Raw genomic sequence first — 56,102 nt, forward strand, 5'->3', positions numbered from 1 at the left:
GGTCGCCGCCGACATGGTGCGCCCGTTCATCGAGGCGCGGCACGGGCGGGCGCCCGTGCGGTATCCGCACCGGGATCTGGAGCGGCCGCTGAAGGGGACGTACGGAGTCGTCGTCTTCCACGAGCAGATCATCGACATCGTCGACATCATGACCGGGTGCGGGCGCGGTGAGGCGGACCGGGTGCGGCGCGGGCTGTCCGACCCGGAGTCGCAGGGGCGGATCCGGTTCTGGTTCGCGCAGCACGCGGCGGCGAACGGATACAGCGCGGAAACGATTCAGCGGACCTGGGAGATCGTCGAGGCCTTCGGGTCGTACGGCTTCTGCAAGGCGCACGCGGTCGCCTTCGCCGTACCGACGTACCAGTCGGCGTGGCTGAAGGCGCACCACCCGGCGGCCTTCTACGCCGGGCTGCTCACGCACGACCCCGGGATGTATCCGAAGCGGCTGCTGCTGGCGGACGCGCGGCGGCGCGGGGTGCCGATCCTGCCGTTGGACGTGAACGAGTCGGGGGTCGCCCATCGAATCGAACTGGTGTCTGAATCCTCTGCCGTGTGGGGACTTCGGCTGGCCCTCTCCGACGTGCACGGCATCAGCGAGGCCGAGGCGGCACGGATCGCCGAGGGGCAGCCGTACGCCTCACTGCTGGACTTCTGGGAGCGGGCGCATCCGAGTCGTCCGGTGGCTCAACGGCTGGCGCAAGTAGGGGCGTTGGACGCCTTCGGCGCCAACCGGCGGGATCTGCAACTGCACCTGACCGAGCTGCACCGGGGCGCACGCGGCGGCCGTGGGGCCCAACTCCCCTTGTCCGGCGGGAGGAAGACGGCCTCGGCCGGGCTGCCGGATCTCTCCTCCACGGAGAAGCTCAGCGCCGAGCTGGGGGTGCTGTCGATGGACGTCTCGCGCAATCTGATGGACGACCACCAGGAGTTCCTGACGGAGTTGGGCGTGGTCAGCGCGCGACGGCTGCGGGAGGCGCGGCACGGTGAGGCCGTGCTGGTCGCGGGTGCCAAGGCGGCCACCCAGACACCGCCGATCCGGTCCGGCAAGCGGGTCATCTTCAGCACTCTGGACGACGGCACCGGCCTGGTCGACCTCGCCTTCTTCGACGACTCCCACGACGCCTGCGCACATACCGTCTTCCACTCCTGGCTGCTGCTGGTGCGCGGGGTGGTGCAGCGGCGCGGCCCGCGCAGCCTCAGCGTGGTGGGCGCGGCCGCCTGGAACCTCGCCGAACTGGTCGAACTGCGGGACGGCGAAGGCCTCGACGCGGTGGCGGCACGGCTGGCGGAGCCGATGCCGGTCAGGGCCGGGGACGCGGCCGCGGATCCGACCGGCGGCAGGCGAATCCAAATGCCGACGGGATACGAACTGCATCCATGGGCCGATCTGCGACCGGCGGGTCAAGAGCCTTCACAGGTACGGAAGTTGTGGCACCAGAGCCCGGGGAGTGCGGGATGACCATCCTCTGTGTACGTTTCCAGCTGCCGCCGACGAGGGAGGCGGCCCTGCCCGAACTGCTAGGCCTCCTCGAGGAGTTCACGCCGGTCGTCGAAGCGCTGCCGCCGGACCGGGCACTGGCGGATCTGCGGGGCGCCGAACGGTACTTCAAGCGGGACGCCGTCGAGCTGGCCTCGGTGATCAGGGTCCGCGCCCTCGCCCTGCACGGCGTCGACTGCGCGATCGGCGCCGGGCCCGGGCCGATGCTGGCCCGCATGGCGCTGAAGGACGCCCGGCCCGGGGTGACCTGTGCGGTTTCCGGGGACGCGGTGGCGGACTTCCTCGCCGGCCGGCCCGTCGCCGCGCTCCCCGGCGTCGGCGGCGCGACCGCCCGCGTCCTGTGCGAGTACGGCCTCGACACCCTGGGCCGGGTTGCCGCCGCACCCCTGTCCACGCTCCAGCGCCTGGTCGGCGCCAAGGCCGGCCGCGAACTGCACGAGAAGGCGAACGGCGTGGACCGCGGCCGGGTGGTCCCGAACGGCGTCTCCAACTCCCTCGCCACCGAACGCCCCTTCACCCGCGACGAGTTGGACCCCGACCGGCACCGCCGCGCGCTCCTCTCCGCTGCCGAGGAACTGGGTTCCCGGCTGCGCGCCCTCGACAAGGTCTGCCGCACCCTGACCCTCACCGTGCGCTACGCCGACCGCACCGCGACCACCCGCAGCCGCACCCTGGGTGAACCCACCGCCCACTCGGTGGCCCTGACCAGGGCGGCGTACGACATGTACGAGGCCCTCGGTCTCCAGCGTGCCCGGGTCCGCTCCGTCTCCCTGCGCGCCGAGGGCCTCGACCCCGCCGAACAGGCCTCCCACCAGCTCACCTTCGACCCCACCGACGACAAGCTCCGCCGCATCGAGGAGGCCGCGGACCGCGCCCGCGCGAGGTTCGGGCCGCTGGCGGTGCTGCCGGGAACCCTGGCCGCGTAGGTCAGTTGGCCCACGGCGGAGTGATGCGGGTGCCGTCGGCCAGTTCCGCCTCCAGGCCGATGGAGGTGGTGACCCAGGTGAGGGCGGTGTGATCGGTGGGGTTCTCGACGGCGAAGGTCGCGCCGGGGTTGACGATCACCGTGTCGCCCGCGGTGATCCGATGGGTGGTGTCGTCGAGAGTGATCAGGAGTTCGCCGATGAGCAGATGGAAGATCTCCTCGCGGTTGACGGTGTGAGCCGGCGCCTTCGTCCCCGCGGGGATCTCGCCGCGCCAGGCGCAGAGCTCCTTGGCGCCGCTGAGGGGAGTGGCGTACGAGACGAAACGGGCGCCGTGGATCTCATGGGTGACGGCATCGGACGAGCGGACTACGGGCATGCGGGACCTCCGGGTCCATAGATGGTCAAGCAACTTGACTATATGCCTCCATGGTCAAGCTGCTTGACCAATTCGTCAAGGGTGTTTCAATGCCTGAGTGCAGAACTCCGAAGCCCTCGCCCTGGCCGCCGCCCTGCTCGCCGCCGCCGGTGACCTGACCCAGCGCATCAACGACGGGGTCGTGGCCCGGGGGTTCGAGGCGCGGCCCGCCTGGGGCTTCGCCTTCACGCGGCTCGCGCCGGACGGGGCCACGGTCACGGAGCTGGCAGGTCACCTCGGCGTGACCAAGCAGGCCGCGAGCCAGTTGGTCGACGAGATCGTGCGCAAGGGGTACGCCGAGCGGCGGCCGCATCCCGTGGACGCGCGGGCCCGGCTCGTCGTGCTGACCGAGCGGGGGTGGGCCTGCACGCGTGCGGCAGAGGAGGCCGCAGCGGAGGCCGTGCGGTCGTGGACCGATGTACTCGGCGAGAGCGATGTGCGCGCATTGTGCGACCGGTTGGGGCGCATTGCTCCCCATGGTCCCATCAGGCCCACCTGGTGACGGTTCATCAGTGGATGCATATGGCGCGGTTAACACTGCAAGTTTTTACTGACGCGTAACTTCACAAGTGCACTACTCGTCCGTAACTTTCGAATTGAACAGCATCCTCGTGATCCGGATCACAGGGCGTAAGGCCATCGCAACTCCCTTGAGCCGCAAGGAGATCACACGATGCTGCCCTGGAAACGAGCCCTCAGACCCCTGGCCGCCCTGCTCCTGACCGCCGCGGTCGCCCTTGTCCCCGCCGCCGGGGTCGCCCAAGCCGCCCAGGTTCCCAGCAGCGGATGGAACGACTACTCCTGCAAGCCCTCCGCCGCGCACCCCCGCCCCGTCGTCCTCGTCCACGGCACCTTCGCCAACTCCGTGGACAACTGGCTGGCCCTCGCCCCCTACCTGGAGAACCGCGACTACTGCGTCTTCTCCTTCGACTACGGCCAACTCTCCGGAGTACCCCTCTTCTACGGCCTCGGCCCCATCGACAAGTCGGCGGAGCAGTTGAAGACCTTCGTCGACAAGGTGCTCGCCGCCACCGGCGCCCCCGAGACCGACCTCGTCGGTCACTCACAGGGCGGCCTGATGCCCCGCTACTACCTCAAGTTCCTCGGCGGAGCCGCCAAGGTGAACGCCCTCGTCGGCATCGCCCCCGACAACCACGGAACCACCCTGTCCGGCATCACCAACCTGCTGCCGTACTTCCCGGGCATCCAGGACCTGCTCACCACCCACACCCCGGCCCTCGCCGACCAGGTCGTCGGCTCCCCCTTCCTCACCAAACTCAACGAAGGCGGCGACACCGTACCCGGCGTCAAGTACACCGTCCTCGCCACCAAGTACGACGAGGTCGTCACGCCGTACCGGAGCCAGTTCCTCAGCGGATCCGGCGTCCACAACGTCCTGCTGCAGGACCTGTGTGCGCTCGATCTCTCCGAGCACGTGGCCATCGGGCTGTTCGACCGGATCGCCTTCCACGAGGTGGCCAACGCCCTCGACCCCGCCCACGCCACCCCCACCACCTGCGCGTCGGCGTTCAGTTGACCGACGCCGGGGCCTGTCCGGCCTGAGCCGCCGGTCAGGCCCCGGAGATCGTTCGGTCAACGGCCCTGCCGTGCACCGCCGTTCGCCGCGCGCCGCCGCACCGAACCGAACAGGATCGCCGCGCCGGCCGCGAGCGCGGCAGCACCGCCCATCGCGAGATACGACGTGCTGCTGTCCCCACCCGTCTCGGCGAGGTTCTGCGAAGTGCCCGCCGACTTCACGTCGTTGGCCGGAACGCTCGCCGTTTCGGCCACCGGCTCGGCCGACGTACTGGCGTCGTCGTCGCCATGCCCGTCGTGCTCCACCGTCGACTTGCCGGTGCCGTCCTCGATCTGCTCCTCGGAGGGAGCGGAGGCGCTCGGGACCGGGGTCGGACTGCTCGCCGTGCCACCCAAGTCGCCGCCGAAGGTCACGTCCGAGCAGGAGTAGAACGCCTCCGGGCTGTCCGAGCGCTGCCAGATCGCATACAGAAGCTGCTTCCCGGAGCGCTCCGGGAGCGTGCCGGAGAACGTGTAGAAGCCGCCCGAGGCGACCGGGTCGGTGGCCGTCGCGACCGGGTTCGACAGGTCGAGGTCGTCCCAGCCCAGCGGCTGCGCGGGGTCGTAGCCCGGCTTGGTGAGGTACACCGTGAAGGTGCCCTTGTGCGGAGCGGTCACGCGGTACTTGAAGGTGTACGACCCACTGCTCACGCTCGTCGCCGGCCAGTCGGCGCGGGCCAGGTCGAGCCCCTTGAACTCGTCGTTGTTCGCGCTGCACAGCCGGCCGTCCGGGATCAGTTCCTGGTGCCGTCCGTTCGCGTCGCCGATGCGGACGCCGTTCCAGTCGTAGAGCGCCTGCGTGCCGCCCGCCGCGACCGCCGCCCTGCACGCGTCCGACTTCGGGCTCTCGGGGCCCTCCGCGTAGCACTGCGAGACCCGGCTGACCGGGTCGCCCATCGAGCCGTGCGCGGACGCGGACCCGGCGGCCAGTGCGGTCAGGGCGAGCGGGGTCAGGCCGACGGCGACGACGGCTGCGGCCTTGCGGCGTGCGGGCATGGGGGATCTCCTCGGAACCGGTACTGGTGGGTGCCGGATCAAAGAAACCGTGAAATCCCCAGCTTGTGACGGTCGGTGGCGATCTTTATGGCCCTCTTAAGGGAGTGCTGAGGCGGAGATCAGACAGTTACCGTGCGCGCATGACGAACGACGAGATCCGACCCGCCGAGGCGGCCGACGTGCCGACTGTGAAGGCCCTGACCGACGCGGCGTACGAGCACTACATCGAGCGCATCGGACGCGTACCCCAGCCCATGGAGCGGGACCACGCGGCGAACGTGGCCGCGGGGCAGGTGTTCGTCACCGGCGACCCGGTGGTCGGACTCGTGGTGGTCGAGGCGCACCCCGACCACCTCTACCTCGACAACATCGCCGTCCGCCCCGACGCCCAGGGACAGGGCGTGGGAGGACGGCTGCTGCGGTTCGTCGAGGCACACGCGCGTGCGCTGGGCCTGCCCGAGGTCAGGCTCTACACGAACGCGATGATGTGGGAGAACCAGGAGATCTATCCGAAGTTCGGTTATGAGGTCGTGGAACGGCGAGTGGACGGGCCCTACGACCGCGTCCACTACCGCAAGCGACTGGTCTGATACGGGGCGCGCCTGCCGCCGTCAGCCGTCGGGCCACCAGGTCCGCGCGATGTCCTTGCGGACCTCGGGTCGTCCCGCGGGGCGCTCGTCGGCCTCCTCGGGGAGTCGCCGGGCGTCCGTCCTCTTCAGGGGCTTCTGCACGGTGGTACGGCGCATGACTGCCTCCTTCAGTGCCTACCGAGTTCCGCGTTCTCACGGAGGTAGACCCTTTTGGGGAGAGTTCCTCATCGGTTACCGGTCTGTCAGTGGCGGCTGTCACGATTCGAGTGTCAGTGGCGGGTGTCACTCTTGGGCGCATGACGGAGAACAGTGACAGCAGGGGTGGCGCGGCTGACGTGGACTGGGACGCCGAAGCGGGGTCCTTCGACGAGGAGCCGGATCACGGGTTGCGGGACCCCGGGGTAAGGGGCGCTTGGGCCGAGCGGCTGCGGGGGTGGCTGCCGGGAAGGGCGTCCGACGTCCTCGATCTCGGGTGCGGGACCGGCAGCCTGTCACTCCTCGCGGCCGAGCAGGGGCATCGGGTGACCGGGGTGGATCTTTCGCCGGCGATGGTGGAACTGGCGCGCGCCAAGCTTGCCGGACGCGACGCGGCGTTCCTGGTCGGTGACGCCGCGCATCCTCCGGTGGGGGAGCAGCGGTTCGATGTGGTCCTCGGCCGGCATGTGCTGTGGGCGTTGCCGGATCCCGGGCGGGTGCTGCGGCGGTGGTGGGGGTTGTTGCGGCCGGGCGGGCGGTTGGTGCTGGTGGAGGGGGTCTGGGGGGCGGTCGGGATATCGGCCGAGGTGGTGACGGGGTTGGCGGAGCCGCTCGGTGGGGGCGTGCGTGTGGAGCGGTTGTCGGGGGACTCCCTGTTGTGGGGGAAGGACGTGGATGACGAGCGGTATGCGGTGGTGGTGACGGGCGACTAAAGGGGTGGGAAGGGGGGTGGAGTGTCGACTGCGGCGTCGTTGTGGCTGGTCGCGCCCCGCGGCGGAGCCGCATATTGATACAGCCCCGCGCCCCTGGTGGGGTGGGCCATGGCCTCCAAGTCGTCCAGAGCTGCCAGTGCCGCCGACGCCGCCTCCGGGTCCCTCTCCGCCAGACCGCTCTCCTCGAACTCGTCCTCGTCCAGGCGCAGCACGTCCGTGCCGTCTGCCGAGACCCACAGGTCCAGGTCCAGGTCCTCCACGACCAACTCGGCGCCGTTCAGTGCCGCCGGGCGGGTGATGTCGCAGTACCAGCCCTTCAGGGTGCCGTCCGAGGAGCGGACCTCCTTGACGGCGTACCAGCGGTCACGCCAGTAGTGCTCGGTGAAGACGTCGCCCGGCTCGAAGCGGACGAAGCCGAAGTCGCGGACGCCCTCGCCCGCCCAGGGGGCTCGCACGGTGATGCGGGTGCCGTCGTCGGTGAGGAGCTCGGCCTCGTAACGGATCTTCGTGCGCCCCGCCTTGAGCAGGACGACGTCCACACGCTGAACGGACTCAGGTGAGTTCGCGGACATGACGTACCTCCGTGGCGCAGATCTCGTATCCGAACCACTTGTTGATCGCGAGCATGGGTTCGTTGCCGGCGTCGTTGCCGGTGAGGGCCTGCGTGCAGCCGGCGGCGCGGGCGCGGTGCAGGGAGGCGTTCTTGGTGAGCTTGGCGAGGCCCCGGCCGCGGAAGGCGCGGGCGGTTCCCGTCATGGCGGTGGCATAACGGCCGGAGCCGTCGGTGTGGGCGGCGCTGAAGGCGGCGGGGCGGCCGTCGACCAGGGCGATCGTGGTCAGGGCATGGTCGAGGAGCGGATGCTTCCAGTTCTCCTCGATCCACACGTCGTAGTCCGTGAACTCGGTGTCCACATCGCTCGGTTCGTCTCCCACCGTCTCCGCGTCCAGCTCGAAGAAGGGGCGCGGGTCGTCGGCGAAGTCGGCGCCGGTGCGCAGTTCGACGCCCGGGGGAGGGGTCCCCAGCGGGGGCAGCGTGCCGCTCGCCAGGTCCAGGCGCAGGAAGTGCGCGGAGCGGCTGGCCCGGTAGCCGTGCCGCTCGGCGAACATGCGGTTCTGCGGCTCGTCCAGCACCCAGGAGTACAGCCTGGTCGCGCCGTGCGCCGCCAGATGCTCCTCGGCGACGCGGACGAGGAGGGCGCCGGCGCCGCGCCGGGTGCGGTCCGGGCGTACGTAGATGTTGAGGTAACCACGGCCCGGCTCCGGGCTGTCGTGGGCGAGGCCGACCTGGGCCGTGCCGATCACCTCGCCGTCCTCCTCCGCGACGAGGGAGCGGTAGTGGCCGTCCGGGTGGGTGTGGACCGTACGGTGAATGACGCCGGCCGGGGTCCACAGCACGTGGGGAAGGGTCAGATGGCGGGCGTGCGTGAAGTTCTCGACGTCGGCCGGGTCCTGGGCGCGCAGATCGCGCACGATCACGGTCATGAAGGCGCACGCTACGTGGGGGCGTCGCACGAGTGCCTCTCATTTTCCGGTGGGTGCGGGACAATCGGCTCGTGACCTTGAAGATCCACATCGATGACAGTGCCCCGCCGTACGAGCAGGTGCGGGTGCAGATCTCCGGGCAGGCGCGGGCGGGGGTGCTGCCGGTGGGGTACCGGCTGCCGACCGTGCGCGGGCTCGCCGAGTCGCTCGGGCTCGCCGCGAACACCGTCGCCAAGGCGTATCGGGCGCTGGAGAGCGACGGGGTGATCGAGACACGGGGGCGCAACGGCACGTTCGTGGCCGCCGCCGGCTCGGCCGCCGAACGGGAGCTGGCATCGGCCGCCCAGGCGTACGTCGAGCGGGCCAGGCGACTGGGGCTGACGGAGAGCGACGCCTTGGCGGCCGTACGGGACGCGCTGCGGGCGGCCTACGGGGAGGACTGAGACAGCGAGGCGAACAGCTGCGCGTTCCGCACGGCGGCCCCGTTCGGGTCGTTGTTGAAGTACGCGTACACGTCCTCGTTCCCGGCCCAGGTCTTCCCGATCCGCTCGGCCCAGGTCTCCAGGGACCGTCTGCCGTAGTGCGGCCACGCCCGTGCCCGGCCCTCGTGGAAGCGGACGTACCCCCAGTCGGCGGTGCGCCAGAGCGGGGTCACCGGGCGGGCGCGGACGTCGGCCCAGCACAGGGCCGCGCCGCGGGACTCCAGGACCTTTCTGGTCTCCGGCGTCCACCAGGACTCGTGACGGGGTTCCACGGCGACCCGGGTCGACGACGGGAAACAGGCCAGGCAGGCGTCCAGCAGCTGCGGGTCGGCCCGCAGGGTCGGGGGGAGCTGGAGCAGCACCGGGCCCAGACGCCGGCCCAGCCCCTGCGCGTGGCTCATCAGGCGGTGCACCGGCTCCTCGGGGTCCTTCAGCCGCTTGATGTGGGTCAGGTACCGGCTCGCCTTCACCGCCACCACGAAGTCCCCCGGCACCCGCTCCCGCCACGCCTCGAAGGTCTCCCGGGTCGGCAGCCGGTAGAACGCGTTGTTGATCTCGACCGTCAGGAAGTGCTCCGTGTACTGCTCCAGCCAGAGCCGCACGGGGACGCCGTCGGGGTAGAGGACGCCCCGCCAGTCCTTGTACTGCCACCCCGACGTGCCGACGAACAGGGTCATAGACCTATGAAAGCACTACAGGTACAGCCCCGCGTCCGCCCCGGGCCGCGGCTCCGGCACCGCCGTCGGTGACGTCCCCCGCCGCAGTGCGTACAGCTCCGCCAGGGTCGCTCCCTCACGGCCCACGCCCTCCTCGGTGCCGAGCCAGCCCACCGCCTCCCGGCGGGTCAGCGGGCCCACCTCGATGCGGGCCAGACAGCGGCCGGGGCGGACCACGGCGGGGTGCAGGCGCTCCAGATCCTCGTTGGTCGTCACGCCCACCAGAACGTTGCGGCCCTGGCCCAGCAGGCCGTCGGTGAGATTCAGCAGGCGCGACAGAGCCTGGCCCGCCGTGTGCTTCGCCTCGCCGCGGATCAGCTCGTCGCAGTCCTCCAGGAGCAGGAGCCGCCAACGGCCCTTGCCCGTCGAGTCGTCCTCGCCGATCGCGATGTCCATCAGATAGCCGACGTCGCTGAACAGCCGCTCCGGATCCAGGACACAGTCCACCTGGCACCAGTCCCGCCAGGAGCGGGCCAGCGTACGCAGGGCGGAGGTCTTGCCGGTGCCGGGCGGGCCGTGGAGCAGGAGCAGACGGCCCGCGATGTCCTCCGGCGTCGTCTTCATCAGGGTGTCCATCGCGTCCGCGACCGGTGCCGTGTAGTTCTCCCGGACCTCGTCCCAGGTGCCCGCGGAGATCTGGCGGGTCGTGCGGTGCGGGCCGCGCCTGGGGGAGACGTACCAGAACCCCATCGTCACGTTCTCCGGCTGGGGCTCGGGCTCGTCCGCCGCGCCGTCGGTGGCCTGGTCGAGAACCTTCTTGGCCAGCTCGGCGTCGGTGGCCGTGACGGTGACGTCGGCGCCGCGGTTCCAGCGGGAGATCAGCAGGGTCCAGCCGTCCCCCTCGGCGAGCGTCGCGCTGCGGTCGTCGTCGCGGGCGACGCGCAGCACCCGGGCGCCCGCCGGCAGGAGCGTGGCCCCGGTGCGGACCCGGTCGATGTTGGCCGCGTGGGAGTACGGCTGCTCGCCCGTCGCGAAGCGGCCGAGGAACAGCGCGTCGACGACGTCGGACGGTGAGTCGCTGTCGTCGACGTTGAGCCGGATCGGCAGAGCGTCGTGTGGGTTCGCAGACATGCCGCCCATGATCCGGCACGGGACCCCCACCCGCACCCGGTTTCCGTGGTGTGCCGGTTGTGTCGCGGCTGTCCCGTGCTTCCGGTCTGTCCTCAACGTCCTGTTACGGAGCTGTGCATCTCCGACATCTGCCCGCACAGGTGTGTTCGCGGATACCGTTGCCCTCAATGGGACGTCATGAGTGGAATTCGGGGGCACGGCGGTGGCGGCTCACCGCGCTGCTCGGTGTGGGCGCGGCGGCTCTGGCGCTGGTGGTGACCCTCCTCAACACGCTTCCGGGCAGCGGCGCGGGCACCGACGGCACCTCGCGCAACGGCGACAAGGTCCACGGCACTCCGACGAGCACACCCGACGCGGAGACCCCGGAGGTGGGCTGGGGGTTCACCCACACCCAGTTCAGCGCCGACGAGGGCAGCTCCGCCGCCACCGAGCGCGTCGAGGGACTGCTGGCCGACGTGGGCGGAGTCCCGCAGAACCAGCACATCATGGGCTGGGGCGCCGACAACCCCGAGCCCGTCAAGGGGCGTTACGACTTCGAGGACCTGGACCGGCGCATCGACTTCATCCGCGCCTCCGGCTCCACACCGATCGTGACCCTGTGCTGCGCTCCCGACTGGATGAAGGGCGGCGAGGCGGGCGTCGGCAACACCGACTGGAGCAAGGCGGCACTGGAGACCGCGCCGGATCCCGCGCACTTCAAGGACTACGCCGCGCTCGCCGCGACCGTCGCCAAGCGCTACCCGGACGTACGCCACTTCATCGTCTGGAACGAGTTCAAGGGCTTCTGGAACGACGCGAAGGCCCGCTGGGACTACGAGGGGTACACCCAGCTCTACAACCTGGTCTACAAGGCGCTGAAGAAGGTCAACCCCAAGATCATGGTGGGCGGGCCGTATCTCGTGATGGACAGCGTCGATCCACGCTCCGAGGACGCCTCCACCGGCTTCAAGGGGGCCTGGGGCGCCATGGACCAGCGGATCCTCGACGCCTTCGACTACTGGAACAGGAACAAGACCGGCGCCGACTTCGTGGTCGTGGACGGCTCCAGCTACACCAACGACGACGAGCTGCTGCCGAACGAGTTCGCGGCCACCGACAAGTTCACCGCGGTGAGCCGGTGGGTGCGGCAGCAGACCGGGAACCTGCCGCTGTGGTGGGCCGAGTACTACGTCGAGCCCGCCGACAGCCGGGACGAACGCGAGGGCTGGTCCGAGAACCGCCGGGTCGCGGTGCAGGCCGCCGGAATGATCGCGCTGGCCAAGGGCGGCACCACGTCCGCCCTCTACTGGAACCCGGAGAACGAGAAGGGCACGGACTGCGCGGGCTGTCTCTGGACGCCGACCAGCGGCAGCGGCGGCGGTAAAAAGCTGCCGATGTTCGACCTCGTCAGCCGGTTCAGCAAGGCCTTCCCGCCGGGGAGCGCGTACGAGAACGTCTCCGTCGCCGCCGACGACGTGCCCAACGTCCGCGTCCTCGCCACCGGCAGGACCGTTCTGGTGGTGAACACCTTGAATCGGCAGATCAGCGCCGAGATCGACGGGAAGAAGTTCGACATGCAGGCGTACGAGGTCAAGTGGCTCACCCGCTGAGCCACTTGACCTCCGAATGACGTCCGAATGACGTCCGAAGGGCGTCACTTCATCGTCAGGAACCGCTGCACCAGCGCCGCCAGGAACACCGCGAGCAGCGGCAGCGCGAACCAGAAACTGCTCTGCAGCCACCGCAGCTGCCGCACGCCCGGCCGCACCGCGACCCGCACGACCTCACGGGCCGAGAGCAGCAGGATCAGCGCCAGTGCCGCGAGCGCCCCCACGACCGACCAGGGCGTCCACGTCACCTGCGGCCCGATCGGCCCGGGATCGGCCTTCGGGACCTTCCCCGCGGGCTGGTCCCGCAGGGCGTACATGGTCACGTCGTCGTTGGTGAGGACCCGCTTGAGTTCCTTGCGGCTGTCGAGGTTGTCGAGCAGCCTCGGCTCCCACGTCCTCGAATAGCCCACGTCCAGACGCAGATACGTGACCTGGCTGACGTTGACCATCAGATACGAGTTCGGTCCCGCGTCCTTCAGCGACTTCACCAGTCCGGACACCAGCACCGGGTCGGTCGGCGCGAGCGTCGGCACGTAGGACACCTTCTCCATGTCCTTCGCGCCCCACGGCATCGCCGGCGTCACGTTGTTCACCTTGTCGTTGGACAGCCACAGCACCCGGACCGTCGGATCGTCGTGCGCGTAGACGTAGTCCATGGCGGCGACCTCGCCGGGCTGGATCCGCTCGAACGGCTCGTTGCCCCACCGGGCGACCAGGAAGCCACCGACGAGCAGCAGACCCGCCATGAGCGCGGCCACCGGGGCGAGGCTGACCCGGTCCTTCTCGCGCTCCTTCGCGGTGACGCCGGTGCGCGGGAAGAGCGCCAGGGCCGCGAGCAGACCGGCGCCCGGCAGGGCGAACATGAAGACCCGCAGGGCCATCTCGCCGCCGTACGACTGCATGCCGAAGCCGAGGAACGGCACGAAGGTGAGGACGAGCAGCGCGGCTTCCCGGTACTTGTGTTCGCGCCGCCGCCACCAGCCGTAACAGGCGAGGGCCATGACCCCGCCCGCCAGCAGCACACGCACGTACAGGACCAGTTTGTGGGTCGAACTGCCGCCCTCGATACGGCCGGAGACCGACGAGGAGACGTTGCCGCCGACCCCGCCGACCCCGCCGAACAGGTCGTCGAAGTGTCCCGACCAGTACGGTTCGGCCATCCACCCGATCCAGGCGGCCACCATGACGGCGAACAGGACGGGCAGACCGCGCAGTTCGCTGCGGCCGATCAGGACGAGCGCCGCGAGCACGCCGAGCATCACGAACGGGGTGAGCTGGTGCGCGGGCACGCTCGCCGCGAACAGACCGATCAACACCGCCAGCAGGACGGCCCGTTGGCGGCGGTTGGTGGGTTCGACCTCGGCCTCGCCGGGCCGCCGCTTCGTCCAGATCACGCGCGGGGCGCGGAACCAGACGAGCAGGACCGCCACGAACACCAGGTACAGCAGATAGGTGAAGCCCTGCGGGGAGAAGTAGTCCTGGCCGACCCAGCCGCTGAGCACGAAGATCCAGATGCCGGTCCACTTGGCCCGCCAACTCGCCCGCATGTGCCGTACGAGCAGGAACATCGGCACCAGGTAGAGGAGTTGGATCGCCGTCGGCCACCAGCGGATGACCTCGGTGAAGTCCGTGACCCCGCAGGCCTGCGCCACGAACGCGGCCACCGCGAAGAAGCCCGGCCAGCTCCAGCGGGCGTCCAGGTCGGGCACCGCGGAGCCGGTCCGGTCGATGTAGTCGATGAACCCGAGGTGCTGCCAGGCCGTCGCGAACCGCGGCTCGGCCTCGATCACCGCGGGCAGCGCGTGCAGCGAGAACACGGTCGCCACCAGCGTGACCAGCAGCAGCGCCTTGTGCTCACGGCCCAGCCAGAGCAGCGAGGCGAAGACCACGACCAGAAGCGCCGCGCCGGCCAGTGTGGGCAGCGGCAGGATCGAGATCAGCCCGAGCCCGCCCATCCGGTCCAGGTCGGCCTCGCCCAGGCCGGCGGCCGGCACCCAGTACAGGAGCAGCGCGACGGCCAGCAGGCAGCCGAGGAACACACCGAGCCAGGTGGGTTGCAGCCGCTCCCGCCAGGACAGCGGCCGCGGCGGCGGCGGCTCCGCGGACTGTGGGCCCTCCTCCGGTACGGCGGGCTCCTCCGGTACGTCGACCTCCTTGCCCGCGTCGAAGGCCACCTCGAACGGCGCGTCCACCTCCGCCTCGGACGGCCCGACGGAGGACTCGGAGCCCGGCTCCCGCGCCTCCACCGGCAGCCCCAGGTCGGACGGCTTCTGCAGCGCCCACGTCGGCCGGTCACGCGTCACGCCCGGCACGGGCGTCCCCGTGGGCGGGGTGCCGGGGCCCGGGCGTACGTCGGGACGGCGTTCCTGGTGGTCGAAGTCGACGTGGATGCCCAGCGCGAGGGTGTCCTGGTCAAGCGCCCAGCCGGGGCGGCGGGTGCGGCCGGCGGCCGGTACCTCACGCGCCCCCAGGTCGGCGAGGTCACCGTCGGGAGCCGCGCTCGCGGGGACCTCGTCGGCCGGTGCGTGCCGGAGCGTCCGGTACAGCTTGGGGGCGGCGATCGCGACGATCACCGCGAGCGAGGAGATCTCGGCGACGCCCGCTCCGGTCAGCCCCATACGCGGCAGGAGCAGCAGCGTCAGACCGAGCACCAGCACGCACAACAGGCCCTGCAGCCAGGCGAGTCCGGAGGTGCGGCTCTGCGCGCGCAGCACCGCGAAGTACGTCTCCATGACGACCCGGAGCACCGCGCCGACGGCGAACCAGCGCAGCAGCGGGGTGGCCGCGTCCGCGTAGCCCGAGCCGAACACACCGAGGATCCAGGGCGCCCCGAAGAACAGGACGCCGGCCACCGGCAGCATGATCCGCGCCATCCGCTTCAGTGCGGCACGGGTGTTGGCGGCCAGGCGTGACGGGTCGTGCGAGCCCTCGACGGTCAGCGAGGCGCCCATGTTGATGGCGAGCAGGTTGCAGGTGCCGCCGATCGTCGTGGTGATGTAGAAGTACGCGTTGTCCTGGGAGCTGACCTGCGAGGCCACGATCACCGGGACCAGATAGACCACGGCGAGCGAGAACAGCGAGCCGGTGTAGTCGCCCGCGAGGAAACGCCCGATCTCCCTGAAGGAGGGCGGCTTCGCGTGGTCCTCGGTGGCCTTCACATGGCGCGGCGCCAGACGCCGGAACACCATCCAGCCCAGCGGCAGCACCGAGACGGCGATCGCCGCGACCCACGACACGAAGACACCGGCCGTCGGGATCGCCACCGCGAACGCCACCAGGAGTCCCAGCTTCACCGCCGAGAACACGGTGTTGCCGACCGGCACCCACAGCGCGCTGCGCAGCCCGGTCAGCACCCCGTCCTGGAGGGTGAGCACGTTCCAGGCGATGACGGCGGCGATGAAGCCGAGGCCGTTCACCGTCCCGTGCAGGAAGCGGTACGACGGCCCCCACATGTCCAGGGTGAGCAGGAAGACGGCCGCGGCGACCGCCACGACCACCGAACTGCCCGTGTACGTACGGGCGATGAGGCGCCCGGTGGCGCGTCCCGCGACCGGTATGAAGCGGGCCAGCGCCCCGGTCAGGGTCACCGCGGTCAGTCCCGCGAGGAGTTTCATCGCGGCGATCGCGGCGGAGCCCTGACCGACCGCCGACTCGGAGTAGTAGCGGGCGGCCGCCAGCCAGAAGCCGAGGCCCAGCACGGCGGAGATACCGGTGTTGAGCATCAGGGCGTAGGCGTTGCGGAACAGCTGGTTGCCGCCTCCCGCGCGGCCCCTGCCGAGGCCGGGCAGCCGAAGACGGCGCCCCGACTGCTCGGGCGCCTTCGCCGCGGTCGACTCGGGCTCGGTCGTGGTCGTCGTGTCAGACACGGGAACGGGAGACCTTCCGGCGGACCTGTCGTGCTCTTCGGACCAACGCGTACCCCTTGGTGAGGGCACGGTCCCTGGCGAAGTCCCGGGCGACCGCCCGGCCCTGGACGAGCCGCTCGAACTCCTCGGCCGTGGTGCTGCGGCGCACGGTGAGGCGGGTGAGGGCATACGGCCCCTGGCTCCGGCGCGCCAGGCCGTTGTTCACGGCGAGCGCCTGGCCGTACCCCGTCTCGCGTACCGCCTCGCGCACCCGGCGGCTGGAGTAGCCGTACGGGTAGGCGAGCGAGGCCGGCGCGGTGCCGAGTTCGTCGGTGACGATCTCCCTGGAGTGGATCAGCTCGTGGCGCAGCGCGCCGTCGTCGAGCTGGTCGAGCTCCGGGTGCGTGTGGGTGTGGCCGCCGATCTCGACGTCCGCCGCGGCGAGTTCGCGGACCTGGTCCCAGTCCAGCATGGTGTCCAGGCCGCCGCCCGTGTCGTACGCACCCCGGATCCAGCCGGTGGAGACGAACACCGTGGCCGGGAAGCCGTGCTTGGCGAGCACGGGCAGGGCGTGGCGGTGGACGCCTTCGTAGCCGTCGTCGAAGGTGATCAGGACGGGCCGCTCGGGCAGCGGCCGGCCCTCGCGCCAACGGGCCGCGAGGTCCGCCGTCCTGACCGGGGTGAGACCCAACTCGCCGATGACCTCCATCTGTTGGGCGAAGCCCTCCGGGGAGACCGACAGCACGCGGGTGGCGTCGTTCGGGTCGGTGGCGACCGCGTGGTACATGAGGATCGGTACGGGCGGCTCAGCCATCTCTCTCCCCCTCGATGTCCGCGACCGTGAACGTGGCACCGCCCCGCCGCGCCCGGACGGTGCCGACCACATACCCGCCGGCCGCGGTGAGCACCCCGGCGACGATCGCGCCCGCTCGTCCCGCACCCCCCGGCCGGGACAGCGCGGCGTCCCGCAGCCCGCGCACCACCCCGGCCGGCAGCACCCGGGTGGCGTACCGGCGCTCGGACTCAAGTCCCTTGGCCGCGCCGACACTTCGGGCCACGAGCGCCTTCGACAGGCCCTCCGCGTACGCGCGCGTGCGGAAGTACCCGAAGTGCTCGCGCGCCTCGGGCACCCGGTGGTGGATCACCGCCCGGTCGTCGATCAGCAGGACCGCGTCCGGTCTGGCCCGGCTCAGCCGGATGCACAGCTCCGTCTCCTCGCAGCCGAGCGGGCGTTTGTCGCCGTCCCGTCCGATGCCGGTGGCGAAGCCGCCCGCGGCGTCGAAGGCGCTGCGGCGGAAGGAGGCGTTGCCGCCCAGGACGTTGCGCACCCGGACCAGGCCGGACGGGATGCCCTTGTAGGTGCAGCCGACCACCCAGTCGAACTCCTCGGGGAACCAGGCCGGCCGGCGCCCCGACGCCCAGATCGGCATCGTACGGCCGCCGACGGCCATGACCCGCGGGTCCGCGTATCCGCAGGCGAAGTGGCGCAGCCAGTCCCGCTCGGCGACGGCGTCGTCGTCCAGGAAGGCGATCACCTCGCCGCGCGAGGCGGCGATCCCCGTGTTGCGGCCCGCGGACAGACCGCGGGGGCCCTCGTTGGCGAACACGCGGACCTCCTGAACTTCCTTGTACTCCTTGGTCAGTCGGTCCAGAAGCACCGGATTGTGGTCGACGACCAGCAGCGTCTCCAGGGCCGGATACGACTGCGTACGCACCGAGGCGACCGCCGCGAGGATGTCCTCCCAGCGGTCCTCGGTGTACACGCAGATCACGACGGAGATGTCGGGATCGCTCAAGACACCTCTCCCCGGCGCGAGTCGAGCATCGGCGAGTGATGGGTACGGCGGCGCAGCGCACGCCGGTTCGACCGCTCCCCGAGGATCACCTTGAGCACCCGGAACCCGTCCCGGACGGCCCGCAGATTGCTCGCGCCGTGGATGCGGAGGTACTCGTAGCTCGGTATCTCCTGCACCTTGAGCCCCGCCTTGACCACCCGGATGTTCATCAGGGTCTCCACCTCGAAGCCCGTGCAGTCGAGGTCGATCTTGTCGAGGCAGTGCCGCCAGAAGGCGTTGTACCCGTAGCAGAGATCCGTGTAGCGGGCTCCGAACTTGCGGTTGACGATGGTGCAGAGCGCCCAGTTGCCGAGTTTGCGGATGAAGGTCATGTCGTCGGTGCCGCCGCCGTTGGCGAAGCGGGACCCCTTGGCGAAGTCCGCGCCCGAGACCAGGGCGGACACGTAGGAGACGATCTCGTTGCCGTCGGCCGAGCCGTCCGCGTCGATCATGACGACGATGTCACCGGTGCAGGCTTCGAACCCGGTGATCAGGGCGTCCCCCTTGCCCTTGCCGTGCTGCTTCACGACCTTCACCTCGGGCCACAGCCCGCGGGCCACCGCGACGGTGTCGTCCGTGGAGTTGCCGTCCACCAGAACCACTTCGTGGATCCAGTCGGGCAGCGTCTTGAAGACGTACGGAAGGTTCTCCGCCTCGTTCATGGCGGGTATGACGACACTCACCGGTGGCGTGATGGCCAGGTGAGTGGAGATGGGCCGGTACTGGCTGGCTGTCGGCACATCCTGGCCCGCAGTCGCCGGGCGCAGAACTGAACTCATGAGTCTTGTTCCCTCTCGTCCGGTGGACCGCCCGCCCCTGGGCGGTCCGGCTTGTTGCTCCGGTTCGAAAGGGGGGTTCTCACTCACGGCATGCCGGAGGGAATCTCCGTACCTGCCGGGTGAGCTGGCAAAGCTGGCCGACCGCCGTCGTGCTGTGCTTGTTCAAAGAAACGACAGCCGGTCGCGCGGCACGACTCGGTCACAAAGTGCGGTCACCGAGCACGGCACCCCCCTACCGCGCCCCGCGCCCCCGTCGCGGTCCTTGAGCCCTCCCCTAGAGCCGCTCGATGACGGGACGGTGCGGGTGTGATGTATGACGGTATTGACGATTGAACCCGTATGGCAAGACCTGGAACGAGGCCTCACGTTTTTGTTGGTTTGACCGTTACAGTCGCGCTGGAGCGGATCTTTCCCACTTTCTTCAACAGCCTGTCGGCGGGTTGGAACAGCTCCGGTCGCGCCACCACGGCGTTGCGCAGTGCCCGCGCCGGAACCCGGCGGACGCGGTGTCCGACCGCGACCGGGTGCCGACGGGTCACCCATCCCTCCGACACGGTGAGTTCCCGTGTCTTCAGGGAGTCTTTGTACTCCTTCTGCCCCCGGCCCAGATCGAGGTACGCGACGCCGTCGGCGGCGGCCGCCTCGGCCATGCGCAGATGCAGGATCAGGCCCGGGGAGTACTTCGCGTACTGCGGGTCGTACGCCGGGAACCAGCACGCCAGGACGCGCTCGGTGCGCAGCCCGAAGTGGGCGGCGACCGGCTTCCCGTCGGCGTACAGCACCGACAGGATCCCCGCGAACGGCCCGGACCGGGTGTGGAACAACTGCTCCACCAGCCGGGCGATCCACTCGTGCGCGAAGCGGTCGCTGCGGCCGGTCCTGCGGTACTGGGCGGACTTCCAGCCCATCAGGACGCGCAGGGCGGTCGGGTCGCGTTCGTCGTGGACGTAGCGCACCTCGCTCGCCGTGCGGATCAGCCGGCGTTCCTTGGCGAGCGTGGTGCGGGTGAACTTCGGTGAGCGTTCCCGCAGTCCGGCCAGATACGTCTCGTAGCCCTGGTCGACGTCCATGACCGGTGAGGGGAACCAGCCGGAGGCCTCCTCCTCGAACGGCCCCTGGTTCTCCACCAGATGGTCGAACTCCCAGACGGCGAGCCCGCAGGCGCGCAGCAACTCCCGGGCGTCCCAGGTGAATCCGGACCGGTGCACCAGTCCCTGGGCGTCCGAGATGCCGAGGCCGACGGCCCGGCCGACACCGGCGGCGGTTCTCTGGAACGGTAAGAACGCGGCGGGCTCGCCCTGCTCCCGTACGACGGCGATCCGCACGCCCCGCCTGCACCGGCCCACCGCGAGCGTGAACTCGGGGGACAGGAACGGGTTCGCCAGCCCTGGCGCGCCCTGCAGATGGGCCTTGGACTGCATGGCGCTCCACGCCGCCCGGTCGGCGGCGCTCAGCTCGCCGGGGCGGTACACGCTGATGTCCACGTCAGGCGTCCTGACCCTTCGCCGCACGGCGCCGCCACATCAGCACCAGCAGCAGGATGAGGGCACTGATCACGGCCATGGCCATGACGCCGCCGCGCGCCGACCAGCGGTGCGTGGCCAGCATGCCCTGGGACACCAGCATGTTGAGGACGACCGAGCCGGCCAGCGAGGCCAGCACCCGGGCGAACGGATCGAAGCCGCGCAGTGCGGCGGCGATGCCGGCGGCGGGTGCCGCGAGCAGGAAGAACAGCGTGAGCGGGGCGCGCAGCGGCGAGTCGGAGCCGATGAACGCGAGCAGTGCGCCGAATCCCCCAATAGCAGTCGCGGCGCCCGCGAGCAGCGGTGTCAGGTCTCTCCCCGACGTTTTCGAGGACGTTCCGATACGTGTCGTCTGCATGGGCGACGTTTCCCCCCAGAAAGCGCCGGATGCCGGGCTTCAATGTCGCGCAGTGCCGGGGGAGCCGTCAAGGCCGACTGGTACGGACTTGGACACGGGTGAGCCCCCGGTGGTGTGAGACACCTCCGGGGGCCACCTGTTGAGGTACTACGGCACGAGCTTCAGGAGCTTGTTGGGTGAGCCGGTGCCGGGGCTGGTGACCACGTTGGACGTGGCACCGTTGACCAGGGCCGTGGCGACCTGGGCCGGGGTGGCCGAGGTGTGGCCGGCGAGGTAGACCGCGGCCGCGCCCGCGACGTGCGGGGTCGCCATCGACGTACCGGAGATGGTGTTGGTCGCGGTGTCGCTGGTGTACCAGCCCGCCGTGATGGAGGAGCCGGGGGCGAAGACGTCCAGGACCGAGCCGTAGTTGGAGTAACTGGCCCGGGCGTCGGTGCTGGTGGTGGCGCCGACGGTGATCGCCTCGGTGACGCGGGCAGGGGAGTACGAGGAGGCGTTGGCGCTGCTGTTCCCGGCTGCGATGGCGTAGGTGACGCCGCTCGCGATGGAGTTCCTGACCGCGGTGTCCAGGGTGGTGGACGCGCCGCCGCCGAGCGAAAGGTTGGCGACCGAGGGACCGGAGTGGTTGTTGGTGACCCAGTCGATGCCCGCGATGACGCCGGCGGTGGTGCCCGAGCCGGCGTTGTCGAGGACGCGCACCGCAACGATCTTCGCCTTCTTGGCGACGCCGTAGGTGGAGCCCGCGATCGTGGTGGCCACATGGGTGCCGTGGCCGTTGCCGTCGGAGGCGGTGGTGTCGCCGTCGACGGCGTCGTAGCCGTAGGAGGCGCGGCCGCTGATCTGGCTGTGGGTGATGCGGACGCCGGTGTCGATGACGTACGCCGTGACTCCGCTGCCCGCGGTGTCCGGGTAGGTGTACGTGCCGGAGAGCGGGAGCGCGGCCTGGTCGATGCGGTCCAGGCCCCACGGGGCGGCGGACTGCGTGGTGTCGGCCAGGCGGACGGTCTGGTTCTGCTCCACGGAGGCCACCGACGGGTCCGCGGCGAGTCTCCTCGCCTCGGTCGCGGAGAGCGTGGCGGTGTAGCCGTTGAGCGCGGAACCGAAGGTCTTCTTGACCGTCCCGCCGTACTCCTTGATGAGCCCCTTGCCCTCGCTGGACGAGGACGTGAAGCCCGCGTGCTTCTTGAGGGTGACGATGTAGCTGTCCTTGACGGCCGTGGGGGAGCCGGAGGCGAGGACCCTGCCCTCGGCCGGGGCGGCCTCGGCGGGCAGGGCGGTGAGCCCGCCGACGAGGGCGGTGGTCGCCAGGGTGGTTATCGCGGCGAACCGGAACTTCTTGCTACGCAGTTGTGCCATTACGAGGGAGTCCTCCTCATGGGCGACGCGCGCCTGGGTCGGGCGCGCGTCCGTGGGGGGTGTGCGCGTGCTCGCGCACACGACCAGGAGCGTCGCGTTCCGCTCCGGGCTGAGGTAAAGGCTGGGCCATCTACGGGGGTAGAACAAGGCAGTTGAGGAGGCGTCAACAAACCTGTCATGTGCACGAAATCATGGTTGATTTTGGCATGGACACTTCCCGTCGATTCGCGTCGTTGCTACGACAGATGTGGCAGAGATCCTGCTAAAGGGAGGTTCCATGAGACGTTCCCGATTTGCCGCGTACGTCGGCTCGCTCCTCCTCGCCCTCGCCGCCGTCCTCACCGGGACAGGCACCGCCCACGCCGCCGAAGGCCCCTATGTGGCCCTGGGAGACTCCTATTCCTCGGGTGTCGGCGCAGGCAGCTACATCAGTTCAAGCGGCGACTGCAAGCGCAGCACGAAGGCCTACCCCTACCTCTGGGCGGCCGCCAACTCACCCTCGTCCTTCGCTTTCACGGCTTGCTCGGGCGCCCGAACGGGTGATGTTCTGGCGAGTCAGCTGACCCCGCTCACCTCCGCTACCGCCCTGGTCTCGATCACCATCGGCGGCAACGACGCCGGCTTCGCCGACGTCATGACGACCTGTGTGCTCCAGTCCGACAGCTCCTGCCTCTCCCGGATCAACACCGCGAAGGCGTACGTCGACTCGACGCTCCCGACCCAACTGGACAACGTCTACTCGGCGATCAGCAGCAGGGCTCCGAACGCCCATGTGGTCGTCCTCGGCTACCCCCGCTTCTACCGGCTCGGCGCCACCTGCCTCGGCCTCTCCGAGACCAAACGGAAGGCGATCAACGACGCCGCCGACTACCTCGACACCGCGATCGCCAAGCGGGCCGCGAACCACGGCTTCGCCTGGGGAGACGTCCGCCCCACCTTCACCGGCCACGAACTCTGCTCCGGCAGCGCCTGGCTGCACAGCCTCAACCTGCTCAACATCGGTGAGTCCTACCACCCGACGGCGGCCGGCCAGTCCGGCGGCTACCTTCCGGTGCTGAACAGCGCGGCCTGATCGCCCCTCACGGGGATGCGGTGGGGGAGGCCTCGTCCGTGTCGGACGGGGTCTCCGTCACGCAGGTCAGTGAGAACGGGACCGAGTTGGACGTCTTCTCGACGGGGTCGCGGACCTCCACGCTGATGGTGTCCTTGAAGGTCCCGCTGTCGTTCTCGGTGGTGACGAACCGCCGGTCCTCCTGCGTCCTGCCGCCACCGGCCGGGAACGTGAGCGTCTTCCAACCGCCGTTCACCGAGCCGTTCTTCGACACCCAGCGGTAGGTCACCGTCGCCGGGAGCCGGCCGACCGTCAAGGTGGCCGTGAAGTTGGGAGCCGCCGACTTGTCCGGCGGACAGCTGCCCGTGTAGTCGGTGTTCGAACCGGACAGGGAGACGTCCACCGACTGCGGCGGGGGCGCGCTCGTGGTGCTCTCGCTCCGGCTCGGGGACGGGGTGTCGCTCGGCTCGTCCGTCTTGGTCTGCGCGGGTGAGCTCACCGCCGGATCGGTGTCCTTGGCGGTCGACCCGTCCTTGTCGCCGTTGTCACGGTTCAGCAGCCCGTACGTCAGCCCCGCGATCGCCAGCGCGAGGACCACCAACCCCGCGATCAGGACGACGGTCGCGCGACGGTTGCGGTCCGGCGGCCCGGAGGTCGTGACGGGGGTGGAGGCCGACGTGGGCGCGGGACGGTACGGGGCCGTCGGCGGCTCCTGCGGGAAGGGTGCCGCCATGGTCGGTGCGTACGGCGCCCCCTGCATCGTGTCCGCCCGGGGCGTACCCCCCGCCCCGATGATCCGCAGCTCCTGCTCGGCCCGGTCGGCCGGCAGGCGCTCCGCCGGATCCTTGCGCAGCAGCCCCTCGATCACCGGGGTGAGCGGGCCGGCCCGGTACGGCGGCGGCAGCTCCTCGTCCACGATCGCGCGCAGGGTGCTGAGCGGGGTGGTCTGCCGGAAGGGCGAGTTGCCCTCGACGGCGGCGTACAGCAGCACGCCCAGCGACCACAGGTCGGACTCCGGGCCCGGAGTGCGGCCCAGCGCCCGCTCCGGGGCGAGGAACTCGGGCGAGCCGATGACCTCGCCGGTCATGGTCAGCGCCGAACTGCCCTCGACCTGGGCGATGCCGAAGTCGGTGAGCACCACGCGGCCGTCGTTCGACAGCAGCACGTTGGCGGGCTTCACATCCCGGTGCAGGACCCCGGCCTCGTGCGCGGCCCGCAGCGCGGAGAGCACCTCGGCGCCGATGTGCGCCGCCCGCTGCGGGCTGAGGGGGCCCTCCGCATCCAGGAGCTCGGCGAGCGAGATGCCGCGCACCAGCTCCATGACGATCCACGGACGGCCGTCCTGGGTGGCCACGTCGTACACCGTCACCACGTTGCGGTTGGCGACCCGAGCCGCCGCCCACGCCTCGCGCTCGAGGCGGGCGTACAGCCGCTCGACCTCGGACGTCGCCAGTCCGTGCGGCGCACGCACCTCCTTGACGGCGACCTCGCGGTGCAGCACCTCGTCACGGGCCCGCCACACGGTTCCCATGCCGCCCTCGCCGAGCGGGGACAGGAGTCGGTAGCGGCCCGCGATCAGTCGTTCACTGCCCGGTTCTTCGGACACGGGCGTCCCCCATTCGCATCCGGGCGAAATCTCCACTCCGCGTGATGTTGCACGTGAATTCTGTACAAAAGTAGCTCAGCCGAGTGCGGATGCCGCCCCCTTGAGCACCAATCCTGCCCCGAGAGCCACCACGACGAACGCCGACATCAGGGGCGCGGTCCTGCGCACCAGGGCGGTCATCGGGCTGGCGGCCAGGCGGGGGCGCCTGTCCAGCAGCCGTGTGACTCCACTGCCCAGCCTGACGACGGCGAATCCGGCCGCGGTCAGGGTCAGGGCCAGTCCGACGCCGTACGCCACGACCAGGAGCAGACCGAACCAGGCCTGCCCGAGCGCGGCGGCACCGACGAGCACGACGACGGCGGAGGGGCTGGGCACGAGACCACCGGCGAAGCCGAGGAGGATCGTGCCGCGGAGGGTGGGGGCGACGGCGTGGGTGTGGGTGAAGCCGCCGTGCGTGTGTTCGACGGCGTGGGAGTGGGGGTGGGGATGGTCGTGCGGGTGGTCATGGTCGTGGGTGTGTCCGTGCCCGTGCGGGTGGTCGTGGGTGTGGTCGGGCGTGTGTGCGTGCGTCCGAGTCTGGGCCCCTGCCGTGGCGGGGACGGTCTCCGTGTGGGCGGCGACCAGGACCAGGGAGCGCTCCTCGGGCTTCCCGGCCTCGTGCGCGTGGTCGTGACTGTGCCCGTGCCCGTGCTGGTGAGCGCGGGTGCGCAGGGCCCGGCGCAGGAGGGTGACGCCCGCCGCGGTCACCAGCACCCCGCTCGCGATGCCCAGCCAGGCGATCACCGAGGGGGCCGCCGCCGAGCCGGCCGTGACGAGGAGGCCCAGCGCTACCACGCCCAGGGTGTGGGTGACGGTCACCGAGGCGGCCAGCGGCAGGACGTCCTTCATCCGGGCCTTGCCACCGCGAGCCGCCGCCACCGCGGCCATCAGGGTCTTGCCGTGCCCCGGGGCCAGCGCGTGCATCGCGCCCAGGACGACCGCGATGAGCAGGGCGAGCGCCGCGAAGCCGACGGTGAGGTCGTGCCGGGCCACCAGGGAGTCCAGGGCGCGGGTCCAGCGGTCGGCGCCACGAGGGAGCACGGAGGCGGCGGGGGCGTCCGACTGCTCTTCCGAGAGGGCGGGACCGCCGGGCCGCACGCGCAGCGAGGCGGTCACGGTGTCGGCGGGGGAGGAGAGCAGCTCCTGCGGGTAGGTGGTCAGTTCGTCCGAGACCGACTTCGTGGGCACGTCCGACTTCGTGAGCGTCGTCCGGTCGCCGCGCGCGGTGATCTCGCGCCAGCCGGGCCCGGAGTCGGTGCCCGCGCTGTGGAATCCGAGGGTGACCGTGGCGTTCTCGGGCAGCGGGGCGGTGAGCCGGCACTCCACACGGAGGGTGTCGAGCCCGGCCTGACCGGGACGCACGCGCGCGTGGCTGCTCCCCACGGTCAGGGCGACCGTACGGCCGTCGACGGTGACCTTGCCGCCCTCCGCCGCCTTCCTGCAGCGCTGAGCGGCCCACTCGGTCATGCCGAGCTTCTCGATGTCCGGCTTGGCCTGGGTGGCCGGGATCTCGGCGAGGTCCTCGACGTGGTCGACGCGGAGCGCGCCGGGGCCGGCGACCAGACCGTCGTACCGATTGACGGTGAAATTGCCGAGGGGGTGGGCGCTCGCGCTGCTGGAAGGGAGCAGCGCGAGCGCACATGCCGCCGTCAGGACGGCCGTGAGGGACGCGAACAGACGGCGGGGCTTCACTTGGACGCCTCCTTGAGTGCCTTGCGGGCCTCGCGGGCGCCGAGGGGGGAGAAACCGGGGTTGAGCTTCAGGGCGGAGCCGAGATGGCTCCTGGCTTCCTTCCGGTCGCCCGCGGCGAGTTCGATGATCCCGCGGTGGTAGAGGAAGGAGGCGTTGCGGTAGCCGGTGGCGGTGGCCTGCCGGGCGTACGGCAGGGCCTCCTTGTCGCGTCCGTTCACATGCAGGGCCCAGGCGAGGGCGTCCGCGGTGTGCACGGTGTGCCGGCGCGCCCACTCGGCGCGGGCGGCGCGCAGGGCGGAGGCCTTGTCGCCGTGGTCGGCGGCGGCGAGCGCGGTGTCGAGATCGGCGTTGACGCCGTTGGCCCGGGCGAGGGCCGTCCAGGCGTCCACGAGCGCGTACTGGTCCTTGGCCTTCGCCTCGTCACCGTCGGCGCCCCGGTCCTCGTACAGCTCTCCGAGCCCGACGAGCGGCCCGGGCAGCGGATACCGGGCCACGACGGCCTCCATGCCCTTGATCGCGGCGGCGCGGTCCCCGCTCGCGGCCTGGGCACGGGCCCGGCCCTCCAGAGCGGGGAGGTAGGCGTCGTCGGCGGCGAGGGCGCGGGCGTAGTCGGTCAGCGCCGTATCGTAGTCGCCCTGGTTCCAGGCGAGCTGGCCCAGCGCGCTGGCCACGTAGGCGATGTCTCCCGGAGTGGTCGCGGTGGACAGGGCCTGTTCCAGAACCGTGCGGGCGGTACGGACGTCGCCGCGGAGCTCGTGGACGTACGCGTAGCGGGTGAACACCGGGATGCCGGGCCGTCGTTCGTCCGCGAGGTCGGCGGTCTTCGACGCCTCGTCATAGCGGCCGAGTTCGACGAGGGCGTCGATCCGGGAGGACAGGGCGCGCTCGCTGTAGGGGTTCTCCTTCAGCACCCGGTCGGCGTAGGCCAGGGCGTCCTTGAAGTCGTGCCGCGCGGCGGCGAGTGCGGCGAGGCCGGCGAGCCCCTGCTCGTTGTCGGCCTTCAGCTCCAGCGACTTCTTGAGCGCCTGCTGGGCCTGCGGATACCGGGAGGGATCACCCTTGGTCCGCGCCTGCTCGACGTAGGCGAGTCCGAGGGTGGCCCAGCTGCCGAAGTCCTTGGGCTGACCGCGCAGATGGGCCTGGAGGGCCTTGATGCCCGCGTCGAGGTCCCCACTGGCCATGAGCCCGGGCGAGACCGCCGCCGACGACGAACTGGCCACGGTGGCGGTGCCACCGTCCCGCAGCGCCCCGAGGGCGATCGACCCGCCCGTCAGCGCGACGGCCAACAGAGCCGCGCACCCGGCGAGTTGAGCGGCCCGCCAGCGCCGCCCGGTCTCCGAGACCCGCCGTACGGCGGCGACCTTCTCCTCGGCGGCCTGAGCAGAGGGCTCCACGGTCTCCGACGATCCGTCGTGCTCGTTCTCGGGTGCGCTGTCGGTCGTAGACCCGGACATGCCCTCTCCTGATTGGCTCGTGATCGTGTGGTGCGGCGCGGCCCGCACCGTGGGGGATGAGTACGTGCGGGCCGCGCCAGTGAAGGGGAGTTGCAGGTTTTTCAGGCGCTCAGTACGCCCGCCGCCGCATCCGGCGCCACCACATCAGCGCGGCCCCGATGAGTACGATCCCGGCCGCACCGGCGCCCGCGGACCCGGCGATCAGGGACATGTTGTCGCCGGAACCGGAGGCACCCGCCGGGGACAGCGCGTCCCCGAGCTGGTTGCGGACGTCGTTACCCGACGACGTCCCCTTGGCCAGCGGCCCCCGGGACCCCTCGGTCGGCAGTGCCACGTACGGGAACGACTTCTCGAAGTCCTTGTCGTTCTTGTCGACGGCGTCACCGAGGTCGTTCTTGGACCCGACCAGCTCACCCTCGACGACCTGGAGCGACGCGTCGATCACGTCGTCCGTCAGCCGCCGTCCGTTCGGGAATCCGGCGTTGTCGCCATCAAGCACACCGAGCCGCTTCGGAGAATCGGTGGGCTTGATGGACGTGTTGAGGCGCAGTTCCTCCGCGGGGCGCACGTAGGGCGGCTGGTTCAGCCCCTTCACACCCTTGAGGAACACGTCCACGAGGTCGTTGCGAGGCTCCTTCGGGGCGGGGATCTTGTAGATCGCCTCGATGAGCTTCGGCAGTTCGGGGTTGGTCACGTTCTTGAGGAACTGGGCGTCGTCCCACGGCGCGGACGCGTTGAACTTGTCCTTGTCCTTCAGCGGGTTGACGACCTCGTTGACGAGCGGGTTGCCCAGACGCGAGACCTGGGAGTAGTACCCCTGCGCGTTCCTGCGCTGGGTCGTCGACCAGATGCCCACGATGGGCTGGTGCGAGGACTCGGTGATCATGTCCGTCGGGACCTGCAGGGCGATCGAGTTGACGTTGTAGCCCTTGAGCGTGTCGTTGCCGACCTCGGTGAGGTTCCCGCCGTACAGCAGGTCGAAGACGCGCAGGTCGGCGAAGAACGGGTCGTCGGCCTGGCCGGCGAACGACGTCGAGTCGTTGGGAAGCTTGTAGACCGCCTGGTCGCGCAGCTTCTCGTAGTTCGGCATGGAGGCCTTGCCGACGTTCGACGGCGCCACCGGGATGTCGTCGGCGAGCTTCGTCTTGTACTTGACCTTCTGGTTCTTCAGCTGGAACAGCTCGATGTCGTACGTCTGCGTGACGTTCAGGTCGGGGTCGTCGAGGCTCTCGACCGCGCCCGTGTTGTACAGGAACGACTTCTTGTTCTTGACGTGCGTCTTGAAGGTGAAGCGGTACAGCAGATCGCCCTGACCGTCACCGTTGTTGTCGATGTGGAGGTCGTACTGCGCGTCCTCGGCGAACTGGTAGAAGTTCGGGCCGCCGCCGGGCTCCTCGAAGGGGATCCAGTTGGCGACGATCGTCGTCGAGTCGGGCTTGTCGGGGCTGACGAACGCGTACAAGTCCGTGTTGTCGTGCTGGGGGTCACCCGAGATCAGCGGGGCCTCCCGGTGGCTGGAGGCGGAAGCCGCCCCCGGTTCCAGCGTGGCCACACCGGCGGCTGCGAGCCCTCCGGCGGCCAGCGCACCACATACGAGGGTCGCGAGACTCCTGCGTCCCGAGCCGCTCCTGGAGATAGGTGTCATGCCGTCCGTCCTCAGTCCAACTTGCCTGACGCCCGGTGATTCGGAGTGGTGGCCGGGTCGGATTGGTCGAATCTCAAAACTTCTTTTCTGCTGCTCGACCCGCGTTTTCGGCGTTCTGATCCGTAACCCCATCCGGAGGTGTGTTCGTTGCGAATACCTCGTGGGACGGGACGGCCCAGGTGCGGCTTTGCGGGAGGGGGCGACGAGTTGGAAGCGGACGAGCTTCTGATGCTCGTGGCGGGCGGGGACCAGAAGGCATTCGAGGAGCTCTACGGGCTCGTGGCCGGGCCGGTGTTCGGGCTCGTACGGCGTGTGGTGCGTGATCCGGCGCAGTCGGAGGAGGTGTCGCAGGAGGTGCTGCTCGAACTCTGGCGCTCCGCCGCACGCTTCGACCCGCGCCGGGGCAGCGCGCTGTCCTGGGTCCTCACCCTCGCGCACCGCCGCGCCGTCGACCGGGTGCGCAGCGCCCGCGCGGCCGGTGAGCGCGAGCAGCGCGAGGCACGCCGGGCCCACCACCCGGCCTTCGACCAGGTGACCGAGGAGGTCGAGGCGGGCCTCGAACGTGAATGGGTGCGCCGGTGCCTGGAGCGGCTGACCGAACTCCAGCGCCAGTCCGTCACCCTCGCCTACTACGACGGCTACACGTACCGTGAAGTGGCCCAGCGGCTGTCCCTGCCGCTGGGAACGGTGAAGACGCGGATGCGTGACGGACTGACCCGCTTGCGGGAGTGCCTGGGAGGTGCGGCATGAGCCTCTTCCGCCGGGAAGATCTGCACTCCCTCGCGGCCCCGTACGCCCTCGACGCGCTGGAGCCGGCCGAGCGGGCCCGCTTCGAGAGGCACCTCAAGGACTGCGACAGCTGTGCGGCGGAAGTGCGTGCGCTGTCCGAGGACGCGGTACGGCTCGCGTGGTCGGCCGCCGCTCCACCGCCGATGGCGATGCGCGACCGGGTGCTGGCCGCCGTCCGCACCATCCCGCAGGAGCCCGCCGTACGGCCGGAGCCGGCCCGAGCGCGGCCGGAGCCGGTACGGGCGCGCAAGTCGCAGTTGCCGCCCCATGTCTGGGGGGCCCAGCCGCCGCCCAGGCAGCGTCAGAGGCGTCCCCTGTTCGTACCGTTCGCGACGGCCACCGCGGCCGCGGCTCTCGTCGTGGCCTCGCTGTTCGCCGTCCAGGCCAACCGGACACAGGACGAACTGGACGCGCAGAAGGCCCAGGCCAGTGAGATCGCCCACGTTCTCCAGGCCGCGGACGCAGCGGCGACCCGGGGGCAGGACGCACAGGGCCGCACCATCGGAGTGATCGCTTCCGCATCGGAGGGGCGCGCGGTCGTCACCCTGAGCGGGTACAGCGCGCCCCCGAGCGGCCGCGTGCGCCAGCTGTGGCTCATGCGCCCCAACGAGCAACCGCGCTCCCTCGGGCTCTTCGCCGCCGACACGCCCTTGGTCGCGACCGGACTCGACAAGTCCGCTACATCACTCGCTGTGACCGTCGAGCCCGATGGGGGCTCCCCGCAGCCCACTACCCAGCCGGTTGTCCAACTCGCCCTGAAATCGGTTGGATTCGGAGAGTAATCATGGAGGGGTCGTCAACACCCTTACGGGGAAGGTGAATCCTGTGACGCCGATACACGTGTGCCCCCACGGGGCGATAGGGTTACCCTGCCCGGGCCGGGTGGACTCGTACGGGTGGGGAGTGACATGGAACAGATAGCAGTGCGCAGGGCGAGGGTCCCTGCGATCACCTGCGGGAGCAGCGCGACCAGTTCGCGCCTCGACCGCCATCTCTCGGTGCTGTCGGGACCTGCCGTCCCGCAGCGAGAGGCGGCCGAGGCGACGTCACTGATGCGTGAGCTGACCGCGCGTGACACCACCAAGCAGGAGCGCAGTGACCGTGGTGCGCGGGTGCGCCGCGTCTCGCTGTTCGCGCCCCTGCGCCGACTGCGCCGTTCGCTGTTCGGCGGGCGCTGAGCCGTACGGCTCGCCGGGCCCCTGGGCTCGGACGTCCCGACCCGCGCTCGGCCGGTCGCACCACCCCGGCGTCGTGCTGCCCTCCCGTCCGTCATCCCCACGGCATGCAGCACGATCCAGGTGAATCGACCGAGCGCGGGGCACGTCCCCACCTCCGTCCACAAGCACGCCAGACTTGTCATGCGCTCCGAGGTCGGCCCGGGCCCCGGCAGGGCCCGAACGTCCCTCCCGGCACGAGGCGTTCAGCCCTCGCCGTGTGCGTACCGCCGTACGGCAAGCGGCGCGAAGACCGCGAGCAGGACCGCGCACCACATCAGTGACCCGGCGATCGGATGGGCGACTGGCCAAGCTGCCCCCTCCGGTACCGGGGCGTTGCCGAACAGGTCCCGCAGGGCCGTGGTCACCGCACTGATCGGGTTCCACTCGGCGAGGGTGCGCAGCCAGCCGGGCAGCCCCTCGGTCGGGATGTAGGCGTTGGACAGCAGCGGCAGGATGAACGTCGCACCGCCCAGCTGGCCGGCGGCCTCCTCGCTCCGGGTGAGCAGGCCGAGGAAGATGCCGATCCAGGTGGTGGCGAACCGGAACAGCAGCAACAGTCCCAGGGCGCCCACCGCTTGCAGCGGGGACTTCTCGACACGCCAGCCCACCGCGAGCCCCACCAGCAGGAACGGCACCATGCCGGCGGCGGTGACCATCACGTCCGCGACCGACTGCCCCAGCGGCACGGCCGCCCGGTTGATCGGCAGGGTGCGCAGCCGGTCCGTCACGCCCCGGTGGACGTCCTGGGCCGCCTGGAACATCCCGGTCATGATCCCGTTCGCCGCCGTCGCCACCAGCAGGCCCGGCACCAGGAAGGACCGGTACTCCTCGCCCGGCATCGCCAGCGCGCTGCCGAAGACGTAGCCGAAGAACAGCAGCATGGTGATCGGCATGGTCTGGGTCAGGATCAGCAGCCCCGGGGTGTTCCGGATCCGCTGCAGTTGACGGCCCAGCATCGCGGTGCCGTCGTGGGCCAACATGCTCATGCCGCAACCTCCTTGGTGAGTCGCAGGAAGACGTCGTCGAGGGTCGGCGGCCGGATGCTCGCGTCGAGCAACGGCACGCCCGCCGCGTCCAGTTCACGCACCAGCCGGGGGAGCGTGAGCGTGGTGTCCCGGGTGACCGCGCCGACCGAGTTCCGGACGTGGTCGAACGACGGCTCTGCGCCGGTGAGTTGGTCGAGCACACCGGCGGCCTTCGCCAGGACGTCCGCGTCCGCGACGACGATCTCGACGTGCGCCCCGATCAACGCCTTGAGCTGGGACGGCGAACCCGTGTGCGCGACCCGCCCCTTGGCCACCAGGGCGATGTCATGGGCGAGTTGGTCGGCCTCCTCCAGGTACTGCGTGGTCAGCAGCACGGTCGTGCCGTCCGCCGTGAGGTCGCGCACGGCGTCCCAGATGAGGTTGCGGCTTGCCGGGTCGAGACCGGTCGTCGGCTCGTCGAGGAACAGGATCTCGGGGCGGCGGATCAGGCTCGCCGCGAGGTCCAGACGGCGGCGCATACCCCCCGAGTAGGTGGACGCGGGCCGGTCGGCCGACTCGGTCAGCCCGAAGCGGTCGAGCAGCTCGGCGGCCCGCTCGGCCGGCCCCCGCACCCGGTGCAGCCGGGCGAACAGCCGGAGGTTCTGCCGCCCGGTGAGGTCGCCGTCGACCGAGGCGTACTGCCCGGTGACGGCGATGGCGCGCCGTACGGCCTCGGGTTCCCGGACGAGGTCGTGTCCGGCCACCCGCGCGGAGCCGGCGTCCGGCCGCAGCAGCGTGGTCAGCAGCCGTACGGCCGTGGTCTTGCCGGCGCCGTTGCTGCCGAGGATGCCGCAGACCGTGCCCGGGGCGACCGCGAGATCGAGACCGCGCAGGGCGTGGACCTCCCCGAACCGCTTCTCCAGACCTTCACTAAGTACAGCGTACGTAGAAGTCATGGCGTGACCATAGCGCACTACGTACGCTGTACGTAACTAGGATGGTGGCCGAGGTGATGATCGATGGCGGGCCGAGCGGCCGTACCCGAAGTGATCTGGGCGCGTCCCGAGCGGACGGGGCGTGGGCCCAAACCCGCGTTCACCAGGGCGGACATCGCTTCCGCGGCGGTGCGGCTCGCGGATGCCGGGGGTCTGGACGCGGTGTCCATGCGGCATGTCGCGGCCGAACTCGGCTGCGGGACGATGTCGCTGTACAACTACGTCCCCCGTAAGGAGGACCTGTACGAGCTGATGGTGGACGCGGTCAGCGGGGAGCACGAGCGGTTCGAGCCGACCGGTGACTGGCGGGCCGACATGCTCCGCAACGCGCGCCAGACCAAGGCGCTCATGCACCGGCACGCCTGGATGGTGCGGCTGATGTCAGGGGTGTACGGCTTCAGCCCCAACGCCCTGCGCTACCTGGAGCACTGCCTCGCCTGCCTCGACCCGCTGGACGCCCCCAACGGCACGAAGATCGAGCTGGTCGCGATGCTCAACGGGTGTGTGACGACGTACGTCTCGAACGAGCTGTCCACGGCCGAGCGGGTGCGGTCGCTGCCATGGTCGCAGGAGCAGGAGAACGCGGTGCGGATCGCGTATCTCGGCAGTCAGGTGGCCTCGGGGGCGTATCCGCGGCTGGCGGCGTCGTTCATGGAGGACGCGGGGCCGATCGATCTGGACGCGGTCTTCGAGCGGATGCTGGAGCGGGTCCTGGACGGCTTCGCGCCCAGAGGCTAGAGCAGGGCGAGCTGCCCCTCCGGCCCCTCCTCGTGCCCGTCCAGGACCGAGGCCGGCCTGCGCGCCGAGTCCGGGACGGGCAGGACCCCCGCCTCGCGCAGGTCGCCCGCCGTGATCCGGGGCGTCAATTCGTCCGGGAGGGGCAGGAGATCGGCCAGCAGGGCCAGCACGGTGATCAGTTCGAGGAGCTCCGATGTCCACGGCTGCGGCCACGTCGCGGGACGGATCGCGGACAGCGTGCCCGGCTCCGGTTCCGTGACGCGGGCCGTGAACCACTGCTCCAGGACCCGCGCTCCGCCGGCCTCGAAGTCCCAGGCCTTCGGCGGTACCGGGGAGATGCGGCCCTCGTCCAGCAGCAGGGCCTCCTCGTCGCGGTCGTAGTCCAGGGTCAGGGGACGGGACGGCAGGGGTGCGCGGACGTAGGGGCGGCGGCCTCCGGGCAGCTTCGGGCGGTCGCCGTCGCGGCGCATCAGCCAGAGGACGCGGTGGCCCGACTCGACGCCGCGGGACCACAGTTCGGGGTCGTCGGTGAGAGGGACGGTGAGGTCCGGGCGGACCGCCGCCAGGATCCAGGCGAGGACGTCCAGGGGTTCCACCGTGTTCCCGAGACGCGTCCGCAGGTGCTTCAGGAGCCCCGGGGCCAGGTTCGGCTCCGTGCCGCCCGGGCGGCGGTACAGGGGGCGGACCCGGCCGGGGCGGAGCAGGGGGAGGAGGGAGGTGGCCAGGAGCCGGGGGCCGTGACCGTCCGTGGGTGTCTCCACCACGAACACCTGGTTCTCGTCCGCCACCCGCCAGAGCTCGGGGCGGGCCGCGTCGATCAGCCGGTGGTCCGGGATCAGCCACTGCTCGTCGAAGGGCGCGTGCAGGACCCGTACCGGCTCCGGGCAGGGACCGGTGGCGCGCGCGAGCTTTTCCGTGCCGCCTGTCCGCCCCGGCAGCTGCCCGACCGCGGAGCGCAGGGTGCGGGAGCGGGTGGGCTCGAACAGGGCTTCCCGGTCGGGTCCCTCGGCCTTCAGCAGGGCGTCCCAGCGGGCCTTCAGGGATGCCGCGTCGGGACCCGTCGGCCACCCCCGGCCGAGCCGCGGCGGTGCGACGGACCACGGCATGAGGTCCGCCAGCGACGGAGCGTCGTCGTGCGTCACGCTGGGCATCGTACGACCTTCCGCCGACAGGCAGTCGGGGCCGGTGAGCTCATGTGGCGTCCAGGGTCACCGTGAAGGAGAACCGGTCGCCCCGGTAGTGGATCACCGCCACGTCGAGTACCCGGCCGGCCGTGTCGTAGGTGACCCCCGTGTAGTGCAGGATCGGGCTCAGCAGGGGGACTTGGAGCAGCCGGGCGGTCTCCGGGTCCGCGAGACGCGCCTCCACGGTGTCCGTGATGCGGCTGATGTCCGCCCCGACGACATCCCGCAGCACCTTGGTCATCGGCCAGCGCGCCAGATCCGACGGGTCGATGCGCGCGGCCAGTTCGGGGCGGACGTAGTTGCGGGCGTGATTGGTCGGCTCGCCCGTCTGCTCGTCGCTGCGCAGTCGGTGGTACGCGGCCACCTCGTCCAATTCCGGGAAGTGCTCGGCGAGTTCGGGCGGCACGGGCGACTTGCCGTGCTCCAGCAGCTCGGTCGTCATGCCGGACTGCTGGGCCACGATCGCGTCCACCGAGCCGAGCAGCCGGACCGGAGTGCCCCGGCGGGCGTCCGGCTCGATGAAGGTGCCCCGGCGGCGGTGGCGGCTGATCAGCCCCTCGTCCTCCAGCTCCTTCAGTGCCTGCCGCATGGTCAGCACGCTCACGCCGTAGTGGCCGGCCAGCTGTTCCTCGGTGGGCAGGCGCAGCGGGTCCTGGGGTGAGCGGCCGAGTATCGAGGCGCGCAGGGACTGCGACACCTGGTACCAGAGCGGCAGCTTGCGGTTCAGGACGATCGAGTCCGGGGCGAAGGAGGTCACGGGCTATCCGTACCTTCCGCGGATCGGTCAGTGCAACGGGCGGAAGTGACGTTCGAGGCCGCGCCACACGTCGTCGTAGTGCGGCTGGAGGTGGTCCGCCCGGGCCGCGTGCGCGGTGAGCGTCACCGGCCAGCGCGTCTCGAACATGAACGCGAGCCCGTCGTCGACCTTCTGCGGCTTCAGCTCGGCCGCGCTCGCCCGGTCGAACGTCTCCCGGTCCGGACCGTGCGCCGACATCATGTTGTGCAGCGAGCCGCCGCCGGGCACGAAGCCCCCTTCTCCGGAGGCCTTCGCGTCGTAGGCGCCCTCGATCAGTCCCATGTACTCGCTCATCACGTTCCGGTGGAAGTACGGCGGCCGGAAGGTGTCCTCGCCGACCAGCCAGCGCGGTGCGAACACGACGAAGTCCACGCCGGCCAGCCCGGGGGTGTCCGACGGGGATGTCAGCACCGTGAAGATCGACGGGTCGGGGTGGTCGTAGGAGATGCTGCCGATGACGTTGAAGCGGCGCAGGTCGTAGACGTACGGCACATGGTTGCCGTGCCAGGCGACCACATCGAGCGGGGAGTGGTCGTAGGTCGCGGTCCAGAGGTTGCCGCAGAACTTGTTGACCACCTCTACCGGCCCCTCGACGTCCTCGTACGCGGCGACGGGAGCCCGGAAGTCGCGCGGGTTGGCGAGGCCGTTGGCGCCGATGGGGCCGAGGTCGGGGAGCTGGAAGGGGGCCCCGTAGTTCTCGCACACATAACCCCGGGCCGACTCGTCGAGGAGCTCCACACGGAAGCGGACCCCCCGAGGGATCAGTGCCACATGGCCCGGCTCCACATGCAGCAGTCCGAACTCCGTGCGCAGCACCAGCCCGCCGCGCTCCGGGACGATCAGCAGCTCGCCGTCGGCGTCACTGAAGACGCGGTCCATTGAATCGGTGGCGTGGTAGAGGTGCACGGCCATACCGGTGCGCTGGGTGACGTCGCCGTTGCCGCCGAGGGTCCACAGACCGGCGAGGAAGTCGGTGCCCTCGGCCGGCTCCGGCAGGGGGTTCCAGCGCAGCCGGTTCGGGTCCGGCACCGACTCGGTGAAGGGGGCCGTGCGGATCCGGCCGTTGTGGGTGTGGGTGAACGCCGGGTGCGCGGCGGAGGGGCGGATCCGGTACAGCCAGGAGCGGCGGTTGTGGGCGCGGGGCTCGGTGAACGCGGTACCGCTGAGCTGCTCCGCGTACAGGCCGAGAGGGGCGCGCTGCGGGGCGTTGCGGCCCTCGGGCAGGGCGCCCGGGACGGCCTCGGAGGCGTGCTCGTTGCCGAATCCGGAGAGGTGCGCCAGGCCCTCGGCGGCCTTGCGTGCGTCGCCGCGCGTGATCGCTGTGTCCCCGCTCATGATCGCTCCCTTGCGGTCTGATTCCTATGGACTACCGTAGGATTGCGGTTTGGTCGGCGCAAGAGGCCGTTCCGTGGAACCGATTTCCCCGTCGTGACCTCCTCAGGGAGGAGAGCGAGAACCAGACCCCAGGGGGATTCGCGGTGTCGGACTTGTGTTCTACGCTCGCCCGCATGTCGTGGACGCGGGGACTCATTGCCCTGCTCGCGGTCTGTGTCGTGCTGGTGACCGGATCCGTGAGCTGTGGCGCCAGTGGGGCACAGGAGCGCAAGGACGGACAGTCGGTCTCACCGGTGGGCAAGGTCCTCGACGACACCGATGAGGAGGGGCGGCACTACCGCGAGGTGGACAAGGGCAACGCCCCCGACGTCGGCATAGAGGTGCAGCCGAACACCGACGACAGCTGGTCGGTGCGGCTGACCGTCGAGAACTTCGCCTTCTCGCCCGCCGGGACGAAGGCGAAGGCGGTCTCCGGCCGCGGCGTCGCCGTCGTCTTCGTGGACGACCGTCCCGTGACCACCCTCCGCACCCCGTCCTGCCGCCTGGCGGCCGCGTACGTCCCCCAGGGCACCCACAAGGTCACCGCCAGGCTGTACGCCGACGACGGCACCGTGTGGGCCGTGGACGGCGACCCGGTGGAGAGCACGGCGGACGTCACGGCCTCGAAACCACAACCGAATGGCAGCGGCGCTCCGAGCCCGCAGGCCGGGGGGAGCGCGCGAGCGGGCAGCGGTGGTCCGGGTTCGCGACTCCTCGTGAGCGTGGGCGGCGGTGCCTCGGAGGTGCGGCTCACCATGAGCACGGTCGGCGGCGCTTCGGCTTCGCGGCTCGCCACGGCTACGAGTGGCGGTGCCCGGGAAGTGCAGGCCATGGCGAGGGTGGACGGCGGTGTCCCCTACCCCGAGGGCGGCATGAGCGCTGATGGCGCAGTCTCCGGCGCGCGGCTCGCGACGAGCGTCGGCGGTGGCCGATGAGTGCCGCAGGCCCCCGGCCCCGTACCAGGTGGCAGGGTTTTCCGGACCACGGCGGAAAGGCATCATGAAGCCCGTGCCCCAAGCGACCTCGCTTCGCCGCGCCCCCGTGCAACGGCGCAGCGCCGAACGGCTGACCAGAATCCTCGACGCCTGCGCCGACCTGCTCGACGAGGTCGGCTACGACGCCCTGAGCACGCGTGCCGTCGCCCAGCGCGCCGGCGTGCCCATCGGCTCCGTCTACCGCTTCTTCGGCAACAAGCGGCAGATGGTCGACGCGCTGGCCCAGCGCAACCTGGAGCGTTTCACGGAGGGCGTCACCGACCGCCTCAAGGAGTCGGGCGAGGAGGGAGGCTGGCGTACGGCGATGGACGTCGTGCTCGACGAGTACCTCGCCATGAAACGCACCGCCCCCGGCTTCTCCCTCGTCGACTTCGGCAACCAGATCCCCGTCGGCGCCCGCCACGCGGAACCCAACCACCGGGTCGCCGACCGCCTCGCAGAGCTCCTCTCCGGCTACCTCGCCCGGGAACCGGACGACGACCTGCGCCGCACCTTCCTGATCGCCGTGGAGACCGCCGACACCCTGGTCCACCTGGCCTTCCGGATGGCCCCCGAGGGGGACGAGCGGATCATCCAGGAGACCCGGGAGCTGCTGCGCGCCTATCTGGCGAGGGTTCTGGACTGACCGTCCACAACCCCTCCCCTTCATCCCTACCGGTCGGTATGCTCGCCTGGACAGGCACCGCTGCCCCGGGAGGACCCGTGTCCCGCACCGCTCTGCGTATCTGCCCCCTGTGCGAGGCCACCTGTGGTCTGACGCTCACCGTCGAGGGGACCCGGGTCACCGGCGCCCGCGGCGACCGTGACGACGTGTTCAGCAAGGGGTTCATCTGCCCGAAGGGGGCGTCCTTCGGGGCCGTCGACGGGGACCCGGACCGGCTGCGCACGCCGCTCGTGCGACGGGACGGGGAGCTGCGCGAGGCCACCTGGGAGGAGGCCTTCGACGCGGTCGCCGCCGGAATCCGGGGCGTCGTCGACCGGTACGGGGCGAACTCCGTCGGGGTCGTCCTCGGCAACCCCAACGTGCACACCATGGCCGGTGCCCTCTATCCGCCGGTGCTGCTCGCCGGGCTCGGCACCCGGAGCGTCTTCACCGCGTCCACGGTCGACCAGATGCCCAAGCACGTCTCCAGCGGCCTGCTGTACGGCGATGCCAACGCGATCCCCGTGCCCGACCTCGACCACACCGACCATCTGCTGCTGATCGGCGCCAACCCCCTGGAGTCCAACGGGAGTCTGTGCACCGCCCCCGACTTCCCCGGCAAGCTCAAGGCGCTCAAGGCCCGCGGCGGCACCCTCACCGTCATCGACCCCCGCCGCACCCGCACCGCCAAGCTCGCCGACCGGCACATCGCCATCCGGCCCGGTGCGGACGCGTTGCTTCTCGCCGCCGTGGCGTACGTGCTCTTCGAGGAAGACCTCGTGGACACGGGGGAGTTGACCGCGCACCTCCAGAGGCTCGACGAACTCCGGGAAGCCGTACAGGACTTCACTCCCGAAGCCGTCGCCGACGCCTGTGACGTGGACGCCGGGGTGACGCGGGCCCTCGCCCGTGAACTGGCCGCGGCGCCGACGGCCGCCGTATACGGTCGCATCGGCAGCTGCACCGTCCCGCACGGCACCCTGGCCAGCTGGCTCGTCGACGTGCTCAACATCCTCACCGGCAACCTCGACCGGCCCGGCGGCGCGCTCTTCCCGCAGGCGGCCACCGACCGGACGCCCCGGCCCGCCGGACCCAGCCACGGATTCGCGCTCGGGCGCTGGCACTCCCGGGTGAGCCGACACCCGGAGGCCAAGGGTGAGTTGCCGCTCTCCGCGCTCGCCGAGGAGATCGACACCGCGACCGCTGAGGGCGAGCCGGTCCGCGCGCTGATCGCCGTCGCCGCCAACCCCGTACTCTCCGCCCCCGACGGCGACCGGCTCGACAAGGCCCTCGGCTCGCTCGACTTCATGGTCAGCGTGGACCCGTACCTGAACGAGACCTCGCGCCACGCCCACGTCGTGCTGCCGCCGCCCCCGCCCTCCCAGAGCCCGCACCACGACTTCGCCTTCAACACCCTCGCCGTGCGCAACCAGGTCCGCTACACCCGCCCCGCCGTCCCGCTGGAGCCCGGCCGGATGGCGGAGACGGAGATCCTCGCCCGGCTGATCCTCGCCGCGACCGGCATGCACGGCGCCGACCCGTCCGCCGTGGACGACCTGGTCATCGGCCAGACCCTCGGCAAGGCCGTCAAGGACGCCCACTCGCCCGTGCACGGCCGCGAGCCGGGCGAACTCGCCGCAGAACTCGCCGGCGACACCGGCCCCGAGCGGCGGCTCGACATGATGCTGCGCCTCGGCCCCTACGGCGACGGTTTCGGCGTACGACCGGACGGGCTGAGCCTCACCAAGCTGCTCGCGCATCCGCACGGCATCGACCTCGGACCGCTGCGGTCCCGGCTGCCGCAGCCGCTGAAGACCAGGAGCGGCAAGGTCGAACTGCTGCCGCAGCCCATCGCGGACGACCTGCCCAGGCTGCGCGAGGCCCTGCGACACCAGGTCGACGGGCTCGTCCTCGTCGGCCGCCGGCACCTGCGCTCCAACAACAGCTGGATGCACAACGTCCCCGCCCTCACCGGCGGCACCAACCGCTGCACCCTGCAGATCCACCCAGAGGACGCCGAGCGGCTCGGGCTGAAGGACGGTGCCGCGGTGCGGGTCAAGGGCGCCGGGGGAGAGGTGGTCACCGAGGCCGAGGTCACCGACGGCGTGCGCCCCGGCGTGGTCAGCCTGCCCCACGGCTGGGGTCACAACCGGCCCGGCACCCGGCTCAGCCACGCCCTCAAGGACCCCGGCGTCAACGTCAACCAGCTCCTCGACGGCAGCCTGCTCGACCCGCTCTCGGGCAACGCGGTCCTCAACGGCGTACCGATAAAACTGGCCGCCGTAGCGGCGCTGTGAGCAGCGCAAAGCTGTGACCAGCAGTTTTGCGCTTATTGCTCGCATGTCAACGTCTTGTTAACGCCGCTTGACGAGTCCTAACGTCATCGCACTGCCGACTCCGGTGGGAGTTCAAGGGCGAACGTTAGGTATCCACTCATGCTGACCATCCTCGGCTTCACCATGATCGCGACCTTCCTGGTCCTGATCATGATGAAAAAGATGTCGCCGATCGCGGCGCTCGTACTGATCCCGGCACTGTTCTGCGTCTTCGTCGGGAAGGGCGCCAAGCTCGGTGACTACGTCATCGACGGCGTCACCAGCCTCGCCCCCACCGCGGCGATGCTCATGTTCGCGATCGTCTACTTCGGCGTGATGATCGACGTCGGCCTCTTCGACCCGGTCGTGCGCGGAATCCTGAAGTTCGCGAAGGCCGACCCGATGCGGATCGTCGTCGGCACGGCGATCCTGGCCGCGATCGTCTCCCTGGACGGCGACGGCTCGACCACCTTCATGATCACCGTCTCGGCGATGTACCCGCTGTACAAGCGCCTGAAGATGAGCCTGGTCGTGATGACCGGTGTCGCCGCCATGGCGAACGGCGTGATGAACACCCTGCCCTGGGGCGGCCCGACGGCCCGCGCCGCCACCGCGCTGAAGCTCGACGCCAGCGACATCTTCGTCCCGATGATCCCTGCCCTGGCCGTCGGCCTGCTGGGCGTCTTCGTCCTCTCGTACGTGCTCGGCAAGCGCGAGCGCAAGCGGCTGGGCGTGCTCACCCTGGACGAGATCCTGGTGGACGAGAAGGCCGGGGAGAAGGTCGAGACGAAGGTCGAGGAGACCGAGACGGTGCTCGTGGGCGCCGGCGGCTCCGGCTCCGGCTCCGGCTCGAAGACCCCCGTGGCCACCGGCGGCTCCGGCTCCGGCATCGACGCCGAGGACGAGGCCGGCGACGCGGAGCGCTTCCAGGTCCTCGACCCGAACCGCGCCACCCTGCGCCCCAAGCTCTACTGGTTCAACGCGCTCCTCACGCTTACCCTGCTCACCGCCATGATCATGGAGTGGCTGCCGATCCCGGTGCTGTTCCTGATCGGCGCCGCGCTCGCGCTCACCGTGAACTTCCCGCACATCCCGGACCAGAAGGCCCGCCTGGCCGCCCACGCCGACAACGTCCTCAACGTCTCCGGCATGGTCTTCGCCGCCGCCGTCTTCACCGGCGTCCTCCAGGGCACCGGCATGGTCGACCACATGGCCCGCTGGATGGTGGACGTCATCCCCGAGGGCATGGGCCCGCACATGGCCCTCGTCACCGGCATCCTGAGTCTCCCGCTCACCTACTTCATGTCGAACGACGGTTTCTACTTCGGAGTCCTCCCGGTCCTCGCCGAGGCCGGCGCGGCGCACGGTGTCACCCCGCTGGAGATGGCCCGCGCCTCCCTCGTCGGCCAGCCGCTGCACATGTCGAGCCCGCTCGTCCCGGCCGTGTACGTCCTGGTCGGCATGGCCAAGGTGGAGTTCGGCGACCACACCAGGTTCGTGGTCAAGTGGGCCGCGCTCACCTGCCTGATCATCCTCGGGGCCGGCATCCTCTTCGGGATCATCTGACCTACTCCACGGAGGACTTGAACCATGGCGCCCGGTGGGAACCGCGGCTGGCTGCTCCGCCTCGTCATCGCCTTCAGCTTCGCGCAGGGGGCGGTGTCGATGGCCCGGCCCGCCGTCTCCTACCGGGCCCTCGCGCTGGGCGCGGACGAACGGGCGGTCGGTGTCATCGCCGGTGTGTACGCGCTGCTCCCGCTGTTCGCGGCGGTCCCGCTGGGCCGCCGTACGGATCACGGGCGGTGTGCGCCGCTGCTGCCCGTCGGTGTGGTCCTGATCTCCGGCGGCTGCGCGCTCAGCGGCCTGGCCGACTCGCTCTGGGCGATGGCGGTCTGGAGCGGGGTGATGGGCCTCGGCCACCTCTGCTTCGTCATCGGCGCCCAGTCCCTCGTCGCCCGCCAGTCCGCCCCGCACGAACAGGACCGCAACTTCGGCCACTTCACCATCGGCGCCTCTCTCGGCCAGCTGGTCGGCCCGATCGCGGCGGGCGCGCTGATCGGCGGCTCCGACATGGCGGGCACGAGTGCGCTGGCGCTGCTCGTCGCGGGCGCCGGAGCGGCGGTCGCGTGCACGTCGTTGTGGCGCATCGAGCACCGTGACACGGCGGCCAAGTCCCGTACCGGACAAGGCGACCGGGTTCCCGTCGGGCACATCCTGCGGTCCCGGGGCGTGCCCGGGGGCATCTTCGTGAGCCTGTCCGTGCTGTCCGCCACGGACATCCTCACCGCGTACCTTCCCGTGGTCGGTGAACACCGGGGCATCGCCCCCTCGGTGATCGGCCTGTTGCTGAGCCTGCGCGCGGCCGCCACCATCGCCTGCCGTCTGGTGCTGACTCCTCTGCTACGGCTGCTGGGGCGCGCGTTGCTCCTGACCGTGACGTGTCTGCTGGCGGCCCTGCTGTGCGCGGGCATCGCGCTGCCGGTCCCGGTGTGGGCACTGGCCGTCATGCTCGCCGTGCTCGGCTTCTGCCTCGGCGTCGGACAGCCGCTGTCCATGACGACGGTCGTCCAGGCCGCACCCGACGGCGCCCGCTCCACGGCGCTCGCTCTGCGGCTGACCGGCAACCGCCTCGGGCAGGTCGCCGCACCGGCCACCGCGGGGCTGGTCGCGGGGGTCGTGGGCACGGCGGCGCCGTTCGTGATGCTCGGGACGTTGCTGCTGCTGTCGGCGGGAGTGGCCCTGCGGTCACCGGGGCCACCCGAAACGCCCGGGCCGGACGCTGGAAAGCGGCCGAAACGCCCGGGATTGCGCCGCACGAGTGATATCTGACGGCGCGCCGGGCGTCGATGCACCCCACCGCTGCGCGCATAAAGGAGAGTTCTGCCGAAAGAGCGATTTGTATGTAAATCGTCCGAATCGGAGGAGCGCGCATGCCCACCCCCACACTCCCACGTACCTTCCGCGTCCGCGCGGGCGCCACCGTCGTCCTCACCGCCCTCGCCGCGGCCGGCGCGTCCTGGGTGGCGGCGCCGACCGCGTCCGCCGTGGGCGAGAACGGCGACATCAGGATCCACCGCGTGGGCGTGCCTTTCGGCGTCTCGAAGGATGATCCCAAGGTCTGCAAGTTCTACCTGGATGCCGTCAACTTCGACATCCTCCCCACCATCGCCTACACCATCACGCCCCAGCCTCCGCTGCCCAGCGCCGCCACCGTCACCGGCGCCATCCAGCTCGCGGGGGGCGCCGGGCACACCGACCCGCTGGGGATGGCGGACGGGCAGTACAAGATCACCTGGATCGTGGTGGGCGTCCCCAAGGAGAAGGTCTTCCGCGTCAACTGCCACGACGGCAGGCAGGGTGGGGAGCGCCGGGCGGGTGACCAGATCGAGGACCGGCAGAACGAGGGCGCGGGCTGGGGCAAGAACGACCCCAACGGGCCGAAGGGCGGTGTGCACGCGGGCGGTGGCGGTCTCGTCGACACCGCGGCCGCGTTCGCGCCGGTGACCGCCGCGGGGGCCGTCGGCCTGGTGGCGGTCGGCGGTGTCGCGTACTTCCGGCTGAACCGCCGTCGGCCCAATGGCGCCGCGTAGGCGCAGACGCAGGCCCTGGTACCGGACCCGCGCCTACCGCCTCACCAGGACGGCAATGCTCACGGTCGTCCTGGTGACGGTGGGGGTCCGGTGCGCGGGTGATCACAACTCGACCGCGCCGTACGGACCCGACGGCCAGGACACCGTGGCGGCCGCCGGCCCGGACGCCGAGGTGACCCGTGGGCAGGACCCCGAGATGACCGGTGGGCCGGACGCCGAGGTGACCGGTGGGCCGGACGCCGAGGTGACCCGTGGGCCGGACGCCGAGGTGACCCGTGGGCCGGACGCCGAGGTGACCCGTGGGCCGGGCTCCTCCGCCCGTCGCACGCCCACCCGTACGCCCGCGCTCCGCCCGCTGCCCCGGTCCCGGCCGACGTCCTTCCGCATCCCGTCCCTGGGCATCGACGCCCCCATCACGGGCCTCGGGCTCATCAAGGGACGGGAGTTGGCGACACCGCCGGTGGACAAACCGAAACTCGTGGGCTGGTACCAGGGCGGCCCCACGCCCGGCGAGACCGGCACGGCGATCGCCGTAGGCCACCGTGACACCCGGAGCGGCCCCGCCGTCTTCGCCGCGCTCGCCCAGGTGAAGCCCGGCAAAGTGATCGAGGCGAGGCGCGCGGACGGCCGTACCGCCGTCTACACCGTGGACCGGGTGAAGGTCTTCGACAAGGAGGGCTTCCCCGACAAGGAGGTCTACGGCCCGGCCCGGCGCCCGGAGCTCCGCGTGATCACCTGCGGTGGACTCTTCAAGTGGCGGACGGGCTACACCAGCAACGTCGTCGTGTTCGCCCACCTCACCGGGACCCGTGAGCCGCGGCCGACGAAGAGCGCGACGGCCCGCTGAATCCGGCCGTCCGTTTTCTCACTGGCTGGACTGGAGCGCCTGATACCGCCCAGTCTCTTCCCCCGACCGGGCGCATTCCGTTAACTTCCGTGACTCACAGCCCCGTACGACCCGCCCGGGGCCTCTCGACCGCGGAGCACCAGCGCCTGATTCAGCCCTCGGGGGCACCGTCATGACACGCGCCATCTCCTTGCACGACGTGAGCAAGACCTACACGCGAGGAATCCGGGTGGTGGACCGGCTCTCGCTGGACATCGCGCCCGGCGAGTTCCTCGTCCTGCTCGGCCCCTCCGGCTGCGGAAAATCCACCGTGCTCAGGATGATCGCCGGTCTGGAGGAGATCACCGAGGGCGAGCTCCGACTCGACGGCGAGTACGCCAACGACCTGCTGCCCGCCGAGCGGCGGATGGCGATGGTGTTCCAGAACTTCGCCCTCTACCCCAACATGACCAGCCGGGGGAACATCGGCTTCCCGCTGCGCATCGAGGCCCCCGACGAGGATCCCCGCGCACGCGTGGACGCCACCGCCCGCATGCTGGGCATCGAGGACCTCCTCGACCGTTACCCCGGCCAGCTCTCCGGCGGCGAACGCCAGCGGGTGGCGATGGGCCGGGCCATCTCCCGCCACCCCTCCGCCTTCCTGATGGACGAGCCGCTGTCCAACCTGGACGCCAAGCTCCGCAACCACCTGCGCGCCGAAATAGCCGGACTCACTCGGGAGTTGGGTGTCACCACGGTCTACGTCACGCACGACCAGGCCGAGGCCATGTCGCTCGGCGACCGGGTCGCCGTGCTGCGCGGCGGAGTGCTCCAGCAGGTCGGCACCCCGCGCTCGGTCTACGCGCTGCCGCGCAACGTCTTCGTCGCCGCCTTCATCGGCACCCCGCGCATCAACCTGCTGCGCGGCCTGGTCCGGGCCCCGCTGGACGGCGCGATGACCATCAGCCTCGGCAAGCAGTACCTGCGGCTGCCCGAACCCCTCTCCCTGGACCACCAGTTGCTCCGCGTCCAGCAGGGCCGCGAGGTGATCGTGGGCCTGCGGTCGGAGGCGATCCGCATCGCCCAACGGAGCTCCGCGCGTCCGGGTGAGATGCCGATCACCGGCCTGGTGGAGCACGTGGAGTTCCAGGGCCACGAGGTCCTCGTCCACTTCAACACCGGCTCCCGCCCCGCCCTCGTCCCCGACCTGGAGGCCCCGCGACCCGCTCCACGGCCCACCCGGCGCCGCCGCCGCGACGGCACGGTCCTGGAGCGTCTGCGGGATCGCGCGGGCTCCCTGCGGGCGGGCCCGGTGGTGGTCCTGGAGGACCCGCCGGACCCGGGCCCCGAGCCCGCCCCGTCCGACGCCCGCCTCCCCGGCGACCTCGTCGTCCGCACCACCCCGGACCTCGACCTCCGCCGCGGCATGCAGGTCCCCCTCCTCGTCGACATCTCCCACCTCTTCGTCTTCGACCAGCACGGAGAACGCATCTGCCCGTCCCCGGACCACCTGCCGGACCTGGACGAGTGAGGGGCCGGGTGGGGGACGTCTCGACGTCGGGCCCACCGTCGCTCCACCGCGCCGCCTTCGTTCGCTTCGGCGCGGCGTCTGCGACCGTACGTGGGCGGGTGAGGGGCGTTGGGCCCGCCGTGGCTCTGGCGCCCGGCTACGGCCCCCGGCGCTGACCGCCGTTGCTCCGCCGCGCTGCCTTCGTTCGCTTCGGCGCTGGGGGCGGTCGGTCCGCCGCGGTGCCTGCGACCGTACGTGGGCGGGTGGGTCCGGGTGGGGGGAGTGCGGTTCGGTGTGGGGCCCGCCGTGGCTCCGGCCCCCGGCTACCGCCCCCGGCGCCGGCGCGTCGCACCGCCGCGCTGCCCCCGTCCGCCCCTGCCTTGTCCGCGGTCGCACCGCCGCGCTGCCTCCGTCCGCCCCTGCCGTGTCCGCGGTCGGTCCGCCGCACTGTCTCCGTCCCCCCGACTCTGACCGCGGTGGATTCGCCGCACCGCCTCCGTCCGCCCCGGCCCCGGCCGGCGTCGATTCCCCGCACCGCCCTCCAGACCGTCCTTCCCGGCACGCCTTCGACCCGGTGGAGTGAACCGAGGGCGCGGCAGCCGGGCCCGGGGGTGGTGTCCCGCTAGGCAGGGATGCATGAACGTGCGCCTCACCAGGAGCAGCGCGCTCCTCGCCGGCGCCACCCGAGCGGGAGGACCGAGACGGAGCGGTCGTACGAGCTGATCCTGCTCGCGGGTGGACGACCGGGCCCGTGCCGACTTCTGATGTCCCTGGACGGTCCGGTCCCGCTCTGGCGCGAAAAAACTATCGCCGCTAGTTTATGAGGCCGGACGACACCACGCACGGCCCAGCCCGGGAGGACGCACCATGAAGGCGCACGACGGCATGTACATCGACGGCGAGTGGCGTCCGGCCACCGGCCCGGACCTGATCGAGGTCGTGAACCCGGCCGACGAAAAGGTCGTCGGCCGGGTACCGGCCGGCACCGCCGAGGACGTCGACCTCGCCGTACGGGCCGCCCGCGCCGCCTTCCCGGCCTGGGCCGCGACCCCACCCGCCGAGCGGGCCGCACGGCTGGCCGCTCTCCGGGACGTCCTGGCCGCCCGCAAGGACGAGATCGCCGAGACCGTCACCGCCGAGCTCGGCTCGCCCCTGAAGTTCTCGCAGAACGTCCACGCCGCCGTCCCCGTCGCGGTCGCCGCCTCCTACGCGGAACTCGCGGCCACGCACCCCTTCGAGGAGAAGGTCGGCAACTCCACCGTCCACCAGGAGCCGATCGGCGTGGTCGGCGCGATCACGCCCTGGAACTACCCGCTCCACCAGATCGTCGCCAAGGTCGCCCCGGCCCTCGCCGCGGGCTGCACGGTCGTGCTCAAGCCCGCCGAGGACACCCCGCTGGTCGCCCAGCTCTTCGCCGAGGCGGTCCACGAGGCCGGGGTCCCGGCCGGCGTCTTCAACCTGGTCACCGGACTCGGCCCGGTCGCGGGGCAGGCCCTCACCGAGCACCCGGACGTGGACCTGGTCTCCTTCACCGGCTCCACCGCGGTCGGACGGCAGATCGGCGCGACCGCCGGCGCCGCCCTGAAGAAGGTCGCCCTGGAACTCGGCGGCAAGTCCGCCAACGTCATCCTGCCGAGCGCCGACCTCGCCAAGGCGGTCAACGTGGGTGTCGCCAACGTGATGTCCAACTCCGGCCAGACCTGCAGTGCCTGGACCCGGATGCTGGTGCACACCGAGCAGTACGACGAGGCCGTCGAACTCGCCGCCGCGGCCGCCGCGAAGTACGGCGAGCGCATCGGTCCCGTCGTCAGCGCCAAGCAGCAGGCACGGGTGCGCGGTTACATCGAGAAGGGCGTGGCCGAGGGCGCCCGACTGGTCGCCGGCGGCCCTGAATCCCCGCGCGAACAGGGCTACTTCGTCAGCCCGACCGTCTTCGCCGACGTCACCCCCGACATGACGATCGCGCAGGAGGAGATCTTCGGCCCGGTCCTGTCCGTCCTGCGCTACGAGGACGAGGAGGACGCCCTGCGCATCGCCAACGGCACGGTCTACGGCCTCGCGGGCGCCGTCTGGGCCGGCGACGAGTCGGAGGCGGTGGCCTTCGCCCGGCGGATGGACACCGGCCAGATCGACATCAACGGCGGCCGCTTCAACCCCCTTGCCCCCTTCGGCGGTTACAAGCAGTCCGGGGTGGGCCGCGAACTCGGCTCGCACGGTCTCGCCGAGTACCTCCAGACCAAGTCCCTCCAGTTCTGAGGAGCCTTCCCGTGGTTCGTGCCGCCGTTCTTCCCGCCGTGGGCGCTCCCCTGGAGGTCACCGACATCGACCTGCCGGACCCCGGCCCCGGTCAGGTCCGTGTCCGGCTCGCCGCCGCCGGGGTCTGCCACTCCGACCTGTCCCTGTCCAACGGCACCATGCGCGTCCCCGTCCCGGCCGTCCTCGGCCACGAGGGCGCGGGCACGGTCGTCGCCGTGGGTGAGGGGGTCACCGGCGTGGCGCCCGGTTCCGGAGTCGTCCTCAACTGGGCTCCCTCCTGCGGAAGTTGCCATGCCTGCACGCTCGGCGAAGTCTGGCTGTGCGCCAACGCGCTGAACGGTGCCGCCGACGTCTACGCCCACACCGCGGACGGCACCGATCTCCACCCCGGCCTGAACGTCGCCGCCTTCGCCGAGGAGACGGTCGTCTCCGAGTCCTGCCTCCTGCCCCTCCCCGAGGGCATCCCGCTCACCGACGCGGCCCTGCTGGGCTGCGCGGTCCTCACCGGCTACGGCGCCGTCCACCACTCGGCGCGGGTCCGGGAGGGCGAGACGGTCGCGGTGTACGGAGTCGGGGGAGTGGGCCTGGCCGCGCTCCAGGCGGCCCGGATCGCGGGCGCCTCACGGATCGTCGCGGTCGATGTCTCCCCGGAGAAGGAGGAGTTGGCACGGGCGGCCGGCGCCACCGACTATGTGATCGCCTCCGACACCACCGCCCGCGAGATCAGGGGCCTCACCGGCAAGCAGGGCGTCGACGTCGCCGTGGAGTGCGTGGGCCGCGCGACCACCATCCGCACCGCCTGGGACTCCACCCGCCGCGGCGGCCGTACGACGGTCGTCGGCATCGGCGGCAAGGACCAGCAGGTCACCTTCAACGCCCTGGAGCTCTTCCACTGGGGTCGCACCCTCGCCGGCTGTGTCTACGGCAACTCGAACCCGGCCGAGGACCTCCCGGTGCTCGCCGAGCACGTCCGGGCGGGCCGTCTGGACCTCGGCGCCCTGGTGACGGAACGGATCGCGCTGGACGGGATTCCGGCGGCGTTCGACAACATGCTGGCGGGCAAGGGCGGCCGGGCGCTGGTGGTGTTCTGATCGACGGTTGCCCGGACCCCGCCTCGGGTGCTCCGGGCAACCTTCCCGCACAACCGTTGACCCCATACCGTCCGGTCAGTATGTTCAGCCGCCAACGTCCCCAGCACCCACCGGAGTGTGCACCGCATGGACACGGCCTCTTCCGCTCACCCCACTTCCGTAGCAGCGCCGGCGACTCCCCACCGCCGTCGCGTCGCCACCGCGGCCGCCCTGGCCTCCGCCGTCGAGTGGTACGACTACTTCGTCTTCGGCATCGCCGCCGCCCTCGTTCTCGGCGATCTGTACTTCCCGGCGGGCAGCTCCACCGCCGGCGTCCTCGCCGCCTTCGCCACCTTCGCCGTCGGCTTCCTCGCCCGCCCGATCGGCGGCATCGTCGCCGGCCACCTCGGCGACAAGCGCGGCCGCAAGCCGATGCTGGTCCTCGCCCTCACCCTCATGGGCGTCGCCACCACGGGGATCGGCCTGCTGCCGACGTACGACACGATCGGCGTCGCCGCCCCGATCCTGCTCGTCCTCCTCCGTGTCGTCCAGGGTGTCGCGGTCGGCGCGCAGTGGGGCGGCGCGATGCTGCTGGCCACCGAGTACGCCCCCGAGGGCAAGCGCGGACTCTACGGCAGCGTCGTCCAACTCGGCGTCCCCATCGGCGTGGTGACCGCCAACACGGTGTTCCTGCTGGCCGGGGCGTTCACCACGGACGCCGGGTTCGCGGCCTGGGGCTGGCGGGTCCCGTTCCTCATCGGGCTGTTCGTCCTCGCGCTCGCCTGGTACATCCACGCCAAGGTCGAGGAAACGCCCGAATTCCGGCAGGCGGAACAGGAGTTGGCCGCACAGGAGAAGAGCGCGCAGAACTCCCCGCTGCGTACGATCCTGCGCCACCACCTCGGCACGGTGCTGCTCGCGGGCGGCTCCTTCGCCGTGAACACCGCGACCTTCTACATCATGATCACCGGGGTCCTCGACTACACCACCCGCGAACTCGGCATGCAGCGCAGTGCCGTTCTCACCGTCTCGCTCTGCATCAGTCTCACCCAGCTGGTGCTGATCCCGGCCGCCGCCGCGCTCTCCGACCGCCTCGGCCGGATCCGGATCTACGGCCTCGGCGCGGTCGGCATCGCCCTGTGGGCGATACCGATGTTCCTGCTCATCGACACCGGGTCGCTGCTGTGGCTGGCGGTGTCCACCTTCGTCGCCGGTTGCTTCCTCAGCATCATGTACGGCCCTCAAGCCGCCCTGTTCGCGGAGCTGTTCACGCCGGAGATGCGGTACACCGGCGCCTCCCTCGGCTACCAGATCGCCGCCGTGTTCGGCGGTGGGCTCGCGCCCTTCCTGATGGTGCTGCTGCTGGAGACCACGGGCACGTCGATGGCGGTGTCCGGGTACATCATCGGGCTCTCGGTGGTCGCGCTGCTCTGCATCAAGGTGCTTGCGGGCAGGGCGCGTTCACGCGGGGTCTGAGGCGTTCTCGGGCTGCGGCTCCGGCACCGTCACCGGGGCCGGGGCCGTCCGTCGCGCTCGGGAGCGGGACACCGCCACGCCTGCGAGGCACAGCGTCCCGCCCGCGAGCGTGAGCAGACCCGGCACCTCCCCGAGGGCCAGCCAGGACATCAGGACGACCAGGGCGGGCACTGCGTAGGTGGTGGCGCCCATGCGGCTGGCGGTCGTACGGGCGAGCGCGTAGGCCCAGGTGGTGAAGGCCAGAGCGGTCGGGAACACGCCCAGGTAGACCATGTTGAGGGTCGCCGAGGCCGGGGCGTCGGCCGCCTCCGACACCAGTTGGCCGGCGAACGGGAGGCAGACGACGGCGCCGGTGAAGCAGCCGAACGTCGTCACCTGCAGCGGGGTCGCGGAGCCCAGTGCCGGCTTCTGCGCGACGACTCCGCCGGCGTAGGCGATCGCCGCGAGCAGGCACAGGATCACGCCGAGCACCGAGGAACCGCCGTCGTCCGCCATCGACAGGCCCACGGTGACCGCGCCGGCGAAGGAGACCGCCATTCCGGCCAGCAGGCGGGGCGGCATCGCGTCCCCGAGCAGCCGGGCGCCGAGCAGGGCGATCAGGATGGGGCCGATGTTCACGACCAGGGCCGCGGTGCCCGCGTCCACCTGCTGCTCGCCCCAGTTCAGGACGACCATGTAGAAGCCGAACCACAGGACGCCGGAGACGGCGATGCCGCGCCAGGCGGAGCGTGGGGGGAGTCCTTCCCGGCGTATCAGGCAGATCACGCCCAGAGCGACTGCGCCGGAGAGGAGCCGGCCGAGGGCCAGGGCGCCGGGGGAGTAGGCGGCGCCCGCGCTGCGTATGGAGACGAAGGCGGAGGCCCACAGGACGACGGTGACGGTGGCTGCGCCGGCTGCGAGGAGTTCGGTGCGGCGGTCGTTCATCATGCTCCTGAGGTGAGGAAGGGGAGGGTGCAAAAGCTCGCGGATTTCGGACGGGTTGCCCCTGAAGGCCTCAGCGCAGCGTCTCCGTGTCGATTCCCAGGAGGTCGGTCAGCGCCCGTTCTCCTGTCGCTGTCACCTTGACCGCTCGCTCCGAGCCGATGCGTACGCACCAGCCCTCGGCCAGGGCGTGCCGGCACAGGGCCGCGCCCGCGACCCCTGCCAGGTGCGGGCGTCGTTCCGTCCAGTCCAGACAGGCACGGGCCAGAGGGCGCCGGCCCTTGCGGTCGAGAGGGATGCCCGTGGCCTCGAACCACGCCAGACCCGCGTCCGTGAGGGCGAAACCCGAGTCCTGGCACAGCAGTTGACGGGACGTCAGCGCGTCCGTCACCGCGATGCCCAGCCGCCCTGCCAAGTGGTCGTAGCACGTACGTCCCCGGGCCATCGCCGAGCCCGCGCTCGACTCCCGCAGGTTGCGCGGGCGTGGGACGGCGTCCGGGGAGACCTGTGCCGCCAGGTCCTCCACCAGGTGGGCCACCCTCGCGTCGGTCAGCCGCACATACCGGTGGCGCCCCTGCCGCTCCTCCGTCAGCAGCCCGCCCGCGACCAGCTTGCCCAGGTGTTCACTCAGGGTGGACGCGGCCACACCCGCGTGGCGGGCCAGCTCGCCCGCGGTCCAGGCCCGGCCGTCGAGGAGGGCCAGGAGGCAGGCCGCCCGGGTCTCGTCGGCGATCAGTGCGGCGAGCCTCGCCAACTGAGGTGCCTGCGGGTCCTTGGTCATGTGGTCCAGCATCACCGAGAGATACTTCGGCGCCCACCGAAATATGCCTACGCGGTGGGTCCGACCTGCTCGTACTGCTGGGCAAGGCCGTCCAGCAGAGCCCTGAGCCCCGTCTCGAAGGCCCGCTCGTCGATCTTCTCCTGCTGCTCGGCGAGAAGGTGCGCCTGGCCGAGGTGGGGGTAGTCCGCGGGGTCGTAGGCGCTCTTGTCGTCGACGAATCCGCCCGCGAAGGAGCCGAGCGCCGAGCCCATGATGAAGTACCGCATCAGCGCGCCGATGGACGTGGCCTGCGCCGGGGGCCAGCCCCCGTCGACCATCGCGCCGTAGACCGCGTCGGCGAGCCGGAGGCCCGCGGGGCGGCGGCCGGGGCCCCGGGCCAGGACCGGGACGATGTTGGGGTGGTCGCGCAGCGCGGTGCGGTAGGAGACGGCCCAGTCGTGCAACGCCGTCCGCCACGCACGGCCGTCCTCGAACATCGACAGGTCGACCTGGGCGCTCACCGAGTCGGCGACCGCCTCCAGGATCTCGTCCTTGGTACGGAAGTGGTTGTAGAGCGAGGGGCCGCTGACGCCGAGTTCCGCCGCCAGCCGGCGCGTGGACAGTGCCGCGAGGCCTTCCGTGTCCACGAGCGCGCGGGCCGTCTCGACGATCCGGTCGGTGCTGAGGAGGGGCTTGCGCGGTCGGGCCATGGCGCACATAGTAGGGCTGCGGAACAGAAACTAGCAGTGCTAATTTAAAGGTGCGGTTCTCAAGTGAGGTGATCTCGTGGTCGACCTGGGGTTGAGTGAGGAGCAGGCCGCCGTCCGGCGGCTGGCGCGGGAGTTCGTGGACCGTGAGATCACCCCCCACGTCATCGCCTGGGATCGCGCCGAGGAGGTCGACCGGGCCATCGTCAAGAAGCTCGGCGAGGTCGGGTTCCTGGGGCTGACGATCGACGAGGAGTACGGCGGCTCGGGCGGGGACCATCTCGCGTACTGCCTGGTCACCGAGGAACTCGGGCGCGGTGATTCGTCCGTGCGTGGCATCGTCTCCGTCTCGCTGGGGCTGGTGGCCAAGACGATCGCCGCCTGGGGGAGCGAGGAGCACAAGCGGCGGTGGCTGCCGGGGCTCACCTCCGGCGAGTACGTCGGTTGCTTCGGCCTCACCGAGCCCGGTACCGGGTCCGACGCGGGAAACCTCGCCACGCGCGCGGTGCGGGACGGTGACGACTACGTCATCGACGGCACCAAGATGTTCATCACGAACGGGACGTGGGCCGACGTGGTGCTGCTCTTCGCCCGGTCGACCGACGCTCCGGGCCACAAGGGCGTCTCCGCCTTCCTCGTGCCCACCGACACGCCCGGTCTGACCCGCCGCACCCTCCACGGCAAGCTCGGCCTGCGGGGACAGGCCACCGCCGAACTGGTCCTCGAGGGCGTGCGGGTGCCCGCCTCCGCGATGGTCGGTGAGGAGGGCAAGGGGTTCTCCGTCGCCATGTCCGCGCTGGCCAAGGGGCGGATGTCGGTGGCGGCGGGCTGTGTGGGGATCGCCCAGGCCGCGCTGGACGCGGCCGTCCGGTACGCCGGTGAACGCGAGCAGTTCGGCAAGCCGATCGCCGGGCACCAGCTCGTCCAGGAGCTGATCAGTGACATCGCCGTGGACGTGGACGCGGCCCGGCTGCTGACCTGGCGGGTGGCCGACCTGATAGACCGTGGGCTGCCCTTCGCCGTCGAGTCCTCCAAGGCCAAGCTCTTCGCTTCGGAAGCCGCCGTACGTGCCGCGAACAACGCCCTCCAGGTCTTCGGGGGCTACGGCTACATCGACGAGTACCCGGCGGGCAAACTGCTGCGCGACGCCCGCGTGATGACGCTGTACGAGGGCACGAGTCAGATCCAGAAGCTGGTGATCGGACGGGCGTTGACGGGGGTCTCGGCGTTCTGAGTACCGTCTGAGTACCTGAGCGGATGTGGCCGGGGTCACGGAGGGCCGAGACTCTGGCCATGAGTGACACACCGGTCAAGCAGCAGAACACGGCCGCCTTCTACGGCCAGGCCGTCGCCTCCTTCGCCGTGGCCATGGCCGCCACGGCCGTCGGCATCTTCCGCCTGAACGCCGACGCCTGGGTGCGTGGCTTCCTCGCGATCGCCGTCCTGTACCTCGTCACCTCGGCCTTCACCCTGGCCAAGGTGATCCGCGACCGCCAGGAGGCCGGCCAGATCGTCAGCCGAGTCGACCAGGCCCGTCTGGAGAA

Annotated in this window: 52 protein-coding genes (1 of these 52 running past the window's edge); 26 read left to right on the forward strand and 26 right to left on the reverse strand. The window is 70.9% G+C overall.

The features are described from left to right. Both AQJ46_RS24825 and AQJ46_RS24830 read left to right on the forward strand, forming a co-directional pair. Positions 1–1,459: helix-hairpin-helix domain-containing protein (locus tag AQJ46_RS24825; RefSeq protein WP_404828483.1), on the forward strand; the 1,459-nt coding region annotated here is incomplete at its 5' end. Continuing rightward, positions 1,456–2,424, forward strand: a complete 969-nt coding sequence (locus tag AQJ46_RS24830) for a DNA polymerase Y family protein (RefSeq protein WP_059207733.1) — start codon at positions 1,456–1,458, stop codon at positions 2,422–2,424. The genes AQJ46_RS24825 and AQJ46_RS24830, both read left to right, overlap by 4 nt. A 1-nt stretch (position 2,425) precedes the next feature. Here AQJ46_RS24830 and AQJ46_RS24835 read toward each other — a convergent pair whose 3' ends face one another. Then, positions 2,426–2,800, reverse strand: coding sequence for a cupin domain-containing protein (locus tag AQJ46_RS24835; protein ID WP_059207734.1), 375 nt, complete (start codon positions 2,798–2,800; stop codon positions 2,426–2,428). A 97-nt stretch (positions 2,801–2,897) separates the two neighbouring features. Between AQJ46_RS24835 and AQJ46_RS24840 the strand changes: the two genes are divergently transcribed. Further along, positions 2,898–3,341, forward strand: coding sequence for a MarR family winged helix-turn-helix transcriptional regulator (locus AQJ46_RS24840; protein WP_057614453.1), 444 nt, complete (start codon positions 2,898–2,900; stop codon positions 3,339–3,341). A gap of 171 nt (positions 3,342–3,512) precedes the next feature. Continuing rightward, the gene (locus AQJ46_RS24845) at positions 3,513–4,376 is read left to right on the forward strand and encodes an esterase/lipase family protein (RefSeq protein ID WP_059207735.1); all 864 of its coding nucleotides are present in this window, start codon (positions 3,513–3,515) and stop codon (positions 4,374–4,376) included. 56 nt (positions 4,377–4,432) lie between these two features. On the opposite strand, the gene AQJ46_RS24850 is transcribed toward AQJ46_RS24845, so the two are convergent. Continuing rightward, a complete protein-coding gene (locus tag AQJ46_RS24850) occupies positions 4,433–5,410 on the reverse strand; it encodes a lytic polysaccharide monooxygenase auxiliary activity family 9 protein (RefSeq protein ID WP_059207736.1) in 978 nt (325 codons plus the stop codon). Between the two features lie 140 nt (positions 5,411–5,550). On the opposite strand from AQJ46_RS24850, the gene AQJ46_RS24855 reads away from it, so the two are divergent. Beyond that, positions 5,551–6,000 (forward strand): GNAT family N-acetyltransferase, encoded by a 450-nt coding sequence (locus AQJ46_RS24855; protein WP_057614450.1) that lies wholly within the window; start codon positions 5,551–5,553, stop codon positions 5,998–6,000. Positions 6,001–6,021: 21 nt separating this feature from the next. On the opposite strand, the gene AQJ46_RS58485 is transcribed toward AQJ46_RS24855, so the two are convergent. Next, the gene (locus AQJ46_RS58485; RefSeq protein ID WP_020117828.1) at positions 6,022–6,156 is read right to left on the reverse strand and encodes a hypothetical protein; all 135 of its coding nucleotides are present in this window, start codon (positions 6,154–6,156) and stop codon (positions 6,022–6,024) included. A 140-nt stretch (positions 6,157–6,296) separates the two neighbouring features. Here AQJ46_RS58485 and AQJ46_RS24860 point away from each other — a divergent pair, with 140 nt between their 5' ends. Next, complete coding sequence (locus AQJ46_RS24860; protein ID WP_059207737.1) at positions 6,297–6,908, forward strand: class I SAM-dependent methyltransferase; 612 nt, start codon at positions 6,297–6,299, stop codon at positions 6,906–6,908. On the opposite strand, the gene AQJ46_RS24865 is transcribed toward AQJ46_RS24860, so the two are convergent. Continuing rightward, a complete protein-coding gene (locus AQJ46_RS24865; protein WP_079072423.1) occupies positions 6,905–7,480 on the reverse strand; it encodes a DUF402 domain-containing protein in 576 nt (191 codons plus the stop codon). The two genes, AQJ46_RS24860 and AQJ46_RS24865, sit on opposite strands and share 4 nt — an antisense overlap. Next, positions 7,461–8,390, reverse strand: coding sequence for a GNAT family N-acetyltransferase (locus AQJ46_RS24870; RefSeq protein WP_059208034.1), 930 nt, complete (start codon positions 8,388–8,390; stop codon positions 7,461–7,463). The genes AQJ46_RS24865 and AQJ46_RS24870 overlap by 20 nt, the downstream gene beginning before the upstream one ends. A gap of 71 nt (positions 8,391–8,461) precedes the next feature. Here AQJ46_RS24870 and AQJ46_RS24875 point away from each other — a divergent pair, with 71 nt between their 5' ends. Continuing rightward, the gene (locus tag AQJ46_RS24875; protein WP_208616982.1) at positions 8,462–8,833 is read left to right on the forward strand and encodes a GntR family transcriptional regulator; all 372 of its coding nucleotides are present in this window, start codon (positions 8,462–8,464) and stop codon (positions 8,831–8,833) included. Here the strand turns inward: AQJ46_RS24875 and AQJ46_RS24880 are convergent. Both AQJ46_RS24880 and AQJ46_RS24885 read right to left on the reverse strand, forming a co-directional pair. After that, the gene (locus AQJ46_RS24880; protein ID WP_059207739.1) at positions 8,818–9,549 is read right to left on the reverse strand and encodes a DUF72 domain-containing protein; all 732 of its coding nucleotides are present in this window, start codon (positions 9,547–9,549) and stop codon (positions 8,818–8,820) included. The two genes, AQJ46_RS24875 and AQJ46_RS24880, sit on opposite strands and share 16 nt — an antisense overlap. A gap of 15 nt (positions 9,550–9,564) precedes the next feature. After that, entirely contained in the window at positions 9,565–10,659 is a 1,095-nt protein-coding gene (locus tag AQJ46_RS24885; protein ID WP_059208035.1) for a DUF5925 domain-containing protein, read from the reverse strand. A 167-nt stretch (positions 10,660–10,826) separates the two neighbouring features. Between AQJ46_RS24885 and AQJ46_RS24890 the strand changes: the two genes are divergently transcribed. Next, positions 10,827–12,248, forward strand: coding sequence for a GH39 family glycosyl hydrolase (locus AQJ46_RS24890; RefSeq protein ID WP_059207740.1), 1,422 nt, complete (start codon positions 10,827–10,829; stop codon positions 12,246–12,248). Positions 12,249–12,292: 44 nt separating this feature from the next. Here the strand turns inward: AQJ46_RS24890 and AQJ46_RS24895 are convergent, their stop codons facing one another. The 7 genes from AQJ46_RS24895 to AQJ46_RS24925 form a co-directional block, all read right to left on the reverse strand. Further along, entirely contained in the window at positions 12,293–16,114 is a 3,822-nt protein-coding gene (locus AQJ46_RS24895) for a lipopolysaccharide biosynthesis protein (protein WP_059207741.1), read from the reverse strand. Further along, positions 16,107–16,907, reverse strand: a complete 801-nt coding sequence (locus AQJ46_RS24900) for a polysaccharide deacetylase family protein (RefSeq protein ID WP_059207742.1) — start codon at positions 16,905–16,907, stop codon at positions 16,107–16,109. Before AQJ46_RS24900 ends, AQJ46_RS24895 begins: the two co-directional genes overlap by 8 nt. Further along, complete coding sequence (locus tag AQJ46_RS24905) at positions 16,900–17,889, reverse strand: glycosyltransferase family 2 protein (RefSeq protein WP_059207743.1); 990 nt, start codon at positions 17,887–17,889, stop codon at positions 16,900–16,902. The genes AQJ46_RS24900 and AQJ46_RS24905 overlap by 8 nt, the downstream gene beginning before the upstream one ends. Then, positions 17,886–18,707 (reverse strand): glycosyltransferase family 2 protein, encoded by an 822-nt coding sequence (locus AQJ46_RS24910; RefSeq protein ID WP_059207744.1) that lies wholly within the window; start codon positions 18,705–18,707, stop codon positions 17,886–17,888. Before AQJ46_RS24910 ends, AQJ46_RS24905 begins: the two co-directional genes overlap by 4 nt. A 362-nt stretch (positions 18,708–19,069) precedes the next feature. Further along, complete coding sequence (locus tag AQJ46_RS24915) at positions 19,070–20,191, reverse strand: GNAT family N-acetyltransferase (RefSeq protein ID WP_059207745.1); 1,122 nt, start codon at positions 20,189–20,191, stop codon at positions 19,070–19,072. A gap of 1 nt (position 20,192) precedes the next feature. After that, positions 20,193–20,588: a hypothetical protein gene (locus AQJ46_RS24920; RefSeq protein ID WP_225887393.1), complete on the reverse strand. Its 396-nt coding sequence runs from the start codon at positions 20,586–20,588 to the stop codon at positions 20,193–20,195. A gap of 147 nt (positions 20,589–20,735) precedes the next feature. Beyond that, positions 20,736–21,944 carry a S8 family peptidase gene (locus AQJ46_RS24925; RefSeq protein ID WP_059207746.1) on the reverse strand — a complete coding sequence of 403 codons (1,209 nt, stop codon included), beginning with the start codon at positions 21,942–21,944 and terminating at the stop codon, positions 20,736–20,738. Between the two features lie 277 nt (positions 21,945–22,221). Between AQJ46_RS24925 and AQJ46_RS24930 the strand changes: the two genes are divergently transcribed. Beyond that, complete coding sequence (locus tag AQJ46_RS24930) at positions 22,222–23,016, forward strand: SGNH/GDSL hydrolase family protein (protein WP_059207747.1); 795 nt, start codon at positions 22,222–22,224, stop codon at positions 23,014–23,016. 7 nt (positions 23,017–23,023) lie between these two features. Here the strand turns inward: AQJ46_RS24930 and AQJ46_RS24935 are convergent, their stop codons facing one another. The 4 genes from AQJ46_RS24935 to AQJ46_RS24950 form a co-directional block, all read right to left on the reverse strand. After that, on the reverse strand, positions 23,024–24,601 hold the full coding sequence (locus AQJ46_RS24935) for a serine/threonine-protein kinase (RefSeq protein WP_059207748.1): 1,578 nt from the start codon (positions 24,599–24,601) through the stop codon (positions 23,024–23,026). A 75-nt stretch (positions 24,602–24,676) separates the two neighbouring features. Further along, positions 24,677–26,332: an urease accessory protein UreH domain-containing protein gene (locus AQJ46_RS24940; protein ID WP_059207749.1), complete on the reverse strand. Its 1,656-nt coding sequence runs from the start codon at positions 26,330–26,332 to the stop codon at positions 24,677–24,679. After that, positions 26,329–27,786, reverse strand: a complete 1,458-nt coding sequence (locus tag AQJ46_RS24945; RefSeq protein WP_059207750.1) for a tetratricopeptide repeat protein — start codon at positions 27,784–27,786, stop codon at positions 26,329–26,331. The genes AQJ46_RS24940 and AQJ46_RS24945 overlap by 4 nt, the downstream gene beginning before the upstream one ends. Before the next feature lie 109 nt (positions 27,787–27,895). Next, positions 27,896–29,431 carry a DUF4331 domain-containing protein gene (locus AQJ46_RS24950; RefSeq protein WP_208616983.1) on the reverse strand — a complete coding sequence of 512 codons (1,536 nt, stop codon included), beginning with the start codon at positions 29,429–29,431 and terminating at the stop codon, positions 27,896–27,898. 207 nt (positions 29,432–29,638) lie between these two features. Here AQJ46_RS24950 and AQJ46_RS24955 point away from each other — a divergent pair, with 207 nt between their 5' ends. The 3 genes from AQJ46_RS24955 to AQJ46_RS24965 all read left to right on the forward strand — a co-directional run bounded on the left by AQJ46_RS24955 (position 29,639) and on the right by AQJ46_RS24965 (position 31,398). Next, on the forward strand, positions 29,639–30,181 hold the full coding sequence (locus AQJ46_RS24955) for a sigma-70 family RNA polymerase sigma factor (RefSeq protein ID WP_059207752.1): 543 nt from the start codon (positions 29,639–29,641) through the stop codon (positions 30,179–30,181). Next, positions 30,178–31,002, forward strand: coding sequence for an anti-sigma factor (locus AQJ46_RS24960; protein WP_059207753.1), 825 nt, complete (start codon positions 30,178–30,180; stop codon positions 31,000–31,002). Before AQJ46_RS24955 ends, AQJ46_RS24960 begins: the two co-directional genes overlap by 4 nt. Positions 31,003–31,128: 126 nt before the next feature. Further along, a complete protein-coding gene (locus AQJ46_RS24965; RefSeq protein WP_059207754.1) occupies positions 31,129–31,398 on the forward strand; it encodes a hypothetical protein in 270 nt (89 codons plus the stop codon). Between the two features lie 242 nt (positions 31,399–31,640). On the opposite strand, the gene AQJ46_RS24970 is transcribed toward AQJ46_RS24965, so the two are convergent. Continuing rightward, complete coding sequence (locus tag AQJ46_RS24970; protein ID WP_059207755.1) at positions 31,641–32,423, reverse strand: ABC transporter permease; 783 nt, start codon at positions 32,421–32,423, stop codon at positions 31,641–31,643. After that, positions 32,420–33,358, reverse strand: coding sequence for an ATP-binding cassette domain-containing protein (locus tag AQJ46_RS24975; protein WP_059207756.1), 939 nt, complete (start codon positions 33,356–33,358; stop codon positions 32,420–32,422). The genes AQJ46_RS24970 and AQJ46_RS24975 overlap by 4 nt, the downstream gene beginning before the upstream one ends. Before the next feature lie 63 nt (positions 33,359–33,421). Between AQJ46_RS24975 and AQJ46_RS24980 the strand changes: the two genes are divergently transcribed. Beyond that, positions 33,422–34,135, forward strand: coding sequence for a TetR/AcrR family transcriptional regulator (locus tag AQJ46_RS24980; protein WP_059207757.1), 714 nt, complete (start codon positions 33,422–33,424; stop codon positions 34,133–34,135). On the opposite strand, the gene AQJ46_RS24985 is transcribed toward AQJ46_RS24980, so the two are convergent. Genes AQJ46_RS24985 through hmgA form a run of 3 tightly spaced genes read right to left on the reverse strand, consistent with a single transcriptional unit; the run spans position 34,132 to position 37,450 of the window. Beyond that, positions 34,132–35,286: a type ISP restriction/modification enzyme gene (locus AQJ46_RS24985; RefSeq protein WP_059207758.1), complete on the reverse strand. Its 1,155-nt coding sequence runs from the start codon at positions 35,284–35,286 to the stop codon at positions 34,132–34,134. The two genes, AQJ46_RS24980 and AQJ46_RS24985, sit on opposite strands and share 4 nt — an antisense overlap. A gap of 40 nt (positions 35,287–35,326) precedes the next feature. Then, positions 35,327–36,076, reverse strand: a complete 750-nt coding sequence (locus AQJ46_RS24990) for a GntR family transcriptional regulator (RefSeq protein WP_059207759.1) — start codon at positions 36,074–36,076, stop codon at positions 35,327–35,329. 27 nt (positions 36,077–36,103) lie between these two features. Further along, entirely contained in the window at positions 36,104–37,450 is a 1,347-nt protein-coding gene (gene hmgA, locus AQJ46_RS24995) for a homogentisate 1,2-dioxygenase (RefSeq protein WP_059207760.1), read from the reverse strand. 173 nt (positions 37,451–37,623) lie between these two features. Between hmgA and AQJ46_RS57305 the strand changes: the two genes are divergently transcribed. The 11 genes from AQJ46_RS57305 to AQJ46_RS25050 all read left to right on the forward strand — a co-directional run bounded on the left by AQJ46_RS57305 (position 37,624) and on the right by AQJ46_RS25050 (position 52,170). Then, a complete protein-coding gene (locus tag AQJ46_RS57305) occupies positions 37,624–38,424 on the forward strand; it encodes a hypothetical protein (RefSeq protein ID WP_225887394.1) in 801 nt (266 codons plus the stop codon). Positions 38,425–38,488: 64 nt separating this feature from the next. After that, positions 38,489–39,109, forward strand: a complete 621-nt coding sequence (locus AQJ46_RS25005; RefSeq protein ID WP_059207761.1) for a TetR/AcrR family transcriptional regulator — start codon at positions 38,489–38,491, stop codon at positions 39,107–39,109. A gap of 77 nt (positions 39,110–39,186) precedes the next feature. Continuing rightward, positions 39,187–41,424, forward strand: a complete 2,238-nt coding sequence (locus AQJ46_RS25010; protein WP_059207762.1) for a molybdopterin oxidoreductase family protein — start codon at positions 39,187–39,189, stop codon at positions 41,422–41,424. A gap of 138 nt (positions 41,425–41,562) precedes the next feature. Then, a complete protein-coding gene (locus AQJ46_RS25015; RefSeq protein ID WP_059207763.1) occupies positions 41,563–43,008 on the forward strand; it encodes a CitMHS family transporter in 1,446 nt (481 codons plus the stop codon). 24 nt (positions 43,009–43,032) lie between these two features. After that, complete coding sequence (locus AQJ46_RS25020; RefSeq protein ID WP_059207764.1) at positions 43,033–44,271, forward strand: MFS transporter; 1,239 nt, start codon at positions 43,033–43,035, stop codon at positions 44,269–44,271. A 101-nt stretch (positions 44,272–44,372) separates the two neighbouring features. Beyond that, positions 44,373–45,032: a hypothetical protein gene (locus AQJ46_RS25025; protein ID WP_059207765.1), complete on the forward strand. Its 660-nt coding sequence runs from the start codon at positions 44,373–44,375 to the stop codon at positions 45,030–45,032. After that, the gene (locus AQJ46_RS25030) at positions 45,019–45,879 is read left to right on the forward strand and encodes a class F sortase (protein ID WP_059207766.1); all 861 of its coding nucleotides are present in this window, start codon (positions 45,019–45,021) and stop codon (positions 45,877–45,879) included. The genes AQJ46_RS25025 and AQJ46_RS25030 overlap by 14 nt, the downstream gene beginning before the upstream one ends. A gap of 172 nt (positions 45,880–46,051) precedes the next feature. Next, positions 46,052–47,389 carry an ABC transporter ATP-binding protein gene (locus AQJ46_RS25035; RefSeq protein ID WP_059207767.1) on the forward strand — a complete coding sequence of 446 codons (1,338 nt, stop codon included), beginning with the start codon at positions 46,052–46,054 and terminating at the stop codon, positions 47,387–47,389. 846 nt (positions 47,390–48,235) lie between these two features. Continuing rightward, positions 48,236–49,624 (forward strand): aldehyde dehydrogenase family protein, encoded by a 1,389-nt coding sequence (locus AQJ46_RS25040; protein ID WP_059207768.1) that lies wholly within the window; start codon positions 48,236–48,238, stop codon positions 49,622–49,624. A gap of 11 nt (positions 49,625–49,635) precedes the next feature. Continuing rightward, positions 49,636–50,715, forward strand: coding sequence for a Zn-dependent alcohol dehydrogenase (locus AQJ46_RS25045; protein WP_059207769.1), 1,080 nt, complete (start codon positions 49,636–49,638; stop codon positions 50,713–50,715). A gap of 126 nt (positions 50,716–50,841) precedes the next feature. Beyond that, positions 50,842–52,170 carry an MFS transporter gene (locus AQJ46_RS25050; protein WP_059207770.1) on the forward strand — a complete coding sequence of 443 codons (1,329 nt, stop codon included), beginning with the start codon at positions 50,842–50,844 and terminating at the stop codon, positions 52,168–52,170. Here the strand turns inward: AQJ46_RS25050 and AQJ46_RS25055 are convergent. From AQJ46_RS25055 to AQJ46_RS25065, 3 genes are all read right to left on the reverse strand, one after another. Continuing rightward, positions 52,156–53,094, reverse strand: coding sequence for a DMT family transporter (locus tag AQJ46_RS25055; protein WP_059207771.1), 939 nt, complete (start codon positions 53,092–53,094; stop codon positions 52,156–52,158). The genes AQJ46_RS25050 and AQJ46_RS25055 overlap by 15 nt on opposite strands. Positions 53,095–53,164: 70 nt before the next feature. Beyond that, positions 53,165–53,884, reverse strand: a complete 720-nt coding sequence (locus tag AQJ46_RS25060; RefSeq protein ID WP_059207772.1) for an ArsR/SmtB family transcription factor — start codon at positions 53,882–53,884, stop codon at positions 53,165–53,167. A gap of 35 nt (positions 53,885–53,919) precedes the next feature. Further along, positions 53,920–54,561 (reverse strand): TetR/AcrR family transcriptional regulator, encoded by a 642-nt coding sequence (locus AQJ46_RS25065; protein WP_059207773.1) that lies wholly within the window; start codon positions 54,559–54,561, stop codon positions 53,920–53,922. 76 nt (positions 54,562–54,637) lie between these two features. Here AQJ46_RS25065 and AQJ46_RS25070 point away from each other — a divergent pair, with 76 nt between their 5' ends. Both AQJ46_RS25070 and AQJ46_RS25075 read left to right on the forward strand, forming a co-directional pair. Beyond that, positions 54,638–55,792, forward strand: coding sequence for an acyl-CoA dehydrogenase family protein (locus tag AQJ46_RS25070; protein ID WP_059207774.1), 1,155 nt, complete (start codon positions 54,638–54,640; stop codon positions 55,790–55,792). A gap of 59 nt (positions 55,793–55,851) precedes the next feature. Beyond that, on the forward strand, positions 55,852–56,102 hold the 5' portion of the coding sequence (locus AQJ46_RS25075) for a YiaA/YiaB family inner membrane protein (RefSeq protein ID WP_020117785.1). It continues 37 nt past the right edge of the window; the window shows 251 of its 288 coding nt (coding positions 1–251); the start codon lies at positions 55,852–55,854; its stop codon lies beyond the right edge, outside the window.

Origin of the sequence: Streptomyces canus (genome assembly GCF_001514145.1) — a bacterium.
Classification (GTDB): domain Bacteria; phylum Actinomycetota; class Actinomycetes; order Streptomycetales; family Streptomycetaceae; genus Streptomyces; species Streptomyces canus.

Excerpts from the sequence above, each read along its gene's own strand:
- AQJ46_RS25035 (WP_059207767.1), top strand. The coding sequence starts at position 46,052 with ATGACACGCGCCATCTCCTTGCACGACGTGAGCAAGACCTACACGCGA.
- AQJ46_RS24855 (WP_057614450.1), top strand. The coding sequence starts at position 5,551 with ATGACGAACGACGAGATCCGACCCGCCGAGGCGGCCGACGTGCCGACT.
- AQJ46_RS24945 (WP_059207750.1), bottom strand. The coding sequence starts at position 27,786 with ATGTCCGGGTCTACGACCGACAGCGCACCCGAGAACGAGCACGACGGA.
- AQJ46_RS24965 (WP_059207754.1), top strand. The coding sequence starts at position 31,129 with ATGGAACAGATAGCAGTGCGCAGGGCGAGGGTCCCTGCGATCACCTGC.
- AQJ46_RS25005 (WP_059207761.1), top strand. The coding sequence starts at position 38,489 with ATGAAGCCCGTGCCCCAAGCGACCTCGCTTCGCCGCGCCCCCGTGCAA.
- hmgA (WP_059207760.1), bottom strand. The coding sequence starts at position 37,450 with ATGAGCGGGGACACAGCGATCACGCGCGGCGACGCACGCAAGGCCGCC.
- AQJ46_RS25020 (WP_059207764.1), top strand. The coding sequence starts at position 43,033 with ATGGCGCCCGGTGGGAACCGCGGCTGGCTGCTCCGCCTCGTCATCGCC.
- AQJ46_RS24910 (WP_059207744.1), bottom strand. The coding sequence starts at position 18,707 with ATGAGTTCAGTTCTGCGCCCGGCGACTGCGGGCCAGGATGTGCCGACA.
- AQJ46_RS57305 (WP_225887394.1), top strand. The coding sequence starts at position 37,624 with ATGTCGTGGACGCGGGGACTCATTGCCCTGCTCGCGGTCTGTGTCGTG.
- AQJ46_RS25015 (WP_059207763.1), top strand. The coding sequence starts at position 41,563 with ATGCTGACCATCCTCGGCTTCACCATGATCGCGACCTTCCTGGTCCTG.
- AQJ46_RS24870 (WP_059208034.1), bottom strand. The coding sequence starts at position 8,390 with ATGACCGTGATCGTGCGCGATCTGCGCGCCCAGGACCCGGCCGACGTC.
- AQJ46_RS58485 (WP_020117828.1), bottom strand. The coding sequence starts at position 6,156 with ATGCGCCGTACCACCGTGCAGAAGCCCCTGAAGAGGACGGACGCCCGG.
- AQJ46_RS24960 (WP_059207753.1), top strand. The coding sequence starts at position 30,178 with ATGAGCCTCTTCCGCCGGGAAGATCTGCACTCCCTCGCGGCCCCGTAC.
- AQJ46_RS25030 (WP_059207766.1), top strand. The coding sequence starts at position 45,019 with ATGGCGCCGCGTAGGCGCAGACGCAGGCCCTGGTACCGGACCCGCGCC.
- AQJ46_RS24970 (WP_059207755.1), bottom strand. The coding sequence starts at position 32,423 with ATGAGCATGTTGGCCCACGACGGCACCGCGATGCTGGGCCGTCAACTG.
- AQJ46_RS25065 (WP_059207773.1), bottom strand. The coding sequence starts at position 54,561 with ATGGCCCGACCGCGCAAGCCCCTCCTCAGCACCGACCGGATCGTCGAG.
- AQJ46_RS24865 (WP_079072423.1), bottom strand. The coding sequence starts at position 7,480 with ATGTCCGCGAACTCACCTGAGTCCGTTCAGCGTGTGGACGTCGTCCTG.
- AQJ46_RS25060 (WP_059207772.1), bottom strand. The coding sequence starts at position 53,884 with ATGCTGGACCACATGACCAAGGACCCGCAGGCACCTCAGTTGGCGAGG.
- AQJ46_RS24835 (WP_059207734.1), bottom strand. The coding sequence starts at position 2,800 with ATGCCCGTAGTCCGCTCGTCCGATGCCGTCACCCATGAGATCCACGGC.
- AQJ46_RS24925 (WP_059207746.1), bottom strand. The coding sequence starts at position 21,944 with ATGGCACAACTGCGTAGCAAGAAGTTCCGGTTCGCCGCGATAACCACC.
- AQJ46_RS24985 (WP_059207758.1), bottom strand. The coding sequence starts at position 35,286 with ATGCCCAGCGTGACGCACGACGACGCTCCGTCGCTGGCGGACCTCATG.
- AQJ46_RS25025 (WP_059207765.1), top strand. The coding sequence starts at position 44,373 with ATGCCCACCCCCACACTCCCACGTACCTTCCGCGTCCGCGCGGGCGCC.
- AQJ46_RS24975 (WP_059207756.1), bottom strand. The coding sequence starts at position 33,358 with ATGACTTCTACGTACGCTGTACTTAGTGAAGGTCTGGAGAAGCGGTTC.
- AQJ46_RS24880 (WP_059207739.1), bottom strand. The coding sequence starts at position 9,549 with ATGACCCTGTTCGTCGGCACGTCGGGGTGGCAGTACAAGGACTGGCGG.
- AQJ46_RS24920 (WP_225887393.1), bottom strand. The coding sequence starts at position 20,588 with ATGCAGACGACACGTATCGGAACGTCCTCGAAAACGTCGGGGAGAGAC.
- AQJ46_RS24850 (WP_059207736.1), bottom strand. The coding sequence starts at position 5,410 with ATGCCCGCACGCCGCAAGGCCGCAGCCGTCGTCGCCGTCGGCCTGACC.
- AQJ46_RS24980 (WP_059207757.1), top strand. The coding sequence starts at position 33,422 with ATGGCGGGCCGAGCGGCCGTACCCGAAGTGATCTGGGCGCGTCCCGAG.
- AQJ46_RS25040 (WP_059207768.1), top strand. The coding sequence starts at position 48,236 with ATGAAGGCGCACGACGGCATGTACATCGACGGCGAGTGGCGTCCGGCC.
- AQJ46_RS24890 (WP_059207740.1), top strand. The coding sequence starts at position 10,827 with ATGGGACGTCATGAGTGGAATTCGGGGGCACGGCGGTGGCGGCTCACC.
- AQJ46_RS24900 (WP_059207742.1), bottom strand. The coding sequence starts at position 16,907 with ATGGCTGAGCCGCCCGTACCGATCCTCATGTACCACGCGGTCGCCACC.
- AQJ46_RS24930 (WP_059207747.1), top strand. The coding sequence starts at position 22,222 with ATGAGACGTTCCCGATTTGCCGCGTACGTCGGCTCGCTCCTCCTCGCC.
- AQJ46_RS25050 (WP_059207770.1), top strand. The coding sequence starts at position 50,842 with ATGGACACGGCCTCTTCCGCTCACCCCACTTCCGTAGCAGCGCCGGCG.
- AQJ46_RS24860 (WP_059207737.1), top strand. The coding sequence starts at position 6,297 with ATGACGGAGAACAGTGACAGCAGGGGTGGCGCGGCTGACGTGGACTGG.
- AQJ46_RS24950 (WP_208616983.1), bottom strand. The coding sequence starts at position 29,431 with ATGACACCTATCTCCAGGAGCGGCTCGGGACGCAGGAGTCTCGCGACC.
- AQJ46_RS24830 (WP_059207733.1), top strand. The coding sequence starts at position 1,456 with ATGACCATCCTCTGTGTACGTTTCCAGCTGCCGCCGACGAGGGAGGCG.
- AQJ46_RS24885 (WP_059208035.1), bottom strand. The coding sequence starts at position 10,659 with ATGTCTGCGAACCCACACGACGCTCTGCCGATCCGGCTCAACGTCGAC.
- AQJ46_RS24845 (WP_059207735.1), top strand. The coding sequence starts at position 3,513 with ATGCTGCCCTGGAAACGAGCCCTCAGACCCCTGGCCGCCCTGCTCCTG.
- AQJ46_RS25055 (WP_059207771.1), bottom strand. The coding sequence starts at position 53,094 with ATGAACGACCGCCGCACCGAACTCCTCGCAGCCGGCGCAGCCACCGTC.